Origin of the sequence: Actinomadura opuntiae (assembly GCF_030283205.1) — a bacterium.
In the GTDB taxonomy this organism is placed as follows: Bacteria; Actinomycetota; Actinomycetes; order Streptosporangiales; family Streptosporangiaceae; genus Spirillospora.
Genome location: NZ_JASNWF010000007.1, coordinates 169,994 through 223,647, shown reverse-complemented (window position 1 = coordinate 223,647; position 53,654 = coordinate 169,994). Strand labels below are relative to the sequence as shown.

General features: G+C 69.0%; 66 protein-coding genes and 2 tRNA genes (2 of these 68 running past the window's edge). 22 read left to right on the top strand and 46 right to left on the bottom strand.

Going from position 1 to position 53,654, the window contains the following annotated elements; translation table 11 throughout:
• The 3 genes from glnII to QP089_RS17140 form a co-directional block, all read right to left on the bottom strand.
• On the bottom strand, positions 1–689 hold the 5' portion of the coding sequence (glnII, locus tag QP089_RS17150; RefSeq protein WP_285912619.1) for a glutamine synthetase GlnII. Its footprint begins 325 nt before the window's first position; 689 of the gene's 1,014 nt are visible here — the first part of the coding sequence; it begins with the start codon at positions 687–689; its stop codon lies beyond the left edge, outside the window.
• A gap of 206 nt (positions 690–895) precedes the next feature.
• Positions 896–1,345: a group II truncated hemoglobin gene (locus tag QP089_RS17145; RefSeq protein WP_285912618.1), complete on the bottom strand. Its 450-nt coding sequence runs from the start codon at positions 1,343–1,345 to the stop codon at positions 896–898.
• A 95-nt stretch (positions 1,346–1,440) separates the two neighbouring features.
• Entirely contained in the window at positions 1,441–2,289 is an 849-nt protein-coding gene (locus tag QP089_RS17140) for a metal-dependent hydrolase (protein ID WP_285912617.1), read from the bottom strand.
• Positions 2,290–2,483: 194 nt separating this feature from the next.
• Between QP089_RS17140 and QP089_RS17135 the strand changes: the two genes are divergently transcribed.
• Positions 2,484–3,170, top strand: a complete 687-nt coding sequence (locus QP089_RS17135; RefSeq protein ID WP_285912616.1) for a DUF899 domain-containing protein — start codon at positions 2,484–2,486, stop codon at positions 3,168–3,170.
• 46 nt (positions 3,171–3,216) lie between these two features.
• Here QP089_RS17135 and QP089_RS17130 read toward each other — a convergent pair whose 3' ends face one another.
• Complete coding sequence (locus QP089_RS17130; protein ID WP_285912615.1) at positions 3,217–4,698, bottom strand: histidine kinase dimerization/phosphoacceptor domain-containing protein; 1,482 nt, start codon at positions 4,696–4,698, stop codon at positions 3,217–3,219.
• Between the two features lie 69 nt (positions 4,699–4,767).
• Here QP089_RS17130 and QP089_RS17125 point away from each other — a divergent pair, with 69 nt between their 5' ends.
• The 3 genes from QP089_RS17125 (at position 4,768) to QP089_RS17115 (ending at position 8,130) form a co-directional block, all read left to right on the top strand.
• Complete coding sequence (locus tag QP089_RS17125) at positions 4,768–5,991, top strand: cytochrome P450 (protein WP_285912614.1); 1,224 nt, start codon at positions 4,768–4,770, stop codon at positions 5,989–5,991.
• A 310-nt stretch (positions 5,992–6,301) separates the two neighbouring features.
• Positions 6,302–7,786, top strand: a complete 1,485-nt coding sequence (locus QP089_RS17120) for an AbeC-like domain-containing protein (RefSeq protein WP_285912613.1) — start codon at positions 6,302–6,304, stop codon at positions 7,784–7,786.
• Positions 7,787–7,809: 23 nt separating this feature from the next.
• Positions 7,810–8,130 (top strand): hypothetical protein, encoded by a 321-nt coding sequence (locus tag QP089_RS17115; protein ID WP_285912612.1) that lies wholly within the window; start codon positions 7,810–7,812, stop codon positions 8,128–8,130.
• Positions 8,131–8,356: 226 nt separating this feature from the next.
• On the opposite strand, the gene QP089_RS17110 is transcribed toward QP089_RS17115, so the two are convergent.
• On the bottom strand, positions 8,357–8,728 hold the full coding sequence (locus tag QP089_RS17110) for a hypothetical protein (RefSeq protein ID WP_285912611.1): 372 nt from the start codon (positions 8,726–8,728) through the stop codon (positions 8,357–8,359).
• Positions 8,729–9,567: 839 nt separating this feature from the next.
• Between QP089_RS17110 and QP089_RS17105 the strand changes: the two genes are divergently transcribed.
• On the top strand, positions 9,568–10,029 hold the full coding sequence (locus QP089_RS17105) for a hypothetical protein (protein ID WP_285912610.1): 462 nt from the start codon (positions 9,568–9,570) through the stop codon (positions 10,027–10,029).
• Positions 10,030–10,127: 98 nt separating this feature from the next.
• Here QP089_RS17105 and QP089_RS17100 read toward each other — a convergent pair whose 3' ends face one another.
• Positions 10,128–10,559: an NUDIX hydrolase gene (locus QP089_RS17100; RefSeq protein ID WP_285912609.1), complete on the bottom strand. Its 432-nt coding sequence runs from the start codon at positions 10,557–10,559 to the stop codon at positions 10,128–10,130.
• 80 nt (positions 10,560–10,639) lie between these two features.
• Between QP089_RS17100 and QP089_RS17095 the strand changes: the two genes are divergently transcribed.
• Together QP089_RS17095 and QP089_RS17090 are read left to right on the top strand one after the other, a co-directional pair.
• Complete coding sequence (locus tag QP089_RS17095) at positions 10,640–11,425, top strand: GntR family transcriptional regulator (RefSeq protein ID WP_285912608.1); 786 nt, start codon at positions 10,640–10,642, stop codon at positions 11,423–11,425.
• A gap of 59 nt (positions 11,426–11,484) precedes the next feature.
• Positions 11,485–11,916, top strand: a complete 432-nt coding sequence (locus QP089_RS17090) for a hypothetical protein (RefSeq protein ID WP_285912607.1) — start codon at positions 11,485–11,487, stop codon at positions 11,914–11,916.
• A gap of 287 nt (positions 11,917–12,203) precedes the next feature.
• Here QP089_RS17090 and QP089_RS17085 read toward each other — a convergent pair.
• Positions 12,204–12,292, bottom strand: a tRNA-Val gene (locus QP089_RS17085).
• Positions 12,293–12,699: 407 nt separating this feature from the next.
• Between QP089_RS17085 and QP089_RS17080 the strand changes: the two genes are divergently transcribed.
• From QP089_RS17080 to QP089_RS17065, 4 genes are all read left to right on the top strand, one after another.
• Positions 12,700–13,284, top strand: a complete 585-nt coding sequence (locus tag QP089_RS17080; RefSeq protein ID WP_285912606.1) for a hypothetical protein — start codon at positions 12,700–12,702, stop codon at positions 13,282–13,284.
• A gap of 64 nt (positions 13,285–13,348) precedes the next feature.
• A complete protein-coding gene (locus tag QP089_RS17075) occupies positions 13,349–14,305 on the top strand; it encodes a hypothetical protein (RefSeq protein ID WP_285912605.1) in 957 nt (318 codons plus the stop codon).
• Between the two features lie 529 nt (positions 14,306–14,834).
• Positions 14,835–15,827, top strand: coding sequence for a hypothetical protein (locus tag QP089_RS17070; RefSeq protein WP_285912604.1), 993 nt, complete (start codon positions 14,835–14,837; stop codon positions 15,825–15,827).
• A 324-nt stretch (positions 15,828–16,151) separates the two neighbouring features.
• Positions 16,152–17,087 (top strand): hypothetical protein, encoded by a 936-nt coding sequence (locus tag QP089_RS17065; RefSeq protein ID WP_285912603.1) that lies wholly within the window; start codon positions 16,152–16,154, stop codon positions 17,085–17,087.
• A gap of 59 nt (positions 17,088–17,146) precedes the next feature.
• Here the strand turns inward: QP089_RS17065 and QP089_RS17060 are convergent, their stop codons facing one another.
• From QP089_RS17060 to QP089_RS17045, 4 genes are all read right to left on the bottom strand, one after another.
• Entirely contained in the window at positions 17,147–17,302 is a 156-nt protein-coding gene (locus tag QP089_RS17060; RefSeq protein WP_285912602.1) for a hypothetical protein, read from the bottom strand.
• A 198-nt stretch (positions 17,303–17,500) separates the two neighbouring features.
• Positions 17,501–17,665 (bottom strand): hypothetical protein, encoded by a 165-nt coding sequence (locus tag QP089_RS17055; RefSeq protein ID WP_285912601.1) that lies wholly within the window; start codon positions 17,663–17,665, stop codon positions 17,501–17,503.
• Positions 17,662–19,587, bottom strand: coding sequence for a bifunctional DNA primase/polymerase (locus tag QP089_RS17050; RefSeq protein ID WP_285912600.1), 1,926 nt, complete (start codon positions 19,585–19,587; stop codon positions 17,662–17,664). Before QP089_RS17050 ends, QP089_RS17055 begins: the two co-directional genes overlap by 4 nt.
• Positions 19,588–19,712: 125 nt before the next feature.
• A complete protein-coding gene (locus QP089_RS17045; protein ID WP_285912599.1) occupies positions 19,713–19,973 on the bottom strand; it encodes a hypothetical protein in 261 nt (86 codons plus the stop codon).
• Positions 19,974–20,329: 356 nt separating this feature from the next.
• On the opposite strand from QP089_RS17045, the gene QP089_RS17040 reads away from it, so the two are divergent.
• The gene (locus QP089_RS17040) at positions 20,330–21,115 is read left to right on the top strand and encodes a hypothetical protein (RefSeq protein ID WP_285912598.1); all 786 of its coding nucleotides are present in this window, start codon (positions 20,330–20,332) and stop codon (positions 21,113–21,115) included.
• Between the two features lie 38 nt (positions 21,116–21,153).
• Here the strand turns inward: QP089_RS17040 and QP089_RS17035 are convergent, their stop codons facing one another.
• The gene (locus tag QP089_RS17035) at positions 21,154–21,819 is read right to left on the bottom strand and encodes an abortive infection system antitoxin AbiGi family protein (protein WP_285912597.1); all 666 of its coding nucleotides are present in this window, start codon (positions 21,817–21,819) and stop codon (positions 21,154–21,156) included.
• 622 nt (positions 21,820–22,441) lie between these two features.
• Between QP089_RS17035 and QP089_RS17030 the strand changes: the two genes are divergently transcribed.
• A complete protein-coding gene (locus QP089_RS17030; RefSeq protein ID WP_285912596.1) occupies positions 22,442–23,245 on the top strand; it encodes a putative endonuclease domain-containing protein in 804 nt (267 codons plus the stop codon).
• A 356-nt stretch (positions 23,246–23,601) separates the two neighbouring features.
• The gene (locus QP089_RS17025) at positions 23,602–24,372 is read left to right on the top strand and encodes a hypothetical protein (protein ID WP_285912595.1); all 771 of its coding nucleotides are present in this window, start codon (positions 23,602–23,604) and stop codon (positions 24,370–24,372) included.
• Between the two features lie 127 nt (positions 24,373–24,499).
• Here the strand turns inward: QP089_RS17025 and QP089_RS17020 are convergent, their stop codons facing one another.
• The 7 genes from QP089_RS17020 to QP089_RS16990 form a co-directional block, all read right to left on the bottom strand.
• Positions 24,500–24,763 carry a hypothetical protein gene (locus QP089_RS17020; protein WP_285912594.1) on the bottom strand — a complete coding sequence of 88 codons (264 nt, stop codon included), beginning with the start codon at positions 24,761–24,763 and terminating at the stop codon, positions 24,500–24,502.
• 355 nt (positions 24,764–25,118) lie between these two features.
• Positions 25,119–25,517, bottom strand: coding sequence for a hypothetical protein (locus tag QP089_RS17015; RefSeq protein WP_285912593.1), 399 nt, complete (start codon positions 25,515–25,517; stop codon positions 25,119–25,121).
• Positions 25,518–25,605: 88 nt separating this feature from the next.
• Positions 25,606–26,076 (bottom strand): hypothetical protein, encoded by a 471-nt coding sequence (locus tag QP089_RS17010; RefSeq protein WP_285912592.1) that lies wholly within the window; start codon positions 26,074–26,076, stop codon positions 25,606–25,608.
• Position 26,077: 1 nt separating this feature from the next.
• Positions 26,078–26,341, bottom strand: coding sequence for a hypothetical protein (locus QP089_RS17005; RefSeq protein ID WP_285912591.1), 264 nt, complete (start codon positions 26,339–26,341; stop codon positions 26,078–26,080).
• A 73-nt stretch (positions 26,342–26,414) separates the two neighbouring features.
• Positions 26,415–27,638 carry a helix-turn-helix domain-containing protein gene (locus QP089_RS17000; protein WP_285912590.1) on the bottom strand — a complete coding sequence of 408 codons (1,224 nt, stop codon included), beginning with the start codon at positions 27,636–27,638 and terminating at the stop codon, positions 26,415–26,417.
• A 94-nt stretch (positions 27,639–27,732) separates the two neighbouring features.
• The gene (locus QP089_RS16995) at positions 27,733–28,362 is read right to left on the bottom strand and encodes a hypothetical protein (RefSeq protein WP_285912589.1); all 630 of its coding nucleotides are present in this window, start codon (positions 28,360–28,362) and stop codon (positions 27,733–27,735) included.
• 91 nt (positions 28,363–28,453) lie between these two features.
• A complete protein-coding gene (locus tag QP089_RS16990) occupies positions 28,454–28,624 on the bottom strand; it encodes a hypothetical protein (protein WP_285912588.1) in 171 nt (56 codons plus the stop codon).
• Between the two features lie 71 nt (positions 28,625–28,695).
• On the opposite strand from QP089_RS16990, the gene QP089_RS16985 reads away from it, so the two are divergent.
• Positions 28,696–28,911: a hypothetical protein gene (locus tag QP089_RS16985; protein ID WP_285912587.1), complete on the top strand. Its 216-nt coding sequence runs from the start codon at positions 28,696–28,698 to the stop codon at positions 28,909–28,911.
• 57 nt (positions 28,912–28,968) lie between these two features.
• On the opposite strand, the gene QP089_RS16980 is transcribed toward QP089_RS16985, so the two are convergent.
• From QP089_RS16980 to QP089_RS16920, 13 genes are all read right to left on the bottom strand, one after another.
• On the bottom strand, positions 28,969–29,613 hold the full coding sequence (locus QP089_RS16980; protein WP_285912586.1) for a DUF2637 domain-containing protein: 645 nt from the start codon (positions 29,611–29,613) through the stop codon (positions 28,969–28,971).
• Positions 29,610–29,822 (bottom strand): hypothetical protein, encoded by a 213-nt coding sequence (locus QP089_RS16975; RefSeq protein ID WP_285912585.1) that lies wholly within the window; start codon positions 29,820–29,822, stop codon positions 29,610–29,612. Before QP089_RS16975 ends, QP089_RS16980 begins: the two co-directional genes overlap by 4 nt.
• Complete coding sequence (locus QP089_RS16970) at positions 29,810–30,058, bottom strand: hypothetical protein (protein WP_285912583.1); 249 nt, start codon at positions 30,056–30,058, stop codon at positions 29,810–29,812. Before QP089_RS16970 ends, QP089_RS16975 begins: the two co-directional genes overlap by 13 nt.
• Positions 30,055–30,462: a hypothetical protein gene (locus QP089_RS16965; RefSeq protein WP_285912582.1), complete on the bottom strand. Its 408-nt coding sequence runs from the start codon at positions 30,460–30,462 to the stop codon at positions 30,055–30,057. The genes QP089_RS16970 and QP089_RS16965 overlap by 4 nt, the downstream gene beginning before the upstream one ends.
• 9 nt (positions 30,463–30,471) lie before the next feature.
• Entirely contained in the window at positions 30,472–31,365 is an 894-nt protein-coding gene (locus tag QP089_RS16960; protein WP_285912581.1) for a tyrosine-type recombinase/integrase, read from the bottom strand.
• 187 nt (positions 31,366–31,552) lie between these two features.
• Positions 31,553–31,624, bottom strand: a tRNA-Val gene (locus QP089_RS16955).
• Positions 31,625–31,827: 203 nt separating this feature from the next.
• A complete protein-coding gene (locus QP089_RS16950; RefSeq protein ID WP_285912580.1) occupies positions 31,828–33,012 on the bottom strand; it encodes a geranylgeranyl reductase family protein in 1,185 nt (394 codons plus the stop codon).
• 32 nt (positions 33,013–33,044) lie between these two features.
• Complete coding sequence (locus QP089_RS16945; protein ID WP_285912579.1) at positions 33,045–33,692, bottom strand: dienelactone hydrolase family protein; 648 nt, start codon at positions 33,690–33,692, stop codon at positions 33,045–33,047.
• The gene (locus tag QP089_RS16940) at positions 33,689–34,108 is read right to left on the bottom strand and encodes a CBS domain-containing protein (RefSeq protein WP_285912578.1); all 420 of its coding nucleotides are present in this window, start codon (positions 34,106–34,108) and stop codon (positions 33,689–33,691) included. The genes QP089_RS16945 and QP089_RS16940 overlap by 4 nt, the downstream gene beginning before the upstream one ends.
• Positions 34,109–34,178: 70 nt before the next feature.
• Positions 34,179–35,087, bottom strand: coding sequence for a proteasome assembly chaperone family protein (locus tag QP089_RS16935; RefSeq protein ID WP_285912815.1), 909 nt, complete (start codon positions 35,085–35,087; stop codon positions 34,179–34,181).
• Positions 35,088–35,186: 99 nt separating this feature from the next.
• Positions 35,187–36,158: a CbbX protein gene (cbbX, locus tag QP089_RS16930; protein WP_285912577.1), complete on the bottom strand. Its 972-nt coding sequence runs from the start codon at positions 36,156–36,158 to the stop codon at positions 35,187–35,189.
• On the bottom strand, positions 36,155–36,583 hold the full coding sequence (locus QP089_RS16925; protein WP_285912576.1) for a ribulose bisphosphate carboxylase small subunit: 429 nt from the start codon (positions 36,581–36,583) through the stop codon (positions 36,155–36,157). The genes cbbX and QP089_RS16925 overlap by 4 nt, the downstream gene beginning before the upstream one ends.
• On the bottom strand, positions 36,583–38,016 hold the full coding sequence (locus QP089_RS16920; RefSeq protein ID WP_285912575.1) for a form I ribulose bisphosphate carboxylase large subunit: 1,434 nt from the start codon (positions 38,014–38,016) through the stop codon (positions 36,583–36,585). The genes QP089_RS16925 and QP089_RS16920 overlap by 1 nt, the downstream gene beginning before the upstream one ends.
• 200 nt (positions 38,017–38,216) lie before the next feature.
• Between QP089_RS16920 and QP089_RS16915 the strand changes: the two genes are divergently transcribed.
• Positions 38,217–39,119 carry a LysR family transcriptional regulator gene (locus tag QP089_RS16915; RefSeq protein WP_285912574.1) on the top strand — a complete coding sequence of 301 codons (903 nt, stop codon included), beginning with the start codon at positions 38,217–38,219 and terminating at the stop codon, positions 39,117–39,119.
• Here the strand turns inward: QP089_RS16915 and QP089_RS16910 are convergent.
• Positions 39,082–39,261 (bottom strand): hypothetical protein, encoded by a 180-nt coding sequence (locus QP089_RS16910; RefSeq protein WP_285912573.1) that lies wholly within the window; start codon positions 39,259–39,261, stop codon positions 39,082–39,084. The two genes, QP089_RS16915 and QP089_RS16910, sit on opposite strands and share 38 nt — an antisense overlap.
• A gap of 180 nt (positions 39,262–39,441) precedes the next feature.
• Between QP089_RS16910 and QP089_RS16905 the strand changes: the two genes are divergently transcribed.
• Entirely contained in the window at positions 39,442–40,620 is a 1,179-nt protein-coding gene (locus QP089_RS16905; RefSeq protein ID WP_285912572.1) for a saccharopine dehydrogenase family protein, read from the top strand.
• On the opposite strand, the gene QP089_RS16900 is transcribed toward QP089_RS16905, so the two are convergent.
• Together QP089_RS16900 and QP089_RS16895 are read right to left on the bottom strand one after the other, a co-directional pair.
• Entirely contained in the window at positions 40,607–41,782 is a 1,176-nt protein-coding gene (locus QP089_RS16900) for a GAF domain-containing sensor histidine kinase (RefSeq protein ID WP_285912571.1), read from the bottom strand. The genes QP089_RS16905 and QP089_RS16900 overlap by 14 nt on opposite strands.
• Positions 41,779–42,435: a response regulator gene (locus tag QP089_RS16895; RefSeq protein ID WP_285912570.1), complete on the bottom strand. Its 657-nt coding sequence runs from the start codon at positions 42,433–42,435 to the stop codon at positions 41,779–41,781. Before QP089_RS16895 ends, QP089_RS16900 begins: the two co-directional genes overlap by 4 nt.
• Positions 42,436–42,617: 182 nt before the next feature.
• Between QP089_RS16895 and QP089_RS16890 the strand changes: the two genes are divergently transcribed.
• Positions 42,618–43,568: a phosphoribulokinase gene (locus QP089_RS16890; RefSeq protein ID WP_285912569.1), complete on the top strand. Its 951-nt coding sequence runs from the start codon at positions 42,618–42,620 to the stop codon at positions 43,566–43,568.
• A 112-nt stretch (positions 43,569–43,680) separates the two neighbouring features.
• On the opposite strand, the gene QP089_RS16885 is transcribed toward QP089_RS16890, so the two are convergent.
• From QP089_RS16885 to QP089_RS16860, 6 genes are all read right to left on the bottom strand, one after another.
• Entirely contained in the window at positions 43,681–44,739 is a 1,059-nt protein-coding gene (locus tag QP089_RS16885; protein WP_285912568.1) for a potassium channel family protein, read from the bottom strand.
• 113 nt (positions 44,740–44,852) lie between these two features.
• Positions 44,853–45,203 (bottom strand): hypothetical protein, encoded by a 351-nt coding sequence (locus QP089_RS16880; protein ID WP_285912567.1) that lies wholly within the window; start codon positions 45,201–45,203, stop codon positions 44,853–44,855.
• A gap of 73 nt (positions 45,204–45,276) precedes the next feature.
• On the bottom strand, positions 45,277–45,735 hold the full coding sequence (locus tag QP089_RS16875; protein WP_151542501.1) for a peroxiredoxin: 459 nt from the start codon (positions 45,733–45,735) through the stop codon (positions 45,277–45,279).
• A 144-nt stretch (positions 45,736–45,879) separates the two neighbouring features.
• On the bottom strand, positions 45,880–46,308 hold the full coding sequence (locus QP089_RS16870) for a DUF3052 domain-containing protein (RefSeq protein ID WP_285912566.1): 429 nt from the start codon (positions 46,306–46,308) through the stop codon (positions 45,880–45,882).
• A 220-nt stretch (positions 46,309–46,528) separates the two neighbouring features.
• A complete protein-coding gene (locus tag QP089_RS16865) occupies positions 46,529–46,936 on the bottom strand; it encodes a YjbQ family protein (protein ID WP_285912565.1) in 408 nt (135 codons plus the stop codon).
• 75 nt (positions 46,937–47,011) lie between these two features.
• The gene (locus tag QP089_RS16860; protein ID WP_285912564.1) at positions 47,012–47,218 is read right to left on the bottom strand and encodes a DUF1918 domain-containing protein; all 207 of its coding nucleotides are present in this window, start codon (positions 47,216–47,218) and stop codon (positions 47,012–47,014) included.
• A 218-nt stretch (positions 47,219–47,436) separates the two neighbouring features.
• Between QP089_RS16860 and aceE the strand changes: the two genes are divergently transcribed.
• Entirely contained in the window at positions 47,437–50,226 is a 2,790-nt protein-coding gene (aceE, locus tag QP089_RS16855; protein ID WP_353070592.1) for a pyruvate dehydrogenase (acetyl-transferring), homodimeric type, read from the top strand.
• 184 nt (positions 50,227–50,410) lie between these two features.
• Here the strand turns inward: aceE and QP089_RS16850 are convergent, their stop codons facing one another.
• On the bottom strand, positions 50,411–50,785 hold the full coding sequence (locus QP089_RS16850; RefSeq protein WP_285912563.1) for a VOC family protein: 375 nt from the start codon (positions 50,783–50,785) through the stop codon (positions 50,411–50,413).
• Positions 50,782–51,291 carry an ATP-binding protein gene (locus QP089_RS16845; protein WP_285912562.1) on the bottom strand — a complete coding sequence of 170 codons (510 nt, stop codon included), beginning with the start codon at positions 51,289–51,291 and terminating at the stop codon, positions 50,782–50,784. Before QP089_RS16845 ends, QP089_RS16850 begins: the two co-directional genes overlap by 4 nt.
• A 133-nt stretch (positions 51,292–51,424) precedes the next feature.
• Here QP089_RS16845 and QP089_RS16840 point away from each other — a divergent pair, with 133 nt between their 5' ends.
• The 3 genes from QP089_RS16840 to QP089_RS16830 are packed head-to-tail and all read left to right on the top strand — an operon-like array spanning position 51,425 to position 52,649.
• Positions 51,425–52,282 carry a helix-turn-helix domain-containing protein gene (locus QP089_RS16840; RefSeq protein ID WP_285912561.1) on the top strand — a complete coding sequence of 286 codons (858 nt, stop codon included), beginning with the start codon at positions 51,425–51,427 and terminating at the stop codon, positions 52,280–52,282.
• Positions 52,279–52,476, top strand: a complete 198-nt coding sequence (locus QP089_RS16835; RefSeq protein ID WP_285912560.1) for a DUF397 domain-containing protein — start codon at positions 52,279–52,281, stop codon at positions 52,474–52,476. Before QP089_RS16840 ends, QP089_RS16835 begins: the two co-directional genes overlap by 4 nt.
• On the top strand, positions 52,473–52,649 hold the full coding sequence (locus QP089_RS16830) for a DUF397 domain-containing protein (RefSeq protein ID WP_285912559.1): 177 nt from the start codon (positions 52,473–52,475) through the stop codon (positions 52,647–52,649). The genes QP089_RS16835 and QP089_RS16830 overlap by 4 nt, the downstream gene beginning before the upstream one ends.
• On the opposite strand, the gene QP089_RS16825 is transcribed toward QP089_RS16830, so the two are convergent.
• The 3 genes in view from QP089_RS16825 to QP089_RS16815 are tightly spaced (at most 40 nt apart) and all read right to left on the bottom strand, a layout consistent with a single transcriptional unit that may run on beyond the window.
• Positions 52,650–52,856, bottom strand: a complete 207-nt coding sequence (locus QP089_RS16825; RefSeq protein WP_285912558.1) for a hypothetical protein — start codon at positions 52,854–52,856, stop codon at positions 52,650–52,652.
• Positions 52,857–52,875: 19 nt separating this feature from the next.
• A complete protein-coding gene (locus tag QP089_RS16820; RefSeq protein WP_285912557.1) occupies positions 52,876–53,583 on the bottom strand; it encodes a helix-turn-helix transcriptional regulator in 708 nt (235 codons plus the stop codon).
• A gap of 40 nt (positions 53,584–53,623) precedes the next feature.
• Positions 53,624–53,654, bottom strand: the final stretch of a protein-coding gene (locus QP089_RS16815) for an alpha/beta fold hydrolase (RefSeq protein WP_285912556.1). The gene runs 926 nt beyond the window's last position; 31 of the gene's 957 nt are visible here — the last part of the coding sequence; the start codon falls outside the window, past its right edge; it ends in the stop codon at positions 53,624–53,626.

Here is a 53,654-nt window from a genome sequence, read left to right as displayed (position 1 = left end):
AAGTTGGTGTGCGCGCCGGCGCCGTTCCAGTCGCCCTCGACCGGCTTCGGGTCGAGCGTCGCGGACACGTCGAACTCCTCGGCGATGCGGTAGAGCAGCCACCGCGCGACCCACATGTGGTCGCCGACCTCCAGCGGGCCCGCCGGGCCGATCTGGAACTCCCACTGACCGGGCATGACCTCGGCGTTGATGCCGGAGAGCTTCAGGCCGGCGTCCAGGCAGGCGTCCATGTGCCGCTCGACGATCTCGCGGCCGAACACCTCGTCCGCGCCGACGCCGCAGTAGTAGAAGCCCTGCGGGGCCGGGAAGCCGCGCTCGGGGAAGCCGAGCGGGCGGCCGTCCTTGAAGAAGGTGTACTCCTGCTCGATGCCGTACCAGGAGTCCTGGTCGGCGTACTGCTCCGCGATCGGACGCAGCTCGGCGCGGGTGTTGGTCTTGTGCGGCGTCCCGTCGACGAGGAAGACCTCGCACAGGACGAGCTTGTGGTCGCCGCCGCGCAGCGGGTCGGGGCAGGAGAAGACCGGCTTGAGCACGCAGTCCGAGTGGTCCCCGGGGGCCTGGTTCGTGCTGGAGCCGTCGAAGCCCCAGTCCGGCAGGTCGGCGCCGTCCGGGAGGATCCTGGTCTTGGACCGCAGCCGCGCGGTGGGCTCGGTGCCGTCGATCCAGATGTACTCGGCCTTGTAGCTCAACGTCGATCCCTTCGCTCACTGCCGGGGCCTTGTGGGTTTCTCGGCACGGGACACGCTGCCAACCAGGCATTTCGCACCTGTTGCCCATATGTGAACGCCGTGTAACACGCGCCCCGGCCGCACCGAGGCGTTCCTCACACCCCGCCTCGCACCGCGCCGTCCGGGCCCGGGGCCCCGCTCGTTCAGCGCTTCCTGCCGGGGCCGCGTCAGGAGGTGCCGGACGGCCAGTCCCAGCGGGGCACCTCGCGCAGGGGGTGCAGCTCGTCGTCGGTCTCGGCGTGGGAGTTCTGCACCGCGACCCGCGTGCCGAACTCGACGTGCTCCAGCAGCGCCTGCCGGAACGGCGCGTCGTCGGGCAGCTTCGCGGCGTCGGCCGCGGCCATGTACAGCTCGACGAACCTGCGCCGCTGCTCCTCGGTGATCTTCAGGTGGCGGTGCACCTCGATGAGATGGGAGAAGCCGCCCATCTCGCGCGAGAAGGTGTCGGGGCCGCCGAACGTCTCGGCGGTGAAGGCCGTCAGGTGGTCGACGTGCGTGGGCCGTCCCTCGCCGAACAGCGGTTGCAGGAGCGGGTCGGCGAGCAGCGAGGAGTAGAACACGTCGATGAACCGGTGGAGGCCCTCATGGCCTCCCGCATGCTCGTACAGCGTCCGCATGACCCCACCAAGCTCGCCGTGTCCGGTACACGCCGTTTATCGCAGCACCGGCCCGCCCCTGTCCACGGCATCGCCGGATCCGGCCGCCGGCGCGGTCAGCCGAGTTCGGCCTGCTCGTCGAAGAGCTTGGCCTTCCACTCCCGCTCCAGGGCGGTGGTGTCGTTGTCGTCGGGGTGGAAGTCGCGCCGGTTGTAGTCGCGCAGATGCCGGACGACGTCGCGCTGGAGGAACGGCGAGGTGCGCAGGCGGCGCAGGCTGCGGGCCAGGCGCGGCAGACGACGTGCCTCCGGGTCGAGCGCCAGCGACACCACCGTCAGCCCGATGACGAACAGCAGGAAGTCGACGGTGACGGCGTTCATCACCCACCGGCGGACGCGCTGGTCGCCGCTGACGGTCTGGAAGACGTCGAACGCCACGGACTTGTGCTCGCTCTCCTCCAGCGCGTGCCACAGGAACATCCGCCGGATCTCCGGCTCGGTGAACATGTCCCGCGCCTCCGGCTTGTTCAGCAGCACGTAGGCGAGCGTGGCGGTGTAGTGCTCCAGCGCGGCGGTGACGGCGAGCTGCACGTCCGGCGGCAGCACCCGGGAGAGGAGCGCCAGCCCGTACTTGGTCTGGCGGTCGATGAACCGGGTCGGGTAGCCGAGCCCGCGGAGCCGCTCGTTGAAGTGGCGGTGCTCGCGGCCGTGCGTCACCTCCTGGCCGATGAACCCGGCGACCTGCGTCTTCAGCTCCGGGTCGGTGACCTCGTCGCGGTAGTGCCGCACGGTCTTGACGAAGAAGTCCTCGCCCTCGGGGAACACCGACGACAGCACGGTGACGATGTGGCTCATGACGAGGTCGTCGTTCATGTAGTGGCGCGGCAGCCGGCCCTCGGGGTACTCGAACTGGACGCGGCGGGCGCGCACGGTGCGGGGGCGGATGCGGAAGGCGGAAGTGCTCATGGGACTTCAGGTCCGTTCAGAGGGGGATATCCGCTTTGCCCTCGACGGTACGAACGCCCGCATGATCCCATCAACCCTGCCGGTAAGTGACCCGCGTCACAATTGGACGCCATGCCAATTGCCGACCGGCCGATGAGTTCTGCGACCGGGCGAGGTCCACCCCTACAGGCCACGAGCGAAACCCGGAGGAGCCCATGACCGCCAAGGCACTACCGCCCGTCGTCGACGCCGAGACCTGGCAGCGCCACCTGGAGGAACTGCGCGCCCGCGAGAAGGCCGCGACCAGGGAACTCGACGCGATCGCCGCCCAGCGCCGGCGGATGCCGATGGTCGAGATGCCCGACTACACCCTGGAGGGCGAGGACGGACCGGTCAGCCTCGCCGACATCTTCGAGGGCAAGTCCCAGCTGATCGTCTACAACCACATGTGGTTCCCCGGCGAGACGTGGCAGTGCCCGGGCTGCACCGGGTACACGTCGCAGTTCACGCGCCTCGCGTTCCTGGACGCCTACGACGCCCGCTTCGTCATCGTCACGCAGGGCCCGATCGACGAGGCCCTCGCCTACAAGCGGCGGGTCGGCAACAAGATGACCTGGTACTCCACCGCCAACAGCTCCTTCGGCGCCGACGTGGGCGCCCCGCCCGGCGGCGCCTTCGCGGTCAACGTCTTCCTGCGCGACGGCGACACGGTCTACCGCACCTGGCACACCAGCGGACGGGGCACCGAGCAGCTCAGCTACACCTTCCCGCTCATCGACCTCCTGCCGTACGGCCGTCAGGAGGAGTGGCAGGACGTCCCCGAGGGCTGGCCGCAGTCCCCCACGTACAGCCGCTGGCCCAGCTCCAAGGACATCGCCGCCGCCTACGGCGAGGACGCCTAAGGCAGCGGCTCCCCGACCGAGGGCGGGACGTCCGGCCACGCGAGCGTCAGGTCGTCGGGCGCTCACCGGCGTTGAGACGGTAGTGGGCGCGCTCGCCCTCGGGAATGGGGAACGAGCTGTGCACCCACATCACCGGGACCAGGGCGGCCAGCTCGGTCGCCGCGCGCACCGGGTCGCGGTCGAGCAGCCGCAGGGCCAGTTCGCCGCGCAGCGCGACCGCCGACAGGCTGAAACCCAGCACGTCGTGCAGGTCACGGCCGATCCGGACGCGCTCGGCGGCGACGGCCGCCGCCGCCAGCTCGTGCCGGGCCCGATCGAGCAGGACGACCAGATCCGAGAGCCGGGACAGGCTGTAGAACAGCCACGCCAGGATCACGGTGGAAAGCAGCTCCGTCACCACGCCCGTCGGCGGAGAGACCGGAGGCGGGGTGACGGAGAGCACGGCCACCAGGACCAGCACGGCCGCGGCGATCGCCCATGACCTGGGCGGACGCACCCGGACCAGCACCGCGCCGACGAGCAGCCCCCACATGCCCTCGACCACGCCCAGGACGCCCGCCACGTAACTCCCGGGCCAGGCCACCGGAATCATCAGCAGCCCGAGCACGATCAGCCTCCCGCGTCCCGGCCGCGACACCAGCAACGGCACGCTCACGGCGAGCAGCGGGACCAGCAGGTAGAGCCAGCGCGGGTCCCCGGAAAGGAGGAAGACGTTCACGACCTCCCTCACCGCCTGGATGAGCACCACGGCGACGAGGATGAGGCGAACGAACCCGGGCGACCTCACCGGCGGCGGTGTGCGGCGGTCGCTTGCGTCGCGGTAATCGCTCGCCATCGAACGCACTTCGGTCAGCGTCCGTCGCGCCGTCTCGGTGGCCTCCCGGACCTCGGCACGGGCGTCCTCGGGCGCCGCACTGGCCGCCGCCGCTGCCAGCCTGCCGGCGATCGACCGCAGGCCGGTGCCCACGGTCTCGCGCAGCTCGGCGTCCATCCGCAGCCGTTCCCGGACCGTCTCCAGCCTGGCCAGGTCGTCGCGGGCGGCGTGCAGATCCACCACCATCCGGCTGACGGTGTGCAGGCTGAACACGATCAGCGCGTCCGTCGCCAGCGCCAGCGGCCGCCAGAACCAGATCCCGACCGGCTCCCCGGCCAGCGCTCCTGCGATCGCCGTGCCGAGGAGGACGAGGCCGAGCAACGGCCAGGACACCCGCGCCGGAAGCGCGACCAGCACGCCCGCCCCGACCGTCCACGGCAACCACTCCCACTCCATGCCGACCAGCGCGAACGGCGCCAAGGCCAGCACCACCAGTACCGCCAGCGACGTGTAACGCACGCCCGCCCGCCACCGCCGCGCGAGCAACGCCACCAACGGCGGATAGGACGCCATGGCCACCACCCACGCCTCGACGCCCAGCCCCTTCCTGGCCGCGTCGAACAACCGGACGCAGAAGACCAACCCCAGCGCGGTCCACAACATCAGCCGCGCAACCCGCGCCTGAAAATCCTCAGCCCCCACAACGTCTCCCACGGCATTCTCCCTGGCACCGCGAACAAACAAGCAGTTGCTTGAACCCCTGACCGATGCCAGCCTTGAACGATGGACGACCTCGATCTGACCGACCTGGATCGGTTCGCGCACGGGTTTCCATACGACGTCTTCGACGGGCTCAGGCGGGACGCGCCGGTCTGGTTCCACCCCGCCACCGAGAACACCCCGGGCGGCGAGGGATTCTGGGTGATCAGCCGCTACGCCGACATCGTCTCCGCCGCGTCCGGCGCCGCGACGTTCTCCTCCGAGAGCGGACCGGGCCGCACGGGCGGAGGCACCCTCATCGAGGACCTCCCCAGCGGCTTCGCCACCGGCGTCCTGCTGAACATGATGGACGACCCCCGGCACCAGCGATTCCGCCGCCTGCTGACCCCGAGCCTGTCCCCGCGCACACTACGAACGATCGAAGAAGACCTCCGCCAACGCGCAGAGCGAATCGTGGAAACCGCCTTGACAAAAGGCGATTGCGACTTCCTGACCGACATAGCAGCAGAACTGCCACTACAAGCAGTAGCACAACTCCTCGGCGTCCCCCAAGAGGACCGGCACCAACTACTCCTCTGGGCCGACGCCACGCTAGACCACAAAGATCGAGCCCTGGGCGAAAGTACCGAGCGCACCCAACAGGCAGCAGCGGAAATGTTCGCCTACGGCTCAACCCTCCTAAAACGCAAACAAACCAATCCCACCAACGACCTCCTCTCCGTCGCAGCAAACGCCCACATCGACGGCGCTCCCCTCTCAGATCTAGAGCAGCAAATGCTCTTCAACCTCCTGATCGCCGCAGGCACCGAAACCACCCGAAACGCCCTAGCCATCGGCATACACGCCGTGATCGAGAACCCGGCAACATGGGAGCAACTCCAGTCCAACAGAAACCAGCTCCCGACCGCCGTCGAAGAGATGCTCAGATGGGCCTCCCCCACGCCCTACAACCGCCGCACCGCCACCCGCGACACCACCATCGCCGACCAGCAGATCCGTGCAGGAGACAAGGTCACCCTATGGTGGGCGTCCGCAAACCGCGACGAAGAAATATTCCCCGACCCCCACCACTTCGACATCACACGCACCCCGAACCCCCACCTGGCATTCGGCCGCGGCAGCCACTTCTGCCTAGGCGCCGCCCTGGCCCGAATGGAGATGCGCGTAGTGCTAGACACCCTCCTAGACAGAGTCGACTCCCTCGAACTGACCGCCCCGATCGAACACACAAGAAGCAACAAACACACAGGCATCCGCCACATGCCCGTCCACCTAACCCCTCGCTGAGGCCTCCGGAACCCGCCCCAGCCCGGCACGCGAACTCCCCCTCCCCGCGACCGGCCTTCAACCTCCCACCCACCGGCCACAAAGTCCTATTTGTGCCCATTCAAAAGGCCCCACGCGCCCTCGAACCGACCCCCGGCCGCCTCACTCGGTCCCGTCGCAGCACACGCGCGAATGGATCACCTGGCCGATTACGGTCAGCATCGAAGCGGGACGGAAGCGTGAGCAATCCGTGGTTAAGCTCTCCCCAGGGCGGTCGCCACTCGCCCTGCCAAGTCGCAGCACGGGTGAGCCATCGGTCTAGGGAGCCGACGTGAACGTGAACGACCCGGATCGGCTTCTGTCGGCTCTCGCACTGCCGGAGACGCAGACGGACGCCGTCACGCGAAAACTGTGCGCGACCGTATACCTGGATTGGCGATTCGCCGAGTTCTGCCGCGAACAACTGTGCCACGCGAGCATGGTGGCGGCCGCCCCGTCACACGGTATCGACGATATCGCCGTGGCCAGGCATGCGGTCCACGCCTACGAGCTGGAAAAACTCCGGTTTCGGCGCGTGAGCGCGGGGATCGTTTTCTTCTACGCCGCCCTGGCCCTGGCCGTCGTGGAGGCGGTCAACGGTTCCCCTCGGGGCGCTCTCGTCATGGCGCTCATCGCATTGCTCTTCCTGGCCGCCGGCGCGGTGGTCAATGTCCGATCGGAACTGGCGTCAAGGCGCACGGCACTGAGCCTGGTGCGCGATCAAGGGCACGACCCGCGCGAATCGGCTCCGCGTCTTTCCGCCGCGCTGGAGAAATCGCTCGCGGAGCGCTCTCGGGCCAACGTGGTCGTCTACGACGCCGAGATCGGTGCCGACAACCCCTTCATCGGCAGCGGATGGCGCATAACCGAGGCGGTATGGGCCCCCATCGACGTGGGAACCGCAGCCAAGGACGCCTCCGGAAACCCGCTGGCCATCCGCTCCTTCACCGCCGCCGACCTGCACGAGTTCCTGATCGAGCGGATGCCCGGTCTCGGCTTCGAGAAACTGACCGCCGTCGACCGGCTCTATGTCCCCGGCCTGTCGGCCACGAAGGTCCCCGGGCTGGTACCGGATCCGCTGCGCGGTCCGGTCTCGACGGTGGACGAGCGCCTCGTGCGCGCAGGGGTGAACGTCCAAGGCGGCCAAACGCGCACCTACCTGTGCTTGCAGCACGTCAGCCGGGGCGGCGCGCTGGTCGTCTCCATGTACGTGCGCGCCCGCCTCGTGCAGGACAGGCTCACCTGGGAAACGCACGCCTACGTTCTACCGCCGCTGTCCCCGCTGCTGGTGTCCAAAGTGGACAAGCTTCCGCGGAGACGGAACGAACTCTTCTGGGACACGGTCGCCACGCACGGCTTCCAGGGTCTGCCGCTCGTACTGGCGGCACCCGCCATGCTGCTGGCACGCCCGTTCGTCTCCAGCGAGTTCCTCGAACAGCAGGCCTCAGGCCGACACGACGTCAAACGAAAGCGCGACGTCGACTACGGCGCGGTCATGGTCATCCGCGAGGTCGTCAGCGACTTCGGCGAGATGGGCTTCGCGGAGCGCACCGACGCCGTGGACTACTTCCAACGGCTCCAGCAGGGCGTTCTCACCGCCACCAAGGAGTTCCTCGGCGAACACAACATCGACACCTCCGATCTGAAGACCAAGCAGCAGCACATTGTCAGCATGCACACCTACAACTTCACCGGAGACATCACCGGCCCCGGACACATCTTCGGTGACCACGGAGTGCAGAAGCACACGGACGACCCGCCCCAGTCCGGAGAGTAGCCACGCGCACGCAGGAGGTCATTGTGAGCACCTACAACTTTCCCGGTGGCATCTCCGGCGCGGGCCACCATTTCGGTGACGGCGGCCAGCATGTCCACCACCACCGGACGTCCGACCTCGGTCCGCTGGTTCGCGAGCTCCGGCGCCAGATAAGCGCCGCGACGCCGCCCCTCCCCTCCGACGTCGACGAGACCGCCGAGCAACTCGAAGCGGAACTCGAAAACGAGAACCCCAACCCGGGACGCCTGCGCCGCCTGATCGAGCAGATCACCACGGCGGCCGCAGCCACCACCGCCATAGCAGGCGCAGCCGAACAGGTCGCCGGCGCGATCCAACACATATGAGCCCCGACCGACCTGATGAGAGCCGCGAACCGCGCCAGCGCCCCAAGCGCCGCCGCTCCCTCCTCGACATACGGCTCCAGCCGGCCCACCCAGCACGACCTAATGCCACGCGAGCTCCGCTCCCCCAACCTCTGCAAACTGACCGCCCACCCTCGTCCGTCCTGACGCCCCCAGGCGCGAGCCGGTCCCGGCCGCGCGGGCGGCCGGGACCGGAAGGGCGGGACGGTCAGTCGGCGCAGATCGCGTAAACGCTGATGCCGACGTCGTTGTAGCCGATCTGGCGGCCGAGCGCGATCCAGCCGCGGCCGTCCGACGTCGGGAAGGACCCGACGAGGATGGCGCCGTTGCCCTGCGCCTCCCCACCACCCCCGAGAACGTGCTTGCTGCCCGGGCAGTAGAGGGTCCGCCGCTGGAAGTTGGGGACGTTGGCGTTCGGCAGGGCCACGATCTGGTAGCCGGCCGGGAGGGCGGCGACCCGCGACGCGTCCGGCCGAGCAGGTGCACCGGCGTTCTGCGCACTGGCGACGCCGGCGGAAGCCAGGCAGGTCGCCGCGGCGGTCACGGCCAGAGTCGCAGCGGTGATCTTCAAGGACGGCATGTGCTCTCCTTCGATGGCGGTCCCCCACCGCCGGCACCCTGCGCCACCAAGTTGCGGATGCGCCGACGCACAGACGGTGAGAAGCCCACGGACTTGAACACCAGGAGTGTCACTAAGAACACAAAGAGCATCTATAGCCATCCGTACGCATCCGACTACACAGAGTGCCGCAATACAGGCTACGGAGAGTGTTTATGGTCGGCGGAGGCCTCGTCACCTGCCGTAATGGACCCCACCTAGTGCGCCCCCTGACCTCGTTCGGCCATCCAGTTGCAGCACCTCAACCACTGCGCCTCGTCCCCACAGTGCACGCCAAGCCCCACCCGAGGCACCGCTTGTTCCCCCACCACATCGAAGGCAATGCCCCACCTCGGCGAACGAGACCTTCACCCGACTGGGCGCAAACGGTCACCAGACAGCGCCCCCGACCTCCGCCCAAGCACGCCCCCGGACGGCCCGTCTCACTGGAGTGCCACCGCACCCGCCGGCCGCGGCCGTTGCATCAGACGGGGCGCGATGCGCGGCCCAGCACGGCCGCTCGGTGACCGACGCCCACGCCACACGCCCTTTGGACGGCATGGGTCGACGGAAGGTCGCCCACATGGTTCCAGCAACGGCACATCGATTCGGGCTACCTAAAAAGATCAATAGGGGCGACCTTCAATTAGTCAGATACATGAGGTCGCCGTGTGTGCATTTTTACATTGCGATCTTTACACGATAGACCGGATGATGCCCACACGCCCGAAACCGCTCTCACCGAGAGCCGTCGGCGATTTGCCGATAATGTCGTCCAGTATTTCACGGCCGCACGCCGCGAAGGAGGAGCGGGACAAACTATGCCCAAGAAGGAGCGCCAGCAGGCCGATCGCGCCATCAGTCTAATATTCGTTATTGCATTCGCCTACACTGCCTTCATTCGGAACTGGATTGCCTTTATTGCATTGATCTTTCTCGGCGCTTTCATTTATCTGGCATTCTTCCGTCAGACGTCGTGCGACGTTGAAAGAGTAGACGGAGGCGCGTGCGGCAACACTGCGTATGGCTGGTTGGGCGCCTGTCATTTCCGGAGGCACAAGCGAATAAAGAGAAATGCCATTCTGGCGGGCATGACGTTGCGGCGACCGGCTCCCGAACCTCCAGCGCGCCGATACAGGGGAAGCGAGCGGGACAATCATGAGGAAGCGACGCAGATATCCGAATCGGGAGGCGTTACCCGTTTGGCCTACGATTGCGCGATGCTCATCGCAACGGTGGCGGGTTCCGTGGCATCCATCCTGGCTTTGGCGACTCCGAACTAACCAACTATCCAGTCTGATGATTAGAAGCGACTCCCCGCGCGTGTGAGCGGGGGCAGAGCCTGGGCGTGTTACTTGCGAACCGATGCCCGGCCGTTGGACTATCTGCCGAGTATGCGGATGCCGTCGTGTTGGCGGATGGGGACCGCCGGATGCGCGGCCAGGGCGTCTTGGACTCGGATGGCGAAGGCTTCGTCGGCCAGCTCGGTGACCTCGTCGGCTGTGACCCACCGGAAGGCGGAGGTCTCGTCGGACTCCCGGAGGGAGCCGGCCTCGGCCTTGCAGCGGAAGACCAGGGCGACGATGCCGCGGGTCATGTTCTTGTAGACGCCGGTCAGGGCGATCGGCGTCACGTCCAGGCCGGTCTCTTCCTGAACCTCGCAGCGAAGGCCCGTGATGATGTCCTCGTCCTGCTCCAGGACGCCGCCGGGCGCCTCCCAGCGACCGTTGTCACGGCGCTGGATGAGGAGGGCGCGCCCCTGGTCGTCCACAACGACCCCCGCCACGCTGACGGAGTGGCGACTGCCGGGCATTTCGCAAGCTCCTCTGACCAGGTCTGGCTACTAGACTCAACGCTAGTACATGTACGTACGAGTTGAGGAGCTGGCCGCGCGTGGGCGAGCTAGGGTTGCCGGACCTGGATCCGACAAGCGATCGGCCGGTCTTCAAGCAGATCGCGGATCACCTGCGGGCGGCAATCGACAGCAAAGAGCTGTCACCGGGCGAGAAGCTCCCTTCGGAGAGCCAGCTGATCGGTCACTATGACGTTGCCAGGATGACGGTGCGCCATGCTCTCCAGATTCTGCAGAGCGAGGGGCTGACCGTCGCCGAGCACGGCAAAGGCGTTTTCGTTCGGTCCCGGCCGCCAGTACGGAGGCTGGCCTCCGACCGCTTTGCTCGGCATCACCGCGAGCAAGGCAAGGCGGCTTTCATCGCGGAGGCCGAGGAGGCCGGCGTCACTCCGTCGGTCGACTCCATTGATGTCACGGAAAGCACGCCTTCGACAGAGATTGCATCGAAGCTAAATCTCGCAAGTGATGACCTGGTCATCGTTCGGACGCGTCGGTATCTGCTCGATGGGCACCCGGTGGAGCTGGCGACCTCGTACATCCCGGCCTCGATCGCTCGCGACTCGCGGATCGCGCAGGCCGATAGTGGGCCTGGTGGGATCTACGCTCGGCTGGAAGAACTCGGCCATCGTCTCGACCACTTCACCGAGGAGATCCGGGCCCGGATGCCGCTGCGCGGAGAGGCGCGAGCGTTGAGGCTCGCACCCGGCGTACCGGTGTTCCACCTGGTCCGTACGGCTTATGACCAGGCAGGACGGGCGGTCGAGGTCTGCGACACGGTCATGTCGAGTGACGCCTACGTCCTCTCCTACGAGCTCCCAGCGCGTTAGGGCTTGACTCATCTAGATGAGTTGTGACACGGTCTCCCTACTTGTCTAGACGTCTAGGCGTGATCGATGACCTGGGCGTCCGCCCTTCAACTCCGTCCTGGGAGGTCTCGGTCATGAACGATGCAGATGCGAAGTACGAGGAGAGTTCCTGGCGCGCCGCTGCTCTGGCACTGGTGGACGCGCTCGAGCGGCGCGGGCTGGATGCTCACGTGCACGGGATTGGTGCGGTGCGAGTGAGCAATCCGGCCGGGGATCCCGACCCGAATGACCCGCGCGGAGCGTTGATGCATCCGGGGATGCGTCAAGAGATGGTGTGCCGCCACCACGAGGGCGCATTGTGGTGGTTGTGGGTGTGGTCGGGGCCGACGCGCCAGTCTCCGCCGGAGCTGGAGCCGCTGTGCCCGTTACTGGATACCGACACTGCGGCGGAGCGGATCGCGCGAGTGCTCGCAGTGCCGTTCGCTGGCTCTCCGGCCGAGGCCGACTCATGAACGTGGTCCGGGTCGTGCTTCCGGACGGGCTGAGCGGGCGTCCGGTCGCTGCTCAGATCGAAAGCGAGTTCCCGGGCGTCTGTGCCTGGTACGGCAAGGCGACTGGAGCGTGGTGGGCGATGGTCCGGGTCCAAGGCGTCCCGCGGCTTGTCGAGGCCGTGAATCCTCAGGAGTTGCGCAGAGCGATCATCTACGCGACGGGATGGTCGTGGCCGCGTGACGCCCACGATCCGCCTGAATGGCATGAACCAACCCCTGCGCCTTGGTGAGAGACACGGGGTTTTGGGTGGTGGGCGCGGACGGTTTCGAACCGCCGACTCCTCGCTTGTAAGGCGAGTGCTGCCCTCACATCCACTGACCTGCGGTAACGCATCCCCGCACCGTCTCTTGGGGCCTCCATGATGGCACAAGCGACGTCTCATTCCCATAGTTGGTGGGGAACGAAGTCATCCTGATTCTGAGTCCGTTCCCCACCCTGGCGGGGAAGGCACAAAGGCGAGTTCTGTTGACCAGGTCACCGTAGCGATACGGGGTTATGACTACTTCAGGAGCAATCCTGACGTCGTTCCCGCCGAACGAGGGAAGCGCGTCATACCTACTGATACTCCGTACGACTCGCACGGAGTATGACTACGACTTCGGCCGGGCGAGATTGCCGGCCCCCAGGCACGGATGAGCCCCGGTGCTGGCGGTCACCGGGACTACGGGTGGGTCAGGCACCGTCCCCAGCGGTTCACCGGCGGCCTGGGGGGCGCACGCAAGTTCCCCTCGAGGGGTCTGGTCATGTGCGACTGCCGCCTCGGCCAACTCGACGACGACGGCACCCAACTTCCCCTCATCAAGATGAAGCCCGCCAAGTCCAGCGACGCCAGGCGGTACCTGATCTACAAGTGCAAGAGCAGGAAGGCGGGCAGCTGCGGCAGGCGCAGCATCAAGATGGAGGACATGGGCGACCCCGTCATCGACCTGCTGTGCGCCGTCCCGGAGCAGATCGAGGCGAGCGGGGACCCGGAGGTCGATGACTGGCGCAAGGCCCTTGAGGACAAGCTGCTGGGCTACGAAAGGCGCAAGAACGAGCTGCGCGAGGAGTTCGCCGAGGGCGAGTACAGCCCGAAGGAGTACCGCCAGACGCTTGCCCTCATCGACTCCAAGATGGACGACGTCAGCGGGGAGCTGGCCAAGCTCGGTGTGAAGACCCGGCTGAACCTCACGGCTGCCGAGCTGCGCGAGCGGTGGGAGGACCCGGAGTGGCCGCTGGCCCAACAGCGGGCCACGCTCATGGCGTACATCCAGGAGATCCGGATCAGCCCCGCGACCCGGCCCTACTCGGTCTTCAACCCCGACCGGATCGACATCGTCTGGCGGTGACTTTCCCCAAGGATCTGGGGAAAGCTGAGTGCGATCACCGGAGTGAATCCCTACTGTCATCTGTGTGAGCACCATTGATGGCGACCAGCTCTTGGACTCGGCGAAGGACTACGCCGACCACGCTCTCCGGGCCTATGTCGAAGGCCAGAACAAGAGAGCACTCACCGACGCCGCGGTGAGTCTGGAGCACTTGAGCAAGGCAGTCTTGTGTTCCATCCAGCCTGTGCTCCTAGTCGAGCTGAAGAACGGGTCCTTTGACTCCCTGCTGCACCTCGCCGGTGAAGGAAGCAGGTCCAAGAAGCCGCCGAAGGACGTCCGCACCATCAGCGGCTCGGAAGCCATCGCCCGCGTCCAGCTCGTCGTCCCCGGCATCACCGTGCCCCCGGAGCGGATCAAGCAGCTCATCGCCCTTCGGAACGGTGTCCTGCACGCGGGCCAGTTCGACGCCCAGGACGTGCACCAGCTCCTTGCCGCATACGTCCGCCTGGGCAACCGGCTCTTCGAGGAGCTGGACGTCTCTGACGACGCCCGCTGGGGGGACCACCGGACGCTCGTAGAGTCCGTGATCTCCGAGACGCTCGATGAGGTCGAACGGGACGTGCGCCGCCGTATGGTTCAGGCCAAGTACCACTTCGACGACCTGGTCTCTAAGATTCCGCCAGAGCAGCTACCGAGTCTGATGAATGCTCTACAGGTAGCCGCCGGCTCCCTGATCGCTGGAAAGGCTATCGGGATCGAGGTACGCAATACGGCGTGCCCCGTCTGCAAGCACGGAGCAGCGTCCTGCAAGGGCTGGGTGGATATTCTGTTCTCCGAGCGGATCGAGGACGACCTTGTGGTGGCGGTTGACCGAGAGTGGGCCATGATCGCGGAGATCTTCGTCTGTGGGGTCTGCGATCTCCGGCTGCATAGTTCGGACGAACTCGAAGCTGCGGGGCTGGATGCTTTCATCCGGCTTCCCGACTACGAACTCCCAGACGATGACGGTTTCTTGGACGAAGGCCCTTGGATGAGCGACTAACGCAGCCGGCCAAGTCCTTTTTCGCTCTGCGTCCGTACGCCTCTTGGGACGGAGTGAGACGTAGCCTGGTGGCCATCTGCCTCTCGACCTGACGGAGCTTGGCCACCGGTAAATCCTTCAGCGATCACGTAGCGAAAGGTTAGGCATACCAGCCGCAGCGGTAAGGGTCTCAGCGGGCACGGCAGGCGTCTTAGAAACATCGGAGCATCACGAAGCCCGCCACCCCTCGGAGGAATCGTGACCATCTGGTCGAGCACGGGGCAGTCTGACCTGCTGACGAGCGGTATCGAGCAGGGACAGGAGGTTTGCGGAAACCTCGACTGGACGTTCCTCGGGCTGCCGCCTCTCATTCGCAGTTCGCCGGCGTTCTCGCGGGCTTCGTACTAGCGATCATGGGAATCCTGCTGGCTCGGGACGGCAGCAACGGCAAACGAGCCTTGGCGCTCACCCTTGGACCACCGAAGGGCCTTCACCAGGACTGTAAGGAAAAAGTATGCGATCTCCAGATGCAGATCTCTACTGTCTTCCAGTGAGCACTCCGACCTATGAAGAGCTTCTGGCAAGCGCACGGTTCTTCGCCGATCGCGCCCTACGGGACTACACCAACGACGACCGCCGCGCGGTGCTCATGGACGCGGGCACGCTGCTGGAGCACGTCTCCAAGGCACTCCTGATCCAAACAAACCCGGCGTACCTAGTCGAACTAAAACCCGGGGGGTTCGACCATCTCCTGCATCTCACCGGACGCGGCGACCGAGCACCCCGGCTCGGCTCGTTGAGGACCATCGGGGCGAACGAGGCAGTGACCCGCGTCCAGAAACTCGTGGACATCCGCACCTCCAAGGCCGACCTGGATGATGTGCTTCAGGTCCGAAACGGCATCGTGCACACAGGAGCTTTCGATGAGACCCGGACTCGCCAGTTGCTAACCGCGTGCCTGCGCTACTGCGAGGAGGTTTACCACGACCTGGGGATGGACGCCCCTTGGGGAAGGCACGCGCACGTGGTCCAGACGCTCCTGAGACAGTCGTGGACCGACGTTCAGCACGAGGTCTACCGGAAGATCACAGCGGCCAAAGTCCGGCTGCGCGCGCTGATGGGGCAGATCCCAAAGTCCGAGCAAGCGGCCGTAGCCGCAGGCCGGCAGAGCGTCCTGCACCCACTCGCTCGTCGTACCGTCCGGACGCCCACCGGCCAACTCTATGTGGCGGAACTCGTGGACTGCCCGGTCTGCACCCACGCAGGCGCACTCTGTCTTGGACATCTCCGCGAGGGGGTGGAGTGGCACAAGAATTCCCCGCACGAGTCCGAGGACCCAAATATCCCCGCCGTTTGGCTCCAGCCCGAGGAACTGCATTGCCATGTCTGTGGCGTTAGTTTTAGCAACGCGGACGAGATGCAGTTGGCTGGCGTCCCACCTCGTCTAGAAATCGACGGGAATGTCCGTGCGTACCTCGGTGGCCGGGTGGCAGATTTTCAGGTACCCGACGACTTCGCTGAAGGCTCCTGGACCGTGGACTAGCGCAACATCGCCAGGTCCCTCTTCACGCGTCACCCGAAGGCCCGCTGGCGGGCGACATCTCAGGCAGAAGCGCGAGCTGTCTAGACACCCAGCGGGCCTTGTAGATCGCATAGAGCACCGGCCGCTCCCGTACCGGCACCAGTCCCACGGCAGGACCCACGACGGCTCGTCACCGAACTTCTGGACCACCTCGCCGGCCTGCTCGCTCCAAACCCGGACGCCACCAGGGAACTCAGGATCGAGATCATCTGACAGGTGACGTTCCCCATATATCAGGGGAAAACCGGGTGCGATCACCGGAGGCCGATCTCTACCGTCATCCGAGTGACCATCACCCACACCGGACTCCTGGCCTCGGCGAAGGAGTTCGCCGACCGGGCGCTCACCGCCTACGTAGAAGACGACGCCGCCGTCATCCTCGCCCACGCGGCCACGAGCCTGGAGCACCTGGCCAAGGCAGTGCTGTGCAGCCGAAGTCCCGTCCTGCTGATGGACATCCAGCGGGGCAAGCTGGACTCGCTCGTCCAACTTGCGGGCTTCCCCGAGATGGCGCGCAAGGCCCAGGACGGGCCGTACACGATCAGCGGCTCCCAGGCCGTCGATCGAGTCGGGACCCTGTTCCCGGGAATTAAGGTGCCGCAGGAGATCACCAAGCTCACCGCCATCCGCAACATGACCCTGCACGTCGGCCAGCACCAAAAGGACGACATCCGCGACCTCCTCGCGGCGTACCTCCGGCTGGCGAATGAGTTGTTCGGGGAGATGAAGGTTCCCGACTCCGAAAGATGGGGGAAGCACACTGACCTGGTCGAGTCGCTCATCTCCAAGTCCCTCGACGAGATCGAACGCCGGGTCGCACAGCGCATCGCCCAGGTGAAGTACAAGCTCGATTCCTGGCTGTCGAAGATCCCGGAGGAAATGCGCCAGTCGGTCCTCGACCGGCAGCAGGCGATGGCCACACCCGAAGTGCATGAGCTGCAGGACTGGGTCGCGGCCAAGTGTCCGGTCTGCGGCCAAGGAGAGGCTCTATACGTCGGCGATCTGATCTTTAACCCGGACATCCACATCGATGCGCACGGACGGCACGATGTTGACGGCGGCATGTACGAACTGTTCGTCGAACGGTTCACCTGCGGTGCCTGTGGCTTTGAAGCGATCGGCGCGGAGGAACTCGCCGCCGCCGATCTGGAGATCGTCTTAGATGTGCCGATCGAGGAGGACTACGGCTTCATCGACGAGGACCCCGGGACGGTCGACTAGCGCAGCCGGGCCAAGTCCCTCTTCACGCGCGCCCCGAGGGCCCGCTGGGACGCCGTCAGCTAGGGCATGGTCGCTAGATGCCTGCGGACCCAGCGGGCTTTGTTGACGGCGTACAGGACCGCCTGGTCCCGCACGGGGACGAGCCGTCCGCCGGACAGCCACAGCGGCTCGTCCGGAAACTCGTACAACACCTCGTCGGTGCGCTCGCTCAGCACCTTGCAGCCGCCGGGGATAGTCAGAATCGGAGTACTCGCGTCATCACGTCCTCGTTACTTCGGTCGGGGATCTCTCGGTAGGTCGCCGGGGAATCAAGTCACAGTTAGTGATCTTGTACGCGTATAGTTATGACTTCCAAGTTCGAGCCCGCCGGCCCCTACGCGGGGAGCCCGGTGCTGGCGGTCACCGGGCCCGGGTCAGCGGCGCTTAGGACGTTGGATGTGCCAGTGGCCGGTGTCGTACCGACAGAACCACGGTTCGAAGTCGCCGTAGCCCGCCTTGCCCTGGCCGATCAGCCACTCGATGAGCCCGTTCGCGTCCCGCCGGGATTTCAGCACCCTGCATCCGGTGAGGCAGGTCATGCCGCCACCGCCTGACGACGCAGCTCGTGGACCTCGGTTTGGGCCTGCTCGCGACGCATCCAGAAGCGGTTCCACTCCAGGTCGTCTTCGATCTGGAGTCGTCGCTCGCCGTCCTCGCGGACGTGGTCGTCGGGCGAGGTCAGCTCCGGGCGCTCCGAGGGCGGGCCGTACACCGGGCTGGCCGTCCGGCACCGGTGCTTGCGCAGGTAGTTGCGGGACTTGCGGAGCCGGATCAGCAGCACCTTCTCGTAGGCCAGCTTGCGCAGGATCCGGTTGACCTTGTTGATCGACAGGCACGCGTACTCGCCGCGCTCCCCGCCGTTCCAGGCGTTGACCATCGCCTTGCCGGTGGCCCGGTCCTTGGTCGGGTTGAGGGGGCGACCGCCCGCCTTGGCCGCGTCCTCGCGCTCCTGGCGAAGGCGCACATACAGGGCGACCAGGCGCTTCTGCCCCTTCCGGTCATTCGCGACGTCCACCCCGGTCGCCAGGGGGCACCCTTGTGCGAGAACGATCTCGGGCGGCAGGTTGGGCCAGTGCTTGAGCCGGTGCACGTTGCGGCACTCCGTGCACCGCCACGCGTAGTCCTCTTCCTCGCCGTCGTCTTCGAGGGCGACGATGTAGCCGTCCGTTGTGCGTCCCAGCAGGGTCGGGTGGTCCTTCAGCAGGACGTCCAGGGTGTCCTGCCGGTCGGCCAGCCAGGGGGCGCTCCCGTGGACGTCCTCGTCGCTGCTCAGCTTGGCCAGGATGTCCAGGGCCAGGAGCCGCTCGTCGTCCCGCTGCCGCCAGTCGAAGCTCCACATCGTGGTCTGGTACCGGTGGATCTTGGCGGCCTTCCAGGTCTCGGTGACGATGCGCCCGTGCCCAGTCAGGAGAGTCATCCGACCTTCATGGTCAGGGTGGGGAACACACGTATCAGGAGTCTCCCTTAGCGGTGTTTTCCCCAGGTTGACCATGAACTCCTGACGCTGCTCGGCGTCCCGCTGGCACTGCTCGCGCACCTCCCGGGCCCGAGCCAGCCCCCGCAGCCGCCTGGCGGACAGCTCGCGGGCCCTCTCCTCGGCCTCCTGCTCCTTCTTCAGCCGGGCCTGCTCCTCGACCATGTGGCGCTCGTACTTGCGGACGCACGGGCGGTAGTGCCGCTGGAAGTCGTGCTCGCGGAACGGCCAGGAGGGGTCCTGGATCTCGTCCGCCAGCTCCTGCCAGCGCTCCCTGGTCTCATTCTCGTCCAGGCCCGAGAACACCCACCCGTAGGTGGAGCGGGCCATGAGGTCGTCGTCCCCGTGGCCGTCGCCCCGGTACGCCCCCGGACGAGCGGAGCCGGTGCTCTCCCGCTTGACCTCCAGGAGCGCCTCCAACTCCTGCTCGTTGGCCACCAGGACGGGCTTGCCCGTCCGCTCGTACCGGTCGCCGGAGTAGTGCAGGGACCCGGCGGCGGCCACGAAGCCCGCGCTCTTGATGTCCCCGCCCTGGATCGGCCCCTGGGTCGGCCACCGGTCCTTCGGGACGTGCCGCATGTCCAGGTAGATGTGGCCGCCCGCTCCCCGCCGGGTGTAGGCGTACTCCTCCAGCGGGAGCAGCTCCCCCAGGTCGCTCTCGGCGTACGCCTCGGGGTCGTCCACGTCGATGACCGCCAAGCCCGACTCGGGCGAGCAGATGACGCCCACTTGGACGGCCTCCACGCCCCGCTCGGTGGGGTAGTGAATGACCCGGACGCTCGGCGTCTCGATGGTGGTAACCGAGCCGTACGGGTACTCGGTGAAGGCTCCGTAGACCGAGGGCTTCTTGGACCACTTCCCGGTGCCGACCCGCACGCCGGGACCGTACTCGGGAGCGGGCTCGGTGGCCTCGACGTTCTGGAACGGGATGAGGGTGAACTTCAGCGGCTCCGCGATCGGGTTGCCGCTCTGCGCTATAGTCAACATAGTTGACCTTTCAATCTCGGTGGAGAGCGGCCTGGCTGGGGAGCCTTGGGGCCGCTCTTCGCGTTTTGTCACTCCACTACTTCGGCGGTGCCGCACAGTGTTGGAGAGCAGCGAAGGGCGAGAATCTACGGACGCGGCTGGCTACTGATGAAGTCCCGCAAGTCGGCGTCCAACCAGATGATCATCCGCACCAGCGAGTCGGTGGCGGGCACCCGGTCACCCCACTGCCAGGCCCCCAGGACCGCCGGGTGGACGCCCAGCACCTCGGCGACGGCCCGCTTGGTCAGTCTCCGCAGCCGCCGATCCCGGTCCAACGCCGCCCACAGCGCGAGCACGTCCAGCTTCGGCACGGCGTCCTGCTCGGCGTACCGCATGGTGTCCTGCACGAGGCCCTCCCCCACGTCGGATGAAGCGGGCGGTCCGCCTCACTCCTTAGGGAGGAGCCCGAGCGCGCAGGACAGTACGCCTCCGTACACGAACTCATTCGTGAACGCCCTACTCAGGAGAATGCGAGGCCCGTGCCGGCAACCGCATCGCGAGCGGAGCGGGTACGGCAGGCCCCTATCGGCCTGGTCTCGCAGGTCACGTACCCGCTACCAATGAAACTGGGGAACGACATCCTGCACGTCCTCGTGAGGACCGCCCTCGGCCGCTGTCCTCGATAGTCCGCGATCCGCCACCGAACCGTCTCGCCTCGGATATCCGGGTGCCTGAAGATCTGGCCATCTCTACCCTCGGCAACGTGAGCTGGAACGAGAGTACAGGCATGGTCAGCAGAGCCTTCGAGGCGTGGAAAGCCACCGACACCGAGATCAGGGCGTTCGCCAAGCTGGCCTTGGGATGGGCCGATCGGGGATTCGACGAGTACTGGACTTCGGCTGGCGAGACCGCGAACCGCAATTTCAATCCTGAAGATTCCAGCGGCTATGAGCAGGCCGACGCGTTCCATCACGCTGTGGATGGGCTCGGGCCTGATGAGTTCGAGTGGATCGTCCGTGCCACCGTGATCAGGGAAGCGGTGACGTTCTTCGAGGTCTACCTGGAGCAGGCCGGACAGGAGGCTCTCGACAGGTACTGGTGGACGGACGAAGCGGGACAGAAATACCGGATGCTCCTCCACACGAAGGGGGCCCAGCAGAGCCCGAGGTGGCCCACGCTCGTCCGCTTCCACAAAGAACTCGGCAACAACGTTGAGACCGACCGGGTGAGATTCATCCGAGACCTCCGTCATCTGTTGACCCATCAGCGCGGCGAACTCCGGACTGAGGAGCGGCGAGTACGCTTCGCCGACGATCACGTGGTCGCCTTCGCCAAGGACCCGAGTAAGCACGCCGACATCTGGGACGAGGCATCGGTGGGAGGCCAAGTTCAGCTCCGCCACGAACGTGTGATGGCCATCCTGGACGACCTTGGAGCCGTCGTACGTGCTGCCGACCCCGTGATCTGGTCGATCCGCTGGGACACGGGCGCGCTACCCAACGTTGACACCCTCAAGTCCGACAGCCTCATCGACACGATCCCGATGTAGCCATCCTCCTGATTGAGCGCATCTCGCGGCTCACCTGTTCAGGCGGCCTCGTCCTCGGACAACTTGTAGTCGATGAGAGCCGCTTGCAGCCGGCCCATCTCCCAGGTGATGTCGATGACCGGCGGCATGCTCTCCCAGAAGTTCGCGGCCCAGCGCTCTCGCAACCAGGGCTGATCCTCCTCCGGGATGATCAGGAACTCGATGTTCCCGACGCGGAACTCCAGATCCCCGAGCACGCGCCACTCGCGTTCCCACTCGAACTCATAGCGACCCCACGATCCCGAACCGGGCTTGTCGATGAACGGCGTGAGCTTCCAGATGGGGTCGGCAGGGTTAATGCCACCGACCATCGCCTGACCCACGACCTTCTGGATGGCCTCTGCTAGGTCGGTGGTGTCGCGGTGGACGTACCAGACCGGCGCACCGCCACGCTCCCGGACGAACGACCGCCGGAAGCCGATGCCCAGTCGACCGTGCTGTTCGACGAGCCGATCCAGTTGGTCCAGCGGGATCTCACTTAGGCAGAGGGCGTGCTGTGTCCGGTCCAGCTCACCCTTTTCCGCGAGGTTCGTGGCAGTCCCCAGCGGCCTCTCAGCCTTGATCACATGATCTCTGAGGATCGTCCCCCAGGCATCGACGTCCGTCAGGTGGACGAGGTACTCCGACATGTCGCGCCAGTTCTCATTGCCTCGATAGCCGAGCACCCCAGCTCCTTCGTCCTCATGCTGTACCGATCAGTCGCCCCCCACATACACGTAGTGGCCTATGTCAGGCCCACCAGTCACCGAAGCGGCTGCAAGGCCTGGCGTCCGGAACGCTATCGAGAACGCTGTGCTGGCCGCGCTGAAGTACGGGGTACGCCATCGTTCTGAGGCCAGGCGTACGCCATCAGGTCGACGTCGAGAACGAGGTAGGCCCTCGTCGTAGACGAGACCAACAGCTTGAGCTGGGACTACCAACGTCACGTGCCCGGACCAGAACGTCGTCCGCGTCGTCCAGGCTGTCCGTCCTGAGAGGCCGGAACGAGAGCGAACTCGCCAGGCCCGTCCTTGCAGGACGGGTACCGTCCTCGTCCTGCCAGGTCCGTACCGCGATCAGCCGGTGCGGATCCGGGACCAGGTACGGACGGCGTGAGGACAGTCCTCGTCCTCACGGCCACGGCACGTCTCGCAGGACAGCTCGAATGCGTCGTCCTACTTCGAGTCGCTCCGTTCGGGATCCCGAGATGGGGACAGTGACCACAGAGCGGCCGCGACGAATGCTCTCTTGTGGGATGGCTCCGCGTGACTTCTACGGAGGTTGGCACGCAGTGAGATCCTTGGCGTCATGCCCCTCGAAGACGACGCCGAGGACGACCTCGACCGTGTACTGGGCCAGACCCATCACCTGCTCGGGGAGGCCGGGGACGAACTCGCCCAGCGGCTCGTCCTACAGGCCAAGCTGTCCGTTCGCCGGGACGGTGGCTACTTCAATCCGATCCCGGGCGACAACTGGACCGCCGCCTCATACGAGGCTGTCCTCCAGGTGCCCCCTTTCTCGGAGAATGAGTACACGCAGGAGATCATCGGCCGGATCTGGACCAAGCTGGAAACCGTGCTGACGAGGCATGGCCGAGAAGACGTCTTCAGCTTGGTCGTCCAGCCCGCGCCGGAGCCTTTGCCATCGGTCGACCCTGACTGGCGTAGCAAAGCCCACCTGGAAACGATCGCACCTCCAACCAACCAGGCGCGGCGGGAGCGGACGGCGGGGGGATACCCCACCCGGGACGGGCTGACGTTCACCAGCCGAGCCGAGGTCGTCGTCTACGAGCTGCTCGTGGGCATTCAGCGGGATTGTCCGCCGGAGAAGGCGTTGGCCATCTTGCCCCTTGCGGGGGCGAAACTTAGAGACGCCGGCGTCCGCAGCCCGGACTTCGTCGTCATCGGGAACGGACGGGCGCTCGTCATCGAGGTAGATGGCCCCCACCACTACCGGACCACGCGTAAGGCCGACGATGCCGACCGCGACCGGCACTGGGACCGCTGCGGCGTCCGCACGATCAGGATCGGGACGCATCATGTCGAACACCCAGACGCCCTCGACGGCCTCCTCCGAGAAGAACTGAGGCGGTGGCTGTTCGGATTGCGATGAGGCGCTCACACAGAGGTAAGCCACCGAGGATCGGTTTGACCGAGTACTCCTAGTCCTTCAGCTTCCTGGGCTACTGTGCGGGAAGACCTTTAACCAGGCCAGCGTGCCCGCGCCCAGAGAGTGTCCGAGGCCGCGGGTTAACTGAGCCTATGGACGACACCGGACCTCAGGAGGACCCCATGGCCACGGTGATCAGTAGGTCCGCCGAGGAACTGAAGCAAGAACGCCAACACCTTCTGCGGCGGGCCGGCATCCGAGGACGAACTACGTGAGCGTGCCGAGACCTACCAGCTCACTGCGGAGCAAATGGACATTCTCGACGCCGTCAACAATATCGACTACCTCCTCAACGACTGATGCTCGCTGGAGAGGACCAAGACCTCACGCGGCAAGCCGAGACGTTCGCCAACGACCTCACGCGTACCGTGCGGGGCGTCCTCGGTCCGGACGTGCCCGTCTTTGAAGCCGTGTATGAGAGCGGTAAGCGTGGGGCACGGCGGCTACTGATCCGGTCTCGGACGCCCGAGGCGGAGCCCTCTCCCCCGATCCCCATCAAGATCGACGGCAAGCTCCGGCTGGAGTTGATTGTTCAACTCCAGTGCACCTGGGATGGGCACCGCAGCTTTCTGGCCATCGGGGACTCCACAGCCCGAGTCCGTATGGTGCGCAAACCAGAGCCGCTGTTCCGCTGGGAGTACCTGCGCCATCCTGAGAGCAATGTGCCGTGCGCCCACTTCCACATCCACGCGCACCGCGACGAGACCGTCTACCTACTGCTGACTGGCAAGCGCAGCAACGCCCGCGTCAGGAAGCGGACCGCCCAACTGGACGCAGACACACCGGTCGTGCCCCAGCTCTCCGATCTCCACTTCCCTTTGGGCGGTCCGCGATTCCGCCCCTGCCTGGAGGACGTCCTCCAGTTCTTGGTCGAGGAGTTCGGCATCGACTGCGAGGCCGGCTGGAAGGACGCCATAGACGAAGGCCGCCGTGCCTGGCGCAGGCTTCAGGCCGGAGTTGTCGTCCGTGACTGTCCGGCGGAGGCAGTCAGGGTGTTGGAGGACCTTGGCTACAAGATCGAGCGTCCTGCGGAACCACGTCCCGAGAGCAGCAAGATCATCTTGTACTGATGGCGTCATGCTCCTCGTTCTCGTCGTCATGCATGTGAGTGGTGTACCCCGCACACCCGAAAAGGCCTACGCGATCAGCGAGGCCCCGCACCAGCACCCTGCTGGACGGGGCCTCATCGTTGCAGCGTCAGTCCTTGGTGCCTTCCGGGATCGCCGGTGCGTCCACGCGGCTGCCGTACGTCGCGCTGCCCTGTTTGCCCGGCGACAACTTGATGATTGCGTGGTCGTCCGGTCCGCCGCTCAAGTACGCCTCGCTGATCACATAGGGGCACCTGTCCAGGCGGATCCGGACCTCACCGTTCTGGTAGGCGCGCACACGCACGGTGCGGCCGTCGGGGAGTGTGAGCGTCTCGGCGAAGATGGTCGCCGGAGTTTCGGACTTGCCTGCCATACAGACCTCCTCAGGTCTTACCGGACTTATGGTCGACGGTGCCCTGGCCCTACAGACGAACGTCATACGGGCGTGCAGGCCACCGATGTTCGAGTTCGTACGCTTCAAGCCGCTTGATCGGCACCCGCCACCTGGGTGGCCGATCCGCTCCCGCCCACCTGGGCAGAAACGAGTCGAGGCCGGCGGACAAGGCCGCTAGCTTCTCGGCATGCATTTGAATTGCATGGCGGTCGTCCCGTGACGGCGCGCGTGGGCTCGCCGCAGCACCGCACAGCTTCCCACACGCCTCGAGCGGGTGCTCGTTGAGAGCGTGGAAAAAATTGCGTCCACCAGCTCCTGCTCGATCTTCAAAGCGTCAGTAAGCCTGGGAACAGCCACGCTTGATGCCGGGCATGACCGTCTGGATCTGAGCGGCGATGCCAAACCGCCGCCCCACCTCGTCCGCCTCCAGGAAGGTGTTCAGGACACCGCCGAAGACCTGGAACTCGATGGTGTCGAGCTGCTGCATGGCGTTGGAGACGGCGAGGCTCGAGTCCCCTCCCTGTCGGGTCTCCTGGACGTAGTGGCTCAGGGCCTGGACCACATGGTGCTGACAAGCCTCAGCAGGCCCTTGAGCGGCCGGAGCCGTACGGGTGTCCTCCGGTGCCGAGGAAAGCCGTACGTCAGTATGCGGCGAGCCGTCAGCGCGGGAAAGGGCCACCCAGGCGGCGAGGCTGATAAGCACCAGGAGGACGGCCCCCGCGAGCAGCACCACTCCCGCGCGGGACATGGCTCGGGGCCGGGACGGGAGGGTGTCGATTCGGTCATGGGAGGACGGAGCACGGTGCATGGGGTCTCTCCAGTCAGCGGTGGGGCAGCAGATCCTGGAGCCAGCTCCCGGCGGTCACGTCGGGAGTGTCCAGCTCGATGACGTCGCGGATGCCCCCGGCCTCCAGCACCTGGGCCATGCGCAGGTACGTGAAGCCCTTGGCGGGCCAGTAGCCCTCGACGGCGATGAGCTTGCGGGGCTCGCCCTGCGGCGGGGCGGGGAACAGACCGGCGGCGACGGTGTCGCGGACCCAGGTCACCCGGTACCGCGCGACGTGGACCAGGGCCACGGCCCGGTACTCGTCGATGGCCTGCTTCACCGCGTCCGGGCTGTCGCACAAGGCCCCGGCTCCCACGCTGGTGACGAGCTTGCGCCGGGCTCGGGCGTTGAGCATCAGCAAGCACTCGGTGGTGTGGTCGGTGGTGAGCGCGTTCTTGCGGGCGGTGTCGAAGAGCGCGTCGGCGTAGACCTCGATGTCGCGGGTCATCAGGGAACGGGAGCGCATCTCAGCTCTCCACCACGGCGAGGACCATCGAGACGCGGCGGGCGGCCAGCGCGTGCTCGGTGATGGGCGCGATGACCTGGCCCCAGGACCACACGAAGTCGTCCGCCACGACCTTCACGCGCTCGGAGAGGCGCGCGGCGGTGCGGTTGGTGATGATCAGCTCGAGACGTCCGGAGGCGACCTCGATCATCTGGGTCCGGAAGGTCTCCTGGTCAAGCTCGGCGGCCAGCTCGGTGAGGTGCTGCTCTGCGACAGGGGTGTCCATGGCCGGGGACGGTAAGCCTGACCGGCCGCCTGAATTTCACCAGTGTGAAAGTCAGCCCAGAAGATTAAAAACTTCAGTGCGGAACGCCGATCCTTGCGGCCAATCCACGCAATTCGCGCCCGACCGCTGCACCGTATGTCTGCTGGAGCATGACCGCAACCGTCTCGGCGACCGGCCCGGAGTTGCGGATCTTGTGCGGGGCGACCTGCTCGGCCCGCAGCAGCCACCTCTCGGCCTGCCTGCGGGTCTTCTTGTCGCGAGCCAGGCCCCGGCCGACGTCGGCCAGGAACGAGGCGTGCCTGCCCCGGCGGGGAGCGATGACCTCTTCGTCCACTCCGTCCGCCAACTCCAGCAGAGTGCCGCCGCTCTCGCCCCGCTCGGTGGCCAGGGAGACCTTCCAGACGCCGACGTTGCTGGCCGAGAACGCACCCCAGTTCGCACCGGGCGTGTCCGGCGTACGGCGGGCCAGCTCGGTGGCCTGGTCCATCCAGTGCTCGGCCTTGCCGTAGTCGTAGATGACGGTCGCCTGCATGGACGCGGCGAGCGCAAGCATGCCGAGCACCTGGACCCCCAGGTCGCCGGTGGCGTGCGGCTCCAGGGCGTTGGCCGCCTCCTCAGCGGCGGCGAGCGTCAAGTGCCGGGTGTTGACCGGCATGGTGTGGACCCGCAGGCTCGCGGCCTTGGCGGTCGAGATGGGGTCGTCCAGGAGCCTGGCCACCTCGGCGGCCCGCATCGCCGCGACCGAGGCCAGGTCGTCATACCCCAAGTCCTTGGAGGTGAAGGTGGCGGTCTGGAACGCCTCGATGAGGGTCCGGAGCGCGAGCCTCTGCGCACGTTCGTCGGCCGGGTCTGCGGCGTGCAGGTGCAGCTCGCCGATGAGCTGGGGCAGCTTCTCGCCGACCGTGAGGTGCTTGTACTCCGACCGGTCGATCTTTCCCATCTCGGCGACCAGCTCGTCCAGCGGACGCGCCCGGTCCACCGCCGGAGCCGTCAGGGTGTTGGCCATCAGCGCGGCCCGGACGGCGGGGATGGTGGCGTGCGGCGCGGACTGGACGGGGTCGGCAGTCAGGTGGGGTCCGCCGACCAGATCCTTCTCCGAGACGCGCAGCGCGTTGGCCAAGGCGGAGATGTGCGAGCGGCGGTCCAGGGCGCGCTGTCCGCGCTCGGCCATCGAGAGGAACGAGGGCGACAGGTCGGCCAGCCCAGCCAGCTCGGTGAGGGTGAGCCGCCGCCACTTGCGCAGGACCCGCAGGCGTGCACCGATCGTGTTGGCGTCCCACGTGAGATCATCAGCCATCGGCCCGTGCCTTCCTGGTTGCTCGCACTCCCAGGGTAGGCACGGGCCGATGCTTTTTCGTAAGGTAGCTCGGGAAGATCTAAGCCGCGGTCGTTCAGGGGGCCGGCCTGCCCAACTGTCGATTGGCCTGGCAGTAGTCGCGGATCACACTGACTGCAACCCAGATCGTGACGACGGTACTGAGCAGGCACACGATGTAGGTCGCCCACGGTGATTTGGCCAGCACCTCGGGGACGCCGCTGAGCACGATGCCCCAGCCGATCACGGGCAGCGCTCGACCGTCGATCCGGGCGGCAGACGCTTCCATCTGCCGGAGGAGAGAGCGCAACTCCTGGAGCCCAGCCTCGTGCTTCTGTGTCGCCTCTTTGAGGGCGTTCGTGGTGTCCCTCTTGTGCTTGGCCAGGTCAACCTCCACCTTCCCGATGTTGTGCTCGATGTCGTTGAGCCACTCTCGGATCCGTCTGAATTGCTCCTTGCTCGGTGTATCGTCCGGCCAGGACCGATTGACTACGGCATAAACCGAGCCCGAAGCTTCGAACGCCGCACTCAGCTGTGCGTGGCCATGGTGATGACGACGACGCCAGAAGGTCACTTTCCTCCACGTCCAGCGACCGAACCAGCGTGTTCCGTCCGGGGAGACGACCAAGGCTCCTACGAAAGCCACCGCGACACCCGTGCCCTTGTTCGTCCACGTCAGGAAGTCCGTGTCTAAGAGAACGCTCACCACAGCATCGTGACGGACCACCCGTGTCCATGCAGAGCTTCAACAACGAAGGGGCCTGACCCACAGTTCGCGGACCAGGCCCTTGGGACCTTTAGGAAGTCGGCGACAGCCGGTCACCCCTGCGCTCGTGATAGGCGTTCGCCTTCCGACGGAAGCCATCCGACGGCCCCGGAGTACCGCTGCGCAGCCTAGCCAGCACCTGGGCCACGACCTGCTCGTGCACCTCGCGGTCGGTGGCCCTGCGCCGCTCTTCACTCGTCATCTCGACCCCTCCTGATCAGTAGTAACGCTTACAGTATATCTTCCAGCTTCACTTCCAGTACACTCTCTAGCATGACCGAGACCCAGGCCGACAAGGTCCGAGAGAACCGCCTTCGCCGGATGGCGAACCGGCAGGGATACGCCCTGAAGAAGTCCGGACGCCGCGACCCTCGCGCGGTCGACTACGGCGTCTACTGGGTCATCGACCCGAACACCAACGCCTTGCTGACCGACGAGAAGGGCCTGTCCCTGGACGAGATCGAGAGGTGGCTGACCTCGGACAGGTGATCAGGCAACCGAAGAGCCCGGCGCGGATCGCATGCGCCGGGCTCTTTCGCGTGCAGCTCAGGCCGTGCGCAGCTCCCGCAAGACCGAGCTGGCGGTGCCAGTGCTGACCCCCAGGGCGGCCCGCAGGGCGTCCCGGCTGATGCGCTTGCCCACCTTCTCCCGGTGCTCGGCGTCTGCCTGCTGGGCCAGGATGAGCAGCTCCTCCAGCGCCTTCGGCGGCTTCTGGGCGGGCTTCTTGGCCTTCTTCGGGGCCTTCGCCTTCGGCTCGGAGGCGGGCTCGGGCTCCGGCTCGACGACCGGCTCCTGCTCCTGGGCAGGCTCCTCGACGGCCTCGGCCTGGGGCTTGTCCGCTCCCCCGCGCCGCTCGATCAGGGCGACCGCGAGCAGGAAGCAAAGCGCCGGCACCCCCGCCACCACGAGCCCCCAGGGCGTCCGCTGGGCCTCGGCGAGGTTGGCCCCCAGGGTGAGGACGATCGCGCCCGAAAGGACGAGCGTCGGGACGGTGCTCTTGCGCTCCAGCCGCTTGTCCCGGCGGATCTCCAGGGACGCCACGACGGCCAGAAGGTCGATGCACACGGCGGTCGCGTAGGACATCCAGCCGTCCTGGCCGCTGCGGGCAGCCAGGGCCGCGATGTGCGTGAAGCTCCCGCAGGCCGCGATAACGGCCAGCACCGCGATGGGCAGGTGGTCCAGCACCCTCACATCTCCTCCAGGATCTCGTGGGCGACGGCGTACAGCTCGGTGTCGGTCGCGTCCATCAGGGCGGCGTGCCGGGTCTCGGTGCTCACGGCGGGCGTCCAGGAGGTGCGCAGGATGGCCGCCAGCAGGCCCTCGTCCACCCCGAGCACGAACGAGGGGGCGAACTCCTTCAGGGCCATCCGGACGGCCCGGCGCAGGATCACCTCCGGCACGTCCGGCACCGCCTCTCGTAGTCCGGGTCGGTCATGACGACGGCGAGGTGGAAGATGGCCTGGGCGAGCCGCAGCAGCCCCTGGTTGGCGAGGGTGGACATCGGGGTGCCCCGCCGCCTGGCGGGCCGCCTACGGCGAGCGGTCCGGGCGGGACGCAGGTACTGGAGGGTCAGCAGCCAGGTGACCGAGCAGGTGGCCGCCCCGTAGCAGGCGACGACGAGGGAGAGCAGGATCATCGGCCCTCCCCGAGGGTGTAGTCGGTGCACCGGCAGATGAGGCAGGTCAGGCCCTCGGCGTGGTCGCGAGTGGCGTGGCCGCAGTTGCCGCACGGGGCGACCCCGGGGCGCGGGCCGTCCGGGATGTCCAGCTCCAGGTCGGCCAGCAGGGTCAGCTCCATCTGGACGCTCGCCCGGGGCAGGCGACCCATCAGACGCACCAGCTCCTCGCGGGCGTAGTAGATGGCGGTCGTCGCCTCGTCCAGCAGGGCTCCGACCTCCGGGGCGTCGCTGTCGTCACCGACCAGGAACCAGTCAGCGTGCCCGAGGGCGTTCTTCAGGGCCTTCTGCGCCTGCACTATGTGCCGCCGCAGCGGCGGCTGGTCGTTCTCCGGCAGGTGGTGCCGGGAGTGCCTGTCCCTCATGGAGCCTCCTCAGATCCGGTCGCCGAGCGACAGCCGCTGACCAGCCGCCCTGGCGCGTTGATCAGCGGCGGAGGCTCCGTACCGAGCCGCCATGGAGACCGACTTCCAGCCCGCCAGGCGCATCAGGTCGTCGACCGACCCACCGTTCAGCCGGAAGTAGTGGGACCAGGTGTGGCGGAGCATGTGCGGGAAGAGGTCGCTGATCCCGGCGTCGTTCCCGCGCCGCTCGATCATCTGGAAGATCCCGGAGGCGGTGAGGTGGCTGCCGTTGGTTCCGAGCCAGAGCCAGTCCAGGTGCGCCAGCCGCTGCTTGGCCCGCGCCTTGAGGTAGCGGTCCAGGGCCAGCGCGGTCTTGTGCCCGAACGGGACGGTGCGCTGGCGGCGGCCCTTCCCGGTGACGACGACCTCCCGGTAGTCCAGGTCGATGTCGTCGAGCTTGAGGCCCGCCAGCTCGCCCCGGCGCAGGCCCGCGTCCATGAGCAGCATCAGGATCGCGGTGTCGCGGAGCTGGACGAAGCCCCGGCCCTGGGCCGTCTTCAGCAGCTTGGCGAGCTGCGCCTCCGTCAGGACGGGGACGGGCTTCTCGGGGACCATCGGGGGCTTGAGGCCCCACATCGGGTTGGGCAGCCCGAACTCGCCGGACCACCAGCGGAAGAACTGCTGGACGGCCCGGTACAGGTTGTTGGCGTAGCCGGGGGTGCGGGTGTCCAGGACGTGGATCGTGAAGTCCTGGACGTCCCGGCCCTCGACGTCCTCCCAGTTGGCGCAGTCGGTCTCGGCCGCCAGCCAGCGGGCGAACTTGGTGGCCGCGCCCACATAGATCTCAGTGGTGCGCTTGCTCTTGTTCTCGGCCCGCAGGTGCCTGCGGAAGGAGTTGATGTCGGGGACGTACGGGGCGATCACGTCGCCGGGGGTGGTGCTGGCCTTGCCGGTGGTGCTCGTCTTCGTGTTCAGGATGAACCGCCTAAAAATCAGGTGGGTTCACCCTCCACGCCGGTGCCCTTGGGTAGAAGGCGACGTCTCTTCAGACGTCCGGCGCAGCGGGTCATCCCTGCGAGGAGTACGTCCTCGCAGGTCAGACTGGCTGCTGTGGGCGCGGCAGGTTTCGAACCTGCGGCCACTCGCTTGTAAGGCGAGTGCTCTACCCCTGAGCTACGCGCCCGCGTGCTCGCCGGGAAAGCGTACCTGGTTCGTGGGGGCGATCGCGAAACGGTTGTGGGCGCGGGGGGACAGGGGGTCTGGTGGATCTGGACGTCCTGATCTCGGGGGCAGGGCTCGTCTTGCGGCTTCGGTTGCTGGGCTCGACGCCGGTGGTCGGCGGATTGGGTGGTGGTCGCTTTTCGGCGCCGGTCGGTTCAGTGGGGGTTAGGAGGTGGGGGTTAGGCGGGTCAGGGCGGTGGCCAGGCGGTCGGCGGTGGGGTCGGTGAGGTTGCCGAGGAGTTTGAGGGCGAAGCGCATCAGGGGTGGGTTGGCGATGCCGGCGGCGGTGGCGGCGCGCATGACGTGCGGGTTCTCGATGGCGCGGGTGAAGAGGCGGCCGAGGGTGAAGGGGCGGCCGTTGGCCTGGGTGATCGCGGACGGGTAGCGGTAGAGGGTGCGCTCGCGCTGGCCGGGGGTGGGGGCGGCGAGGGCGGACGTGATGGTCTCGGCGGCGATGCGGGCCGCTTCGAGGGCGTAGGCGATGCCCTCGCCGTTGGACGGGTTGATCATGCCGCCGGAGTCGCCGGTGAGCAGCAGGCCCGGGTAGTAGTGGGGGCGGCGCGCGTAGCCCATGGGGAGGGCGGCGCCGCGGAGCGGGCCCGCGGCGTTGTCCTCGGTGAAGCCCCAGTCCGGGGGCGTGCGGGCCAGCCAGTCGTCCAGGAGGGTGGGGCAGTCGGCGTGGGCGGTGCGCAGGAAGGCGACGCCGACGTTGCAGGTGCCGTCGCCCATGCCGAATACCCAGCCGTATCCGGCGGGGACGAGGTCGAGCCAGGCTTCGAGGTACGGGTCGTCGTGGCGGGGGCTGCGGTAGTAGCGGCGGGCGGCGACGCCGATCGGGCGGTCGCGGCGGGGGTGCAGGCCGAGGGCGACCGAGAGGCGGGAGGACGCGCCGTCCGCGGCGATGACGATCGGCGCGCGGTGGTCGCCGTCGTCGGTGCGGACGCCGATGACGCGGCCCGTGCGGTCCTGGAGCGGGCCGGTGACCTTGGTGTTCTGGGAGAGCGTCGCGCCGGCGGAGACGGCGTGGCGGGCGAGGATGTCGTCGAAGTCGTGGCGGGTGCGGGTCAGGCCGAAGGGCGGGTGGCCGCCGTCGGACGGCCAGGGCAGTTCGAGGAGGCGGTCGCCGGCGATCAGGCGGAGGCCGCGGTTGCGGAACCAGCCGGGCGCGTCGATGTCGATGCCGAGGTCGAGGAGTTCCCGCACGGCGCGCGGCGTCAGGCCGTCGCCGCAGACCTTCTCCCGGGGGAACGCGGACTTCTCCAGCAGGCGGACGTCGAGTCCCGCGCGGGCGAGATGGCAGGCGGCGGCGGAGCCGGCCGGTCCGGCTCCGACCACGATGACGTCGGGCATGCCGACATCGTGCCCCGGCCGCCGGTTCCGAATCAGGCCCCGTGGGCCAGATGGCGGTTGAACCACTCGGCGGCCTGCATGGTGACATCCTCCAGGGCGCCCGGCTCCTCGAACAGGTGGGTCGCGCCGGAGACGACGTGCAGTTCGGCGACGTCCAGCTGCTGCCGGGCCTGCTCGTTGAGGCGCAGCACCTCGGTGTCCGCACCGCCGACGATCAGCAGGACGGGCGCCCGCACGCGCGGCAGCGACGGCCCCGCCAGGTCGGGACGGCCGCCCCGCGACACCACCGCGCCGACGTCCGGACGGGCCGCGGCGGCGGCGAGCGCGGCCGCCGCGCCGGTGCTGGCGCCGAACAGCCCGATCCGCAGCCCCGCGGTGTGCGGCGCGGACTCCAGGCCCTCGGCCAGCGCGTCGATGGTGCCGATCAGGCGCAGCGTCAGTAGCTCGATGTCGAAGCGGAGCGCGGCGGTGGCCCGGTCGGTCTGCTCCTCCTGCTCGGTGAGCAGGTCCAGCAGCAGGGTGCCGATGCCGGCGGCGTTCAGCCCCTCGGCGACGGCGCGGTTGCGGGGGCTGTGCCGCGAGCTGCCGCTGCCGTGCGCGAACACCACCATGCCGACCGGGTCGTCCGGGATCACGAGATCCCCGTTCAGCCGGGCGCCCGGCACCCGCAGCGTGATCATGTGTTGGGCGGTTCGGCGCTGATGTCGGCCAGGGCCGAGCGTTCGTCGCGCTGCACCGCCAGGTCCCCGATGGACACCATGCCGATGGGATGGTCGCCCTCCACGACCGGCAGCCGCCGCACGGCGTGCCGGCGCATCAGCCGGACCGCCTCGTCGGCGTCCGCCTCCGGCGCCACCGTCACGACGTCGGCGCTGCAGATGTCGGCGACCGTGGTTCCCTCGACGTCCCGCTGGACGGCGACGGCGCGGACCACGATGTCGCGGTCGGTGACCAGGCCCCGCAGCCGCCCCTCGTCCACCACCAGCACGTCGCCGATGCCGTGCCGGCGCATCAGGTCGCTCACGGTGACCAGCGTGGTGTCCGGTGGCACCGCCACCGGCACCGGCGTCATCACTTCGTTCACTCTCTGGGCCATGGGCGGTCCTCCCCCCTCGGGGGCTCGCCTACCCAGGGCACGCCCGGATATGTCAGCATTCCGGCCGGGGTCAGGACGAGGAGTCGGGGCCCTCCTGCTCGGCCAGGAAGCGCTCGAACTGCGCGCCGAGCTCCTCCGCGGTCGGCATGTCCTGCGACTCGGCGAGCAGGCTGTCGCGCTCGGCGGCGCCCGCGAACGCGTCGTACTGCTGCTCCAGCGCCCGCACGACCTTCTCCACCTCGGCGTTGCCGTCGACCTGCTCGGCGATGTCGGCGTCGGTGGCCGCGGCGGCCTCGCGGAGCGGCTCGGCGGGCAGCACCAGCCCGGTCGCGGAGACGATCTGCTCCAGCGCGGCGACCGCGGCGGCCGGGTAGGCCGACTGGGCCAGGTAGTGCGGGACGTGCACCGCCAGCCCGAGCGCGTCGTGGCCCGCCTCGCCGAGCCGCAGCTCCAGCAGCCCGGCGGCGGAGCCGGGCACCTGGACCTTGTCGAACCAGGTGTTGCGGGTGACCAGCTCCGGGCGGGTGGCGTGCGAGGTGACGCCGACCGGACGGGTGTGCGGCACGCCCATCGGGATGCCGTGGAACCCCACGACCAGCCCCACGTCCAGCCGCTTCACCAGATGCACCACGGACTGGGTGAAACCCTCCCAGAGCCGGTCGGGCTCGGGCCCCGACAGCATCAGGAACGGGCTCCCGACGCCGTCGCGCATCAGCCGCACGACCAGCTCCGGCTCGTCGTAGGAGGCCCAGTGGTCGCGGTCGAAGGTCATCGTGGGGCGCCGGGCGCGGTAGTCGATCAGCGAGTCGACGTCGAAGCGGGCGATGACGCGGTGCTCCAAGGCCTCCAGCAGGTGCTCGCGCACCAGCTGCCCGGTGGATCCGGCGTCGACGAAGCCGTCGAGGCTGTGCAGCAGCACCGGGCCGGTCATCTCCGGCAGGTCGGTGTCCAGCTCGTACAGATCCTCAGGGTTCAGCAACTTCTCCCCCACATCTCCATGTCGATGGTCTCAACACTAGGACATGCGAAGGCGAATCCCTTGATCGACTGTGATCGGCGTCTCACTCGCCGTCCGGGGTCACCGGAAGACGCGGCTGGTGAGGAAGTCGTCGGGGTGCAGGGTGGTGAGGGCGGCGCGGTCGACCTCGCCGGCGGTGGCCACGAGGCGGCTGGCGTGGCGGAGGCGGGCGCGCTCGATGGCGTTGCGGACGGAGCGGGCGTTGGCGAAGCGCGGCTGGACGCGGCGCCGGTCGAGGTAGTCGCGGAAGACCGGCTCGGTCTCCGGGGCGAGGGTGTAGCCCTCGCGCTCCATCATCAGGTGGCCGATGGCCTCCAGCTCGTCGGGCTTGTAGTCGGGGAAGTCGATGTGGTGGGCGATGCGGGAGCTCATGCCGGGGTTGGACGCGAAGAAGGAGTCCATGCGGTCCTTGTAGCCGGCGAGGACGACGACGAGGTCGTCGCGCTGGTTCTCCATCACCTGCAGCAGGATCTCGATGGCCTCCTGCCCGTAGTCGCGCTCGTTCTCGGCGCGGTACAGGTAATACGCCTCGTCGATGAACAGGACGCCGCCCATGGCGCGCTTCAACACCTCCTTGGTCTTGGGCGCGGTATGGCCGACGTACTGGCCGACGAGGTCGTCGCGGGTGACGGAGACCAGGTGGCCCTTGCGGACGTAGCCGAGCCGGTGGAGCAGTTCGGCGAGCCGCACCGCGACGGTCGTCTTCCCGGTCCCGGGGCTGCCGGTGAAGCACATGTGCAGGTTGGGACGTCCGGAGTCGATGCCGAAGCGGGCGCGGACGCGGTCGACCAGCAGCAGTGCGGCGATCTCGCGGATGCGGGTCTTCACCGGGGCGAGGCCGACGAGTTCGGCGTCCAGGGCGTCCAGGATCTCGTCGGCGTGCGAGTCGGCGCGTTCCTTGGCGATGTCGACGCGGGCGTCGGCGGGCAGCGGGGGCGGCGGGGCCGGCTCCCCGGCGGCGGGAGCCTGGGGTGGGGCCGCCGGGGAGCCGTTGTCGGAGGGCCGCATGCCGAATCCGGGACGGTCGCTCAAGGCGCGTCTCCGTAGCGCTCGCCTTCGGGACGGTCCGTCGCGTAGGAGTGCAGCGTGTACCGGATGCGCCGGTCGGAGGTCTCCGCGCGGTCGAGGCGGAAGCCGGGTTCCAGGGGCGGGCGCTGCACGATGAACGACAGCGCCGTGGTCTGGCGTCCGTAGTGCGCGTCGTAGGCGTTCAGCCGGACGTAGTGGTTCGGGTACGCCTTGCGGCACTCCTTCACCTCGTACAGCACGCCGGCGGGGTCGGTGAGGTCGAACATGGGCAGTCCCCACATCTCCCAGTAGGAGTTGCGCGGGTGCGGGTCGTCGGTGAACTCGACCGAGCAGGGCCAGCCCTGGTCCAGGGCGTAGGCGATCTGCCGGGTGATCTCCTCGTCGGTCAGCTCGGGGAGGTAGGAGAAGGTCCCTTGGGTGATCCGCATCAGACGCTCACAGGGGTCTCGACGACGTCGGGGGTGTCGGTGGAGTCGTAGGTGAAGGTGATGTCGCCCCAGGTGGACAGGGCGACGTCCAGCTCGCGGCTGTGCTTGGCGGCGGCGCGCAGGACGTCGGGGCCCTCGGCGAGGTAGTCGCGGCCCTCGTTCCGCGCCTTGATCATCGCTTCGAGCGCGACGCGGTTGGCGGTGGCGCCGGCGGCGATGCCCATCGGGTGGCCGATCGTCCCGCCGCCGAACTGCAGGATGGAGTCCTCGCCGAGGTAGTGCAGGAGCTGGTGCATCTGGCCGGCGTGGATGCCGCCGGACGCGACCGGCATGCAGCCCGGCAGCGACGCCCAGTCCTGGTCGAAGTACAGGCCCTTGCGCGGGTCGGCGGGGACGTGGCCGAGGCGGAGGGTGTCGTAGTAGCCGCGGACGCTGTTGGGGTCGCCCTCCAGCTTCCCGACGACCGTCCCGGCGTGGATGTGGTCGACGCCGGCGAGCCGCATCCACTTGGCGATGACGCGGAAGTTCACGCCGTGGTTCTTCTGCCGCGTGTAGGTGGAGTGCCCGGCGCGGTGCAGGTGGAGGATGACGCCGTTGCGCCGCGCCCACTTGGCCATCGACTGGATCGCCGTGTACCCGATGGTCAGGTCGATCATGACGATGACGCTGCCGAGGTCCTTGGCGAACTCGGCGCGCTCGTACATGTCCTCCATCGTCGCGGCGGTGACGTTGAGGTAGTGGCCCTTGACCTCGCCGGTCGCGGCCTGCGCGCGATTGACGCCCTCCATGCAGTACAGGAACCGGTCGCGCCAGCGCATGAACGGCTGGGAGTTGATGTTCTCGTCGTCCTTGGTGAAGTCGAGGCCGCCGCGCAGGGCCTCGTAGACGACGCGTCCGTAGTTGCGGGCCGACAGGCCGAGTTTGGGCTTGACGGTCGCGCCGAGCAGCGGGCGCCCGAACTTGCCTAGGTACTCGCGCTCCATCACGATGCCGTGCGCGGGCCCCTGGAACGTCTTGACGTAGTGGGTCGGGATCCGCATGTCCTCCAGGCGCAGCGCCTTCAGCGCCTTGAACCCGAAGACGTTGCCGATGATGGACGACGTCAGGTTCGCGATCGACCCCTCCTCGAACAGGTCGAGGTCGTAGGCGATGTAGGCGATGAACTGGTTCTCCTGGCCGGGGACCTGCTCCACCTTGTAGCACTTGGCCTGGTAGTTCTCGTAAGAGGTGAGCCGGTCGGTCCACACCACCGTCCAGGTGGCCGTGGACGACTCGCCCGCGACGGCCGCGCCGGCCTCCTCCGGTGGGACGCCCGGCTGCGGCGTGATCCGGAAGGCGGCGAGGATGTCGCTGTCCTTCGGCTCGTAGTCGGGCTTCCAGTAGCCCATCTCCGCGTAGGGGATCACGCCCGCCGACCATCTGCCCGAACTCATCGCCGATCTCCTTCGCGTGCCGGACGGGACGCGGCGGCTCCGTCCCGCGAAGGACGGCGTGCCCAGGGGAATGGGGGCGGAGCGCCGCGTCCCGGCCACGTGGAACCGTGACGGCTCGAGCTTCGCCTCCCGACACTTGCGCTGTCCATCAAGTGTTCTACGGTGACCATCAAGCATTCACTTGAACGAGGAGGCCGGGCATGACGGAGGCACGGCTGCGGACGTTCGTGGCGCTCGCCGACACCGGGTCCGTGCGGGCGGCGGCGCTGCGGCTGTACGTGACGGAGTCGGCGGTGTCGGCGGCGGTGTCCGCCCTCACCCGCGACCTCGGCGTCCCGCTCGTGCGGCGGGTGGGGCGCGGCGTCCGGCTGACCCCGGCCGGGGCCGTCTACGCGGGGTACGCGCGGCAGGTGCTCGGCCTGCTGGAGGAGGGACGGGCGGCGGCGCGCGGCGCGGCCGATCCGGGACGCGGGCCACTGCGGCTGGCGGCGGTGACGACGGCCGCCGACCAGATCCTCCCCGAGCTGCTCGCCTCGTTCCGGACGCGCTGGCCCGACGTCGAGCTGGCGCTGGAGGTCGGGCCGCGGCGTCAGGTGTGGAGCAGCCTCGCCGCCCACGAGGCCGACCTCGTGCTGGCCGGACGCCCGCCCGCCGACGCCGCCGCGACCGTGCTGGCGACGCGTCCGAACGAGCTGGTCGTGGTCGGGGCGCCGGACGTCGCGGACGGTTTCTCCCTCGCCCGGACGCCGTGGGTGATGCGGGAGCCGGGGTCGGGAACGCGGGCGTCGGCGGACGCCTACCTGGCCGAGCGGGAGGTGGCGCCGCCCCGGCTGGTGCTCGGCTCGAACGGCGCGGTGATCGCGGGCGCGGCGGCCGGGCTGGGGGTGGCGCTGGTGTCGCGGGACGCGGTCGGCGCCGGGCTGGCGGCGGGGCGGCTCGTGGTGGTCGACGCGCCGGGGATGCCCCTCGACCGGCCGTGGCACGCGGTCGCGGGCGCGGCGCCGACCCCGACGACGCTGCTGTTCGTCCGGCACCTGCTGGACGCGCCGGGCTGGACGGCGCCCGCTAGGGCAGGCTCCACAGCGTCACCGACAGCAGGATGAGGCTGACGCCGATGAGCGCGACCGCGACGGACCGTCCGCCGTCGCCGCCGCCCGGCACCATCGCGGGCCGCAGCACGCCGGCGAGGGACCAGCAGAGGCAGAGCACGGCGACGGCGTCCATCGCCACGGCAAGCCCGATCACGCCACCATCCCCCCTCGTAGGGGCCAACCCTAGAGCATCGGCGGGCGCCGGGCCGCCGCGCGCGGCGGTCCCGAGTGCCGTCGCTCACATCGGCGGCGCGGCGGGTCCGCGCGGGGCCCGCGGCGCGACAGAATCGTGTTCGGTACAGATTCCTCGCTCGGTACCGGGAAAGGGCCCACCATGACCACCGACCGTCCGTACGACATCGTGCTGTTCGGCGCCACCGGCTTCACGGGGGCCCTGACCGCCGAGTATCTGGCGGCGCACGCCGACCCGGGGACGCGCTGGGCGCTGGCCGGCCGCAACCAGGCCAAGCTCGCCGCCGTCCGCGACCGGGCGGCCGCCATCGACCCGGCCTGCGCCGACCTCCCGCTGCTCCACGCCGACACCACCGACCCGGGCTCGATCGAGCAGGTGGCGCGGTCGGCCAAGGTCGTCATCACGACGGTCGGGCCGTACGTCCGGTACGGCGAGCCGCTCGTCGCGGCCTGCGCGCGCGCCGGGACCGACTACGTCGACCTCACCGGCGAGCCCACCTTCGTCGACCGGATGTACGTGAAGTACCACGACGAGGCGGTCCGCAGCGGCGCCCGGATCGTGCACGCCTGCGGCTTCGACTCGATCCCGCACGACCTCGGCGCGTACTTCACCGTGAAGCAGCTGCCGGAGGGCGTCCCGCTGCACGTCGAGGGGTTCCTGCGCGTGCACGGCGACGCGTCGGGTGGCACCATCGCCTCCGCCGTCGGCATCTTCGCCGACGTCGCCGGCATGGTGCGGGCCGAGCGCGAGCGCCGCCGCGCCGAGGGGCGGCCGGAGGGCCGGACGGTCCGGATCTCCCGGCGGCCCGCGCCGCGGGCGCGCATCGGCGACGGCTGGACGCTCCCGCTCCCGACCATCGACCCGCAGATCGTCACCCGGTCCGCCGCCGCGCTCGACCGGTACGGCCCGGACTTCTCCTACGGCCACTACCTGGCGGTCAAGCGGCTGCCCGTCGCCGCCGGCATGGCGGCCGGCTCCGGCGCGCTGTTCGCGCTCGCGCAGCTGCCGCCCACCCGGTCGCTGCTGCTGCGGCTGCGCGCGCCGGGCGAGGGGCCGTCCGCCGAGCGGCGCGCCCGCAACTGGTTCAGCGTGAAGTTCGTCGGCGAGGGCGGCGGGAAGCGGGTCGTGACGGAGGTCGCGGGCGGCGACCCCGGCTACGGCGAGACGGCGAAGATGCTCGCGCAGTCGGCGCTGTGCCTCGTCCACGACGACCTGCCGAAGACGTCCGGGCAGGTCACCACGGCCACCGCGATGGGCGACGCGCTGATCGCCCGCCTCACCGCGGCCGGGATCGCCTTCCGCGTCCTCACCCGCGAATAGTTCGTCCGGTGCGGCGGCGGCCCGGGACGGGGACGACCGCCTCGACGGTCGTCCCGACGCCCGGGCGGCTGGTCACGGTGACCCGGCCGCCCAGCAGCTCGGCGCGTTCCCGCATGCCGCGCAGGCCGTAGGAGTCGGTGCGCCGGGTCCGCTGCGCGCGGGCGCCCTGGGCGAACACGTCCCGCACCGAGAACCCCGTGCCGTCGTCGGTGACCTTCAGCCGGACGCGGTCGCGCGCGTGCTCCAGCAGCAGGTCCACGCAGGTCGCGGACGCGTGCCGCAGGCTGTTGCCGACCGCCTCCTGCGCGATCCGGTACAGCGCGGTCTGCACGTGGTCGGGCAGCTCCTCCTCCAGCTCGCCCTCCACGGTCACGCTCACGTCGATGACGCCGGACGGCCCGGGGCCGTCCCCGGCCTCGCGGGCGAGGGTGGCCAGGGCCGCCGACAGGCCGAGGTCGTCGAGCACGGGCGGGCGCAGCCCGCCGATCGCCGCCCGCGTCTCGGCCGCCGCCAGCTCGCACAGCTTCCGCGCGACCATGATCTGCGCGAGCCCCTCCGGATGGTGCTCGGGCAGCGCCCGCTCGGCCGCCGACAGGTGGAAGCCCAGGCTGGCCAGCCGCTGCGCGATGCCGTCGTGGATCTCCCGGCTCAGCCGGGACCGCTCGGCCTCCTGCGCCTCCACGGCCCGCTCGGCGAACCGCTCGGCGGCGTGCTCGCGCTCGCGGGCCGCGCGCAGCCTCCGGCACGAGCACAGCACCGGCGCGAACAGCTCCGCCAGCGCCGTGACCAGCGCGACGTCGTCGGCCGGGCAAGGGCCGGCGGACCGCACGTCCACCACGGCGATCGTCTGGTTCCCGCTGCGGACGGGGACCGCGACGCCGCGTCCGTCCGCGTGCGCGCGGGAACGGCCGTGCGCCGCGACCCAGCCCGCGTCGCCCTCCCCCAGCGGGACGGGCGGGCCGGACCATTCGAGCGACCGCTCCTCGTCGTCCAGCACGTACACATCGCAGAACGTCAGCGCGCGCGCCGACCGGACGACCAGCCCGGCCAGCTCCTCGGCCAGCCGGGGCAGCTCGCGGTCCGCGCAGGCCACCGCCACGATCCGTACCAGCAGGTCGTTGCCGCGCCCGGCGAGCAGTTCCACCGGCGGCACGGCCGTCACCGGAACAGCCCCTCGCGCAGCGCGACCGCGACGGCCGCCGACCGGTCGGTCACCTCCAGCTTGCGGTACAGCGCCCGCAGGTGGCTCTTCACCGTCTCCTCGCTGAGCACCAGCCGGGCCGCGATCGCCTTGTTGGACAGCCCGCCGACCAGCAGCGACAGCACCTCGCTCTCGCGCTGCGTCAGCCCCCGGTTGGCGCCCGGCCAGAACTCGCCGCGGGTCAGCCGCGCCGCCGTCACGGCCATCCGGCCGGCCAGCGTCGGGTCGACGACCGTCTCGCCCTGCGCGACCTCCTCCAGGCGCCGCACCAGCTCGGGGCCGTCCACCCGTTTCAGCAGGTAGCCGCCCGCGCCCGCGCGCAGCGCCTCGAAGACGTACTGCTCGTCGTCGTACACCGACAGGAACACCACCCGCGCCTCCGGGACGCGGCCGGTCAGCAGCCGGCACAGGTCGAGGCCGCTCTCGGGGCCGAGCCGCACGTCCAGCAGGACGACGTCGGGACGCAGCGCGGTCACCAGGCGGGTGGCCTCCTCCCCCGTCCCCGCCTGCCCCACGACGCGCACCCGCCCGGCGAATCCGGCCAGCATCGCCTGCAGTCCGGCGAGGATCATCTCGTGGTCGTCCACCAGGACGACGCGTACGGGGGCGCCCATTCCGGCACGATAACAACCCGAAGCTACTGACCAGTAGCCCCGGCGCGGCCGGGCCTCACGCCATCTTCACCCCCGCTCTCCCCCGACCGGGGGACGCCTCCGCGCCGCGGCCGCCGTACTCTCCCTGTCGAAAACCGGATTCCGCAGGACGGAGGAGCCAGGTGCCCCATCGGATCGTGCATATGCTCCGGGCGCGCGGGTCGGGCCGCCGCCCCGTCATGCTCGCCATCGCCGGGGACAGCGCGGCGGGCAAGACCACACTGACCAGGGGGCTTGTGCAGTGTCTGGGGGCCGAGCGGATGACGGCCGTCTGCGTCGACGACTACCACCGCTACGACCGGGCCGAACGCGCCGGGAAACCGTTCACGGCGCTGCACCCCGACTGCAACCACGTCGACATCATGGAGCAGCACCTGCAACTGCTCTCGATGGGCGAACCGATCCTCAAACCCGTCTACGACCACGCCACCGGCGAGCTCGTCCGGCCGGAACTGGTCGAACCCCGCGACTTCGTGATCGTCGAGGGCCTGCTCCCCCTGCACACCCGGCTCGCCCGCGCCTGCTTCGACATCACCGTCTACCTCGACCCGCCCGAGCCGCTCCGGCACTCCTGGAAGATCCGCCGCGACTGCGACAAGCGCGGCTACCGCCCCGACCAGGTCATGGCCGAACTGGCCCGCCGCGAACCCGAGAGCGCCGCCTACATCCGCCCGCAGCGCAAGTACGCCGACATCGTCGTCCGGTTCGCGCCCGTCGCCGGCCGCGTCGACCCGCCCGGCACGCCCCTCTCGGCCGAACTGCTGCTGCGCCCCACCATCGACCACCCCGAACTCGCCGACGTCCTGGACGGCGCGTCCGGCGACGCCGACAAGCTCCTGCACCTGCGCCTGCACCGCGACGACGACGGCCGCCCCGTCGACGCCCTGCACGTCCACGGCTACGTCTCGCCCGAGGAGTCCCAGGTCGTCAAGAAGGCCATCTGGGAGCGGCTCGGCGCCCGCACCGGCAACGGCCTGCCCGCCCCCGACGCCCTCGGCCGCCTCGGCGACACCGGCACCAGCGACCCCCTGGCCATCACCCAGCTCCTCCTCCTCTACCACCTCCTCGACGCCGACCACCGCCAAGCCGCCTGAACCCCGCGGCGCGCGGGGAGGCCCCGAGGCTTGGACCTGTGCCTCGGGCCGCGCGCACGCGGACGCCGGGAGAGCGCCCCCAGCGGGCGCGAAGGGCGCTCTCCCGGCTCTCTTAGAGCTCGTGCCAGGGGATTTGGGGGCGGTCGGGGGCGACGACGGCGAGGGACTGGCCGCCGCGGACGAGTTCGCCCGGCTGCGAGGTGAGGCGGAAGCGGGCGTTCGGGCGGTGCGACTCGCCGACGGCGAGCAGGGTGCTGCCGCGGCGGAGCAGGAAGATCGCCACGTCCAGGCGCGGCCACTCGCCGGCGTCCCGCGGGACGTCGACCCGGTACAGGGTGCCGTCGGCGTCGAGGGTGCTGGCCAGGTTGTGGTAGATCGCGGCGACGCCGGGGTTGCGGATCGCGACCGCGACCACGGCCGGGTCGTCGATGTCGACGGGCTCGATGTCCGGGCCGACCAGCGCGAGCGCCTCGGTGATCTCGGCGCGGCGGCCGCCGTCGTGCACGCCCGCCAGCAGGTGGACGGGCGGCTCCCCGTGGCGCCGCAGGTAGGCCGACACGCCCAGCATGACCCGGACGGTCTCGTCGTCGGTGCGGCCGATCACCACGACGGTCCGCGCGGCCTCCATGCACGCCCGCCGGTAGGCGGTGTCGTCGAAGGCGACCACGTCGTACAGGTCGGGGTCGGGGTTCTCGCCGGCCAGCTCGCCCGGCCAGAAGACCGCGACGACCGGGATGCGGGCGAACGCCGGGTCGGCGCGCAGCTGGGTGATGATGGCGCGCAGCCCCTCCCGCTCGTACCCGACGACCACGATGTGCCGCTTGACGTGCAACTGCGCCTGGCCGTTGGCCCGCATCGTCCTGCCCTTCGCCATCCACAGCGTCAGCTCGGCGAACAGCACGAGCCCCGCGGTGAGCCCGGCAATGATCACGATCACGCCGCCGATCCGGCCGCCCGTCGAGGACGGGTACAGGTCGCCGTAACCGGTGGAGGTGCCGCTGACGAAGAAGTACCAGATGTAGTTCCACGGCCGCTTGATCTCGGCGCCGGGCTTCTCGCACAGCGCGATCAGCAGCCAGCCGACCCCGAACGCCGCCAGCAGCACCAGCGCGGGCGCGCGCCAGGACCGCGCCGCGACACGGTGCGCCAGGCGCAGCAGGATGATCGGCATTCGCGCAGCGTGCCAGCAGGGGAAATGCCCCGTCAAGCCCGGAATGCCGACCGGCGGTGGCTACGCTGCGTGACGAGACCGGGGGGTGGCCGGAGGCGGCCACCCGCGCGGAGTCAGCCGGCCGGGCCGCGCCGCAGCACGCGGCTCAGCGCCGCCGCGACCTCCTCGGACAGGCCCCGGTCGGCGCGGGGCCCCGCGCTGGAGGGCACCAGGTCCGCGGCGCGCGGGGCGTCGCGGACGGCCTCGCGGGTGTGGCCGCAGTCGCGGCACTCGATCTCGCCGAGCCGGCACACCAGCGCCGTGGAGCCGCAGGCCGCGCAGCGGTCGAGGTCGTCCGCCCAGTCGTGGGCGGACTGGCAGCCGGGGCACACCAGCACCTGGTGGTCGGCCCGGACGCCCCGTCTCCACGGGCTCGCCCCGCGCACGGGGTCGGTCTGCCGCGCCCCGCAGCGGAAGCAGGGCATCACACCTCCAGCGGGTGCGGGGGCCGGATCCGGCCGCGGGCGGCGCCGCGCGGCCGGGGCCGGCCCGTTTCGCTCAGAGCCCGGCGAGCGCCTTGCGGTACTCGTCGAGGTCGCGTGCGTCCGGGATGGCGTTGACGACCTTCCAGCGGACCACGCCCTGCGCGTCGATGATGAAGGTGCCGCGGACCGCGAGCCCCTTCTCCTCGTCGAACACGCCGTAGCGCTGCGCCGTCCCGCCGTGCGGCCAGAAGTCCGACAGCAGCGGGAACTGGTACTTCTCCTGCTCGGCCCAGGCGCGCAGCGCGAACACCGAGTCGACCGACACGGCCAGCACCTGCACGTCGTCGCCGCCGAGGGTGGGCAGCTCGTCCCTGATCTGGCACAGCTCGCCCGTGCACACGCCGCTGAACGCCAGCGGATAGAACACCAGGACGACGGTCTTCTCGCCCCGGAAGTCCGAGAGCTTCACCGGGGTGCCGTGCTGGTCCTTCAGCTCGAAGTCCGGTGCGCTGTCGCCTACCTCAACCGACAAAGCCTCTCCCGCGGATCGCCCCCGCCCGGGCGGGGGGTGTGGGCGCCCCCACGGACGTGGGGACGCGCCCAGTCTGCCACCCGCCGCCGACGCCGGACGGCCCCGGCCGCCCGCCGCCGCCGGCGGGCGCCCCGGACCGCGCGGCTACTTGCGGACCTTGGGCGCGACCAGCCGCGTTCCGGACCACTCCTTCGCGGCGCTGACGCTGCTCGTCTGCGACAGCCCGGCCGTCTGCGCGGCCTCGCCGATGTCGCTGGGCTCGACGTGCCCCTCCCGGCCCGCCTTCGGCGTCAGCAGCCAGATGTTGCCGCCGCCGGTGAGCGGGATCATCGCGTCGGTCAGGCCCTCGAACAGGTCGCCGTCCTCTTCGCGCCACCACAGCAGCACGATGTCGACCACGTCCTCGTAGTCCTCGTCGACCAGCTCGTTCCCCGTGACTTCCTCGACGGAGCGGCGAAGCTCCTCGTCGACGTCGTCGTCATAGCCGATCTCCTGCACCACCTGGCCCGGCTTGAGGCCGAGCCGTTCGGCCAGGCTGCGCTCAGACTGCGCCTGACCCGCGGTCGCGCTCACGAAAGTCCTCCCATTGTCGTCAGTCCGCACGGTGTCCCGCGCATTTCTCGTCTCCGGGCCCCCGTGCCGGGCGGCCCGCCCGCACCCGTGCGGTGTTTGCGGGACAGTCCACACAAGTGAGGGCCCCTAGCGCAAGTGTCTTCCCGGCTTTTGGTGGGCTCATTGGCCCGATCACGGCGCCCGAGGTCACAGGACCTCCACAGAGGGTGACAACACGCCGTCATCCTTTGAGGAAGGACAGGCGGACCTGCCGGTCGGGGTTGTCGACGTTGAGGTCGACCAGGGCCACCGACTGCCAGGTCCCGAGCGCGAGCCGGCCGCCGGTCACCGGCAGCGTCGCGTACGGCGGGACGAGCGCCGGCATCACGTGCGAGCGGCCGTGCCCGCGCGAGCCGTGCCGGTGCCGCCAGCGGTCGTCGGCCGGCAGCAGGTCGCCGAGCGCGGCGAGCAGGTCCTCGTCGCTGCCCGCGCCGAGCTCGATGATCGCGATGCCCGCGGTGGCGTGCGGGACGAACACGTGCAGCAGGCCGTCCCCGCCGGCCGCGCCGGCGAACCGCTCGCACTCGGCCGTGATGTCGTGCACGACCTCCTGTGTCCCGGTGGTCACCCGGACCACGGTGCTCTCCATGATCGCAGGTCTACCCGATCCGCGGCGCCGGACGCATCCCGGCGCGCGCGGATCCGGGCGGGCGCTCCCGGCGCGCTACCGGCCCGCGTGGCCGACGGTCTCGCGGGGCTCGATGACGCAGTCCGGCCCCGGGAAGATCAGCCCCTCGTGGCCGTCGCCGAACCTGACCACGTACGGCGGGCTCCCGTTCTCGCCGCGGACCTCGATGATCTCGCCCATCCGGTCGTGCTGCCCCACGACGGTGCCGTGGACGTGCAGCCGGTCCCCGATTCGCGCGTACATGGCTTCCCTCCGTTCTCGTGGAAAAAGGGCTCCTCGGAATGTGCGTACCCCGGTTGACCGGGGAGAATGGTTACCGGTTGGTAGAGATGCGTTAGCCGTCACGAACGACGACGATGGATCACGAGACCAGGCGGTGCGACACCGCCGCCGGGGACCGCGCTCCGCCGAACGGCGGCCGGGGTCCCACCAGCAAAGACGGCAAGCACAGAGGGGATCCCGTGGCTTCCGGACGTCAACGCTTTTCGATCATCAGCGACGGCCTGCCGAGCCAGCTGCCGGACATCAACCCGGACGAGACCCGGGAGTGGCTGGAATCGCTGGACACGGTCATCAAGACCGAGGGCCGCGGCAGGGCGCGGTACGTGATGCTCCGCCTCCTGGAAAGGGCCCGGGAACTGCAGGTCGGGGTCCCCGGGCTGCGGAGCACCGACTTCATCAACACGATCCCGCCGGAGTCGGAGCCCTGGTTCCCCGGCGACGAGCACGTCGAGCGGCGGATCCGCGCCTACATCCGGTGGAACGCGGCGATCATGGTGTCGCGGGCCAACCGCCCCGAGCTCGGCGTCGGCGGCCACATCGCCACCTACGCCTCGGCGGCGTCCCTCTACGAGGTCGGCTTCAACCACTTCTTCCGCGGCAAGGACCACGGCGAGTCCGGCGACCAGGTGTTCATCCAGGGCCACGCGGCGCCCGGCATCTACGCGCGCGCGTTCCTGGAAGGGCGGCTGCCCGAGGAGAAGCTCGACGGGTTCCGGCAGGAGCAGTCGCACCCCGGCGGCGGCCTGTCGTCCTACCCGCACCCCCGGCTGATGCCCGACTTCTGGGAGTTCCCCACCGTCTCGATGGGCCTCACCGCGATCAACTCGGTGTACCAGGCGCGGTTCAACCGCTACCTCTACAACCGCAAGATCAAGGACACGTCGCGCTCGCACGTGTGGGCGTTCCTCGGCGACGGCGAGATGGGCGAGCCGGAGTCGCTCGGCGCGATCGGCCTGGCCGCCCGCGAGGAGCTGGACAACCTCACCTTCGTCGTCAACTGCAACCTGCAGCAGCTGGACGGCCCGGTGCGCGGCAACGGCAAGATCATCCAGGAGCTGGAGTCGTTCTTCCGCGGCGCCGGCTGGAACGTTATCAAGGTCATCTGGGGCCGCGACTGGGACCCGCTGCTCGCCCAGGACGTCGACGGCGTGCTGGTCAACCAGATGAACACCACCCCCGACGGGCAGTTCCAGACCTTCTCCGTGGAGTCCGGCGACTACATCCGGGAGAAGTTCTTCGGCGCCGACCCGCGGCTGCGCAAGATCGTCCAGCACCTGTCGGACGACGACCTGCGCAAGCTGTCGCGCGGCGGGCACGACTACCGCAAGGTGTACGCGGCGTTCAAGTCGGCCCGCGAGCACGTCGGGCAGCCGACGGTGATCCTCGCGCACACCATCAAGGGCTGGACGCTCGGGTCCGACTTCGAGGCCCGCAACGCCACCCACCAGATGAAGAAGCTGACCAAGGCCGAGCTGAAGGAGTTCCGCGACCGCCTGTACCTGGACATCCCGGACTCGGCGCTCGAGCAGCCCCTGCCGCCCTACTACCACCCGGGCGAGGACTCCGACGAGATCCAGTACATGCGCGAGCGCCGCGCCGCCCTCGGCGGGTTCCTGCCGAAGCGGGCCGTGCGCGCCAAGGCGCTCAAACTGCCCGGCGACCCCGTCTACAGCGAGCTGAAGAAGGGCTCCGGAAAGCAGAACGTCGCGACGACGATGGCGTTCGTCCGGCTGCTCAAGGACCTGATCAAGGACGAGAACCTCGGCGCCCGGTTCGTCCCGATCGCCCCGGACGAGTACCGCACGTTCGGCATGGACTCGCTGTTCCCCACGTCCAAGATCTACTCGCCGCACGGGCAGACCTATGACGCGGTCGACCGCAAGCTCCTGCTGTCGTACAAGGAGTCCGAGAGCGGCCAGATGCTGCACGAGGGCATCAGCGAGGCCGGGTCGATGGCCTCCGCGATCGCCGCCGGCACCGCGTACGCCACGCACGGCGAGCACATGATCCCCGTCTACATCTTCTACTCGATGTTCGGGTTCCAGCGGACCGGCGACCAGATGTGGGCGCTCGGCGACCAGATGGGCCGCGGGTTCCTGCTCGGCGCCACCGCCGGCCGCACCACCCTCACCGGTGAGGGCCTCCAGCACGCCGACGGCCACTCCCCCCTGCTCGCCGCCGCGAACCCCGCCTGCGTCCACTACGACCCGACCTGGGCGTTCGAGCTGGCGCACATCACCCAGGACGCGCTGCGCCGCATGTACGGCTCGTCCGAGGAGCACCCGCAGGGCGAGAACGTCTTCTACTACCTGACCGTCTACAACGAGCCCTACCAGCAGCCCGTCGAACCCGAGGGCCTCGACGTCGACGGCCTGCTCAAGGGCCTGTACCGGTTCCGGGAGGCACCCGAGGTGTCCACGGGCAACGGGCAGCCGCCCCGGGCGCAGATCCTCGCGTCCGGCGTCGGCGGCCGGTGGGCCCTGGAGGCCCAGCGGATGCTCGCCGAGGACTGGGGCGTCGCCGCGGACGTATGGTCCGCCACGTCGTGGAACGAGCTGGCCCGCGAGGCCCGCGAGTGCGACGAGCAGAACCTGCTCAATCCCGACGCCGAGCAGCGCGTCCCCTACGTCACCCGGACGCTCGACAGCGTCGCCGGGCCGATCGTCGCGGTGTCGGACTACATGCGCGCCGTCCCCGACCAGATCGCGCCGTGGGTGAACGGCGACTTCACCTCGCTCGGCACCGACGGGTTCGGGTTCTCCGACACCCGCGCCGCCGCCCGCCGGTTCTTCCACGTGGACGCCGCGTCCATCGTCCTCGCGGTGCTCACCCGGCTCGCCCGGCACGGCGAGATCAAGCCGGAGGCCCTGCCCGAGGCGATCCGCCGCTACCGGCTCGACGCCTCGGTCAGCGACGTCTTCGCCGGCGGCGTCGGCAGCGCCGAGAGCAACACCGGCGGAGATGCGTGATCTCCCAGGGGGCCCCCGTCACGGCCGCCAGGCGGGCCCGCTGCGCTCGCAGGGCTCGCTCCGCGTGCCCGCCCGTGACCGGGGGCTGAGGTTCGGGCTTCCGGGGTGATCGCGGAGGTGTAGGCCGCGATGACCCGCGAAAGGGCCCCGAGGATCGTCCTCGGGGCCCTTTTCGCGCGCCGGGTCAGGCCGCCGGCGGGGTGAAGACGGCGAAGCGGTTGCCGGACGGGTCCGCCAGGTGCGCGAACCGCAGGCCGTCGGGCGTCGTCGTGCCGGGGACGGCGACCTTGCCGCCGCACTTCTCGGCCTCGGCGCACGCCGCGTCCACGTCCTCGACGAGGACGAAGAAGACCGCGTGGTTGGCGGACGCGTCCGGCACGTGCGCGATGCCGCCGCTGGGCGCGTCGGCCCCCTCGTAACTGACCAGGTCGTAGCCCTCGCTGCCGGGGTCGGACGCGAACCTCCACCCGAACATGTCGCCGTAGAAGCGGCGGGCGTCCTCCGGCGCGTCGGTGCCGACCTGGAACCAGGCGACGGTGTTGTAAGCGGGAACGCTCATTGTTCTCCTCCTTCGAACGCTGTCGGCATCAGCGTCGAGGAGTCCCGCGACAGCCCCATGTCGGGGTTTCGGAACAGAACCCGGCCCACCGACCGGAACTCCGCCCACACGACGGTGCCGGGCCCATCCGGCCGGAACCCCCAGCTCCGCGTCAGGACGTCCACGATCCGCAGCCCGCGCCCGCTCTCGGCACCGGTCTCCGCCTTGAGCCGCGGTCGCCTGCCGTCGGCGCCGTCGTCGGCGATCTCCATGCGCAGGAAACCCTCGCCGGCCAGCAGGCTCACCGTCACCCGGCCGCCGTCGCCCGAGGCCGTGTGGGTGACGGCGTTGCAGACGAGCTCGCTCACGACCGTCACCAGGTCGTCCAGCCCCGGATGGTCCGGCGGCACCATGTCCCGCAGGAACCGCCGCGCGTACCCGACCGACCTCGGAGCGCCCGGAAGCGTCAGCGTGCCCACCACGACCAGCCCGCCGGGGTCCGTCCCTTTGTTCTCGGGCGCTCCCATCCGCGCCTCCCCTCGATTCGGAAACGCCCGCCACATTCGCCGCTCGACGGCTTCCCGGTACCGGCTCTGAACGTTTCCCGACTGAACGTTCAATCCGTTACCGCTCCGGCACACTCGGTGACATCGTTGAAGGATGCCTTCCGGTACCGCCCCCACCGTCCGCCAGCGCCGGATCGGCTCGGCGCTCCGCAAAGCCCGCGACCGCCACAACCTGACCGTCGCCACCGCCGCCCGCCGCTTCGGCCGCTCCCAGGGCTGGATGAGCATGGTCGAGAACGGCCTCCAGGCCATCGCCCCGGACGAGCTGAGCGACCTCCTCGACCTCTACGGCATCGAGGACGGCCCCCTCCGCGAATCCCTCCTCCACCTCGCCACCCACAGCCCCGGCAAATGGGTACGAGAACGGGTCGGCCGAATCTCGGCGGCCGCTCTGGACCTGGCGAGCCTCGAAGAAGACGCCGCGAAGATCCGCACCTTCCAGCCCAACATCATCCCCGGGCTGCTCCAGACCCCGGCTTACGCATCCAAGCTCATGGCCGTTGGTCCTGCCGCCAAAGACTCGCGCGCCGCCAGAACTCTGGTCGAATTCCGAATGTCCCGCCAGCAGGTGCTCAGCCGCGCCGATCCGCCCTTCTATCTACCGATCATCGCGGAGACGGTCCTCGGCAACCAGGTCGGCGGCGACGGCGCGATCCTGCGGGCTCAGGTACGACGGCTGGCAGAAGTCGCCCGGTTGGAACACGTGGACCTGCGCATCCTTCCCAGCACGGCCAGCGAATACCTCTCGCTCATCACCCCGTGCCATCTGATCTCTTTGCGCCCACCTGGGCAGCTCACCGTGACCGTGGGCGACCGCTACAACGAAAGCATTTTCGTGGAGGACGAGGACGAAGTCGCATCGCACGAGGAGATCTTCAATCTGCTGCTCTCAGCGACCCTGAGCAGATCCGCTTCGCTGAAGCTCATTGACGAGATAGCGTCGCAATCATGAACACCCTCGGACCGTCTCAAGCCCACTGGCGCAAGAGCACCCACAGCGGCGGCGACGAAGGCGAGTGTGTCGAGGTCGCCAACCTCGACGGCCACATCGGCGTCCGCGACAGCAAGAACCCCGCCGCCGGACACCTCACCCTCAGCCGCCAGGACTTCTCCGTCCTCCTCGCTCGCCTGGCCACGCAACCATGATCCGCTGGCGCAAGAGCAGCCACAGCGGCGGCAACGAAGGCAACTGCGTCGAGGTCGGTGACCTCGGCGGGCGTGTCGGTGTGCGTGACAGCAAGGATCCCGCTGCCGGGCACCTCGTCCTCAGCCGGCGCGGGTTCGCCGCTCTTCTCGCCGTCCTGGGGGCGCGGGGCTGATCAGAGGGGTTCGCCGTAGTGGTCTTCCTCCGCGTCGAACCTGCGTTGCTCGTCGTCCCTGCGGATCTCCAGGCATCGCTTGCAGGTGGCCTCGCGCGGGTCGTCACGGACCTCGTCCGGGGAGACGTACTTGCCGCACAGCGTCTGGACGATGCCGTGCTTGTCCTTTTCCGGCAGGTGGAGCACAGGCTCCTCTGACGCGCTCATGATCGAGACGTTACGCCCGTCAGACGAATTCGAGGGGGCGGACGACGTAGTCGCACGGGACGTCGTCGTGCATGGCCTCGACGACGCGTTCGGGGGCGGTCTCCTCGAGCAGGGCGGCGCGGCGGACGCGGTCGGTGCGGAAGACGCGGCGGCCGCCGCGCTTGCGGCACCAGGCGGTCAGGTACCAGCCCTTGCTCGACGCGGTGAACGAGACGGGCTCGACGTCGCGGACGGTCTCGGCGCCCGCCCGGTCGATGTAGGTGAGGCGGACGACCCGGCGGCTCATGACGGCCTCCTCCAGCACGGAGGGCACGGACGCCGGGTCGTCGTCTCCGGCGGGGATCAGGAAGCGGACGCGCTCGGCGAGTTCGCGGGCCGAGGCGCTGTCGTCCGCCGACATCGCGGTGACGATCTTCTGCAGGGCGGTGCGGGCGGAGCGGGAGTACGGGGAGCCGCCGGCGCGGGCAAGGGTGATCGCGACGGCGACGGCCTCGGCGGGGGTGAAGTTCAGCGGCGGCAGCGTCCGGCTCTTGTCGAGGGTGTACCCGCCGCCCCGGCCGACGTCGGCGTAGATCGGCACGCCGGCCTGCTGGAGCGCGCCGATGTCCCGCTCGACGGTGCGGACGCTCACCTCGTAGCGGGCGGCCAGCTCCCGGGCGCTGACCCGGCGCGGCGCGCACGCCCGCAGCTCCTCCACCAGGGCGTAAAGACGGTCGGTGCGGTTCACGCCGCGACCGTACGCGCCGGGTCCGACATTCCGCCCGGGGTCAGAGGTCGCGGAGGAAGTCGATCAGGGCG

Coding starts and splice junctions, on each gene's coding strand:
- QP089_RS17125 (WP_285912614.1), top strand. CDS start 4,768: ATGGACGACCTCGATCTGACCGACCTGGATCGGTTCGCGCACGGGTTT.
- QP089_RS16885 (WP_285912568.1), bottom strand. CDS start 44,739: ATGCCGATCATCCTGCTGCGCCTGGCGCACCGTGTCGCGGCGCGGTCC.
- QP089_RS16890 (WP_285912569.1), top strand. CDS start 42,618: ATGCTCCGGGCGCGCGGGTCGGGCCGCCGCCCCGTCATGCTCGCCATC.
- QP089_RS16925 (WP_285912576.1), bottom strand. CDS start 36,583: ATGCGGATCACCCAAGGGACCTTCTCCTACCTCCCCGAGCTGACCGAC.
- QP089_RS17080 (WP_285912606.1), top strand. CDS start 12,700: ATGTGCGACTGCCGCCTCGGCCAACTCGACGACGACGGCACCCAACTT.
- QP089_RS17010 (WP_285912592.1), bottom strand. CDS start 26,076: ATGCGCTCCCGTTCCCTGATGACCCGCGACATCGAGGTCTACGCCGAC.
- QP089_RS16880 (WP_285912567.1), bottom strand. CDS start 45,203: ATGCCCTGCTTCCGCTGCGGGGCGCGGCAGACCGACCCCGTGCGCGGG.
- QP089_RS17105 (WP_285912610.1), top strand. CDS start 9,568: ATGCCCAAGAAGGAGCGCCAGCAGGCCGATCGCGCCATCAGTCTAATA.
- QP089_RS16945 (WP_285912579.1), bottom strand. CDS start 33,692: ATGATCACGCTGCGGGTGCCGGGCGCCCGGCTGAACGGGGATCTCGTG.
- QP089_RS17145 (WP_285912618.1), bottom strand. CDS start 1,345: ATGCGGACGCTGTACGAGCATGCGGGAGGCCATGAGGGCCTCCACCGG.
- QP089_RS17005 (WP_285912591.1), bottom strand. CDS start 26,341: ATGGACACCCCTGTCGCAGAGCAGCACCTCACCGAGCTGGCCGCCGAG.
- QP089_RS16990 (WP_285912588.1), bottom strand. CDS start 28,624: ATGACGAGTGAAGAGCGGCGCAGGGCCACCGACCGCGAGGTGCACGAG.
- QP089_RS16965 (WP_285912582.1), bottom strand. CDS start 30,462: ATGAGGGACAGGCACTCCCGGCACCACCTGCCGGAGAACGACCAGCCG.
- QP089_RS16845 (WP_285912562.1), bottom strand. CDS start 51,291: ATGGGAGCGCCCGAGAACAAAGGGACGGACCCCGGCGGGCTGGTCGTG.
- QP089_RS16905 (WP_285912572.1), top strand. CDS start 39,442: ATGACCACCGACCGTCCGTACGACATCGTGCTGTTCGGCGCCACCGGC.
- QP089_RS16895 (WP_285912570.1), bottom strand. CDS start 42,435: ATGGGCGCCCCCGTACGCGTCGTCCTGGTGGACGACCACGAGATGATC.
- QP089_RS16915 (WP_285912574.1), top strand. CDS start 38,217: ATGACGGAGGCACGGCTGCGGACGTTCGTGGCGCTCGCCGACACCGGG.
- QP089_RS16865 (WP_285912565.1), bottom strand. CDS start 46,936: ATGGAGAGCACCGTGGTCCGGGTGACCACCGGGACACAGGAGGTCGTG.
- QP089_RS16825 (WP_285912558.1), bottom strand. CDS start 52,856: ATGAGCGCGTCAGAGGAGCCTGTGCTCCACCTGCCGGAAAAGGACAAG.
- QP089_RS17030 (WP_285912596.1), top strand. CDS start 22,442: ATGCCCCTCGAAGACGACGCCGAGGACGACCTCGACCGTGTACTGGGC.
- QP089_RS16940 (WP_285912578.1), bottom strand. CDS start 34,108: ATGGCCCAGAGAGTGAACGAAGTGATGACGCCGGTGCCGGTGGCGGTG.
- QP089_RS16850 (WP_285912563.1), bottom strand. CDS start 50,785: ATGAGCGTTCCCGCTTACAACACCGTCGCCTGGTTCCAGGTCGGCACC.
- QP089_RS16830 (WP_285912559.1), top strand. CDS start 52,473: ATGATCCGCTGGCGCAAGAGCAGCCACAGCGGCGGCAACGAAGGCAAC.
- QP089_RS16840 (WP_285912561.1), top strand. CDS start 51,425: ATGCCTTCCGGTACCGCCCCCACCGTCCGCCAGCGCCGGATCGGCTCG.
- QP089_RS17135 (WP_285912616.1), top strand. CDS start 2,484: ATGACCGCCAAGGCACTACCGCCCGTCGTCGACGCCGAGACCTGGCAG.
- QP089_RS16950 (WP_285912580.1), bottom strand. CDS start 33,012: ATGCCCGACGTCATCGTGGTCGGAGCCGGACCGGCCGGCTCCGCCGCC.
- QP089_RS17110 (WP_285912611.1), bottom strand. CDS start 8,728: ATGCCGTCCTTGAAGATCACCGCTGCGACTCTGGCCGTGACCGCCGCG.
- QP089_RS16835 (WP_285912560.1), top strand. CDS start 52,279: ATGAACACCCTCGGACCGTCTCAAGCCCACTGGCGCAAGAGCACCCAC.
- QP089_RS16970 (WP_285912583.1), bottom strand. CDS start 30,058: ATGATCCTGCTCTCCCTCGTCGTCGCCTGCTACGGGGCGGCCACCTGC.
- QP089_RS17050 (WP_285912600.1), bottom strand. CDS start 19,587: ATGTTGACTATAGCGCAGAGCGGCAACCCGATCGCGGAGCCGCTGAAG.
- QP089_RS17100 (WP_285912609.1), bottom strand. CDS start 10,559: ATGCCCGGCAGTCGCCACTCCGTCAGCGTGGCGGGGGTCGTTGTGGAC.
- QP089_RS17140 (WP_285912617.1), bottom strand. CDS start 2,289: ATGAGCACTTCCGCCTTCCGCATCCGCCCCCGCACCGTGCGCGCCCGC.
- QP089_RS16860 (WP_285912564.1), bottom strand. CDS start 47,218: ATGTACGCGCGAATCGGGGACCGGCTGCACGTCCACGGCACCGTCGTG.
- QP089_RS17055 (WP_285912601.1), bottom strand. CDS start 17,665: ATGACCTGCCTCACCGGATGCAGGGTGCTGAAATCCCGGCGGGACGCG.
- QP089_RS16920 (WP_285912575.1), bottom strand. CDS start 38,016: ATGAGTTCGGGCAGATGGTCGGCGGGCGTGATCCCCTACGCGGAGATG.
- QP089_RS17025 (WP_285912595.1), top strand. CDS start 23,602: ATGCTCGCTGGAGAGGACCAAGACCTCACGCGGCAAGCCGAGACGTTC.
- QP089_RS17000 (WP_285912590.1), bottom strand. CDS start 27,638: ATGGCTGATGATCTCACGTGGGACGCCAACACGATCGGTGCACGCCTG.
- QP089_RS16985 (WP_285912587.1), top strand. CDS start 28,696: ATGACCGAGACCCAGGCCGACAAGGTCCGAGAGAACCGCCTTCGCCGG.
- QP089_RS17020 (WP_285912594.1), bottom strand. CDS start 24,763: ATGGCAGGCAAGTCCGAAACTCCGGCGACCATCTTCGCCGAGACGCTC.